Source organism: Nonomuraea sp. NPDC002799 (assembly GCF_053592075.1).
In genome coordinates this window covers 171,974-224,081 of sequence record NZ_JBSFVA010000015.1, presented here as the reverse complement: position 1 = coordinate 224,081, position 52,108 = coordinate 171,974, and the positions used below count along the sequence as shown (strand labels likewise).

Sequence of the window (52,108 nt, the reverse complement as noted above, 5' to 3'; positions counted from 1 at the left end):
TCCCGCGACATCAACACCCGCGCGGCCAACACCCGCGACATCAACACCCGCGCGGCCAACACCCGCGACATCAACACCCGCGCGGCCAACACCCGCGACATCAACACCCGCGCGGCCAACACCCGCACCGTTAACACCCGCACCATCAACACGCGTGCGGTCAACACCCGGACCGTCAACACCCGCACCTTCGGCAACACCCGTGCGGTTCGGTTCGAGATGGCCGCGGTCTCCTAGCCGTGAGCATCTCTGACCGGACACATCTGCACACGCGGGTAACGACACCGTGAGCGACACCGTGCCGGGCCACCTGCTGGAACCTGCCCTGGTTCGGCTGGCGGCCCGGCTCGGCGCGGTTCCGGGGCTGGCGGAGGTGGAGCGGGACGCGCTGCACGCCGCCGCCGAATCGGCACTGCGCGACACCGTACGCCGGCTCATCGACCGGGTGCTGCTCCTGGAGCTGCACGCGGCCCGGCTCACCGGCCGGCTCACCGCGACCGACCCGGCGGCCCGGTGGGCGGAGTGGCAGGCACAGACGGCCACTTCCGCCTTCTGGACCTCGCTGGGCGGCCACTATCCGACGTTGATGCCCCGGCTGCGCCGGGTGATCGGCAACAGGTGCGCGGCGGCGCTGACCCTGGCGCACCGGTTCGTCACCGACCGCGCCGCGCTCGGCCCGCTCATGGGTGGCGGCGGGACCGAGCTGGCCGAGGTGGAGTTCGCGGCCGGGGACAGCCATCGGGGCGGGCAGACCGTGGTCCTGCTGGGTTGCGCGGGCGGCAGCGTCGCCTACAAACCGCGGCCGGTGACCGTGGACCGCGCCCTGGCGCGCTTCCTGGAGCGGGTGCTGCACGATGAGCCGGCCGACACCCGGATCCGGGTGCCCGAGGCCGTGGCCCGTGCCACCTACGGCTGGGTCGAGTTCGTCGAGCACCGCTACTGCGACGGTGACGAGGAGCTGCGTGCCTTCCATCGTGGCCTGGGGCATTGGCTGGCCGTGATGCTCCTGCTCGGCGGCAGCGACATGCACGCCGAGAACCTCATCGCGGCCGGGCCGGTGCCCGTCGTGGTGGACTGCGAGACGTTGTTCACGCCGCTGCCACCCGCCATGGAGCTGGGTTTCGGCGGCGCCACCGACAGGGCCGCGGCGCTGCTCGGCGGCTCGGTGCTGAGCACCGGCCTGCTGCCGGACCGCGGCGTGGCGCTCGGCTGGCGGGGCATCGACCCGTCCGGGATCGGCTCGCTGCCCGGCCAGCAACCGGCCGCGGAGCTGCAGGTCATCCTGGACGCGGGCACCGATCGGGCCAGAGTGGGCCGGGCGCCCGTCGAGGTGCCCATGGAGCGGAACCTGCCGAGCCCCGAGCCGGTGCTGGGCGCGTACTGGGACCAGGTGGTCGCCGGTTTCACCGAGCTCACCGAGCGGTTGCGGAGCCTGGACGAGGCGGGTGAGCTGGAGCCGGCGCTCGCGGGTTTCGCCGACGTGCCGGTCCGGGTCGTTCCGCGCTCCACCGAGTCGTACGCCGAGCTGGGCCGCATGTTGTGGCACCCGGCGTCGCTGCACGACGAGCCCGCCGCCCGCGAACGCGCCGCGGCCGTGCTCGCCCGGCAGGCGGTCGACGTGCCCGGCAGGCCGGACGATCCGGCCGTGATCGCGGCCGAGGTGGCGGATCTGCTCGTCGCGGATGTGCCCGTGTACTCCACCACGCCTCGCCTGGGACGGCTGACCGGGCCGCGCGGCACGACGTGGGGAGCCGCGGAGGACCGGTTCGCCGGCACGCTGCGCCGCTGGCGGGCGGCCGACCTCGCGGTGGAACGGCAGGTCATCCGATCCGCCGTGGTCGGCGCGTACCTGAACGACGGGTGGTTGCGCGGCGCGCGGGCCCTGGTGCCGCGCCGGGTGCGTACCGCGAACCTGGACCGGCGCCGGCGTACGGCGGCGGCCGGGATCGTGCGCGGGCTGGCCGTGTCCGCCGTGCGGGGGGACGACGGCAGCGCCACGTGGATCGGGCCGGTGCTCGACTCGGCCGGCTGGGCGGTGCTGCCGCTCGGTCTGGACATGTACGGCGGTACGGCGGGGATCGCCGTGCTGCTCGCGGGCTACGAGCACGAGGTGGAGCACGACCGGGCTGATCCGGTGCCCGAGGCGTCCGAGCTGCTGCGGGCCGTGCTGCGCACCATGCGCGACACCGAGGATGCCCTGCTGTCGGCCGACGCGCGGGAGGCCGCCGGAGGTTATCTCGGTATCGGGTCGCGCGTCTGGGCCTGGCTGCTCCTGGGACGGCTCGGTGCGGTGGAGCCGGCCGAGGCGGTGTCCCAGGCGTCGGCTGTGGCGTCCGGTCTGCCTGCCTCGCTTGCCGGCGACGTGTCGTTCGGGCTGGTCGGCGGGCTGGCGGGGGCGGTGGTGCCGCTGCTCAGGTTGAACGAGCATGTCGAAGGCGGGCACGCCGGCGCGGTGGCGCTGGCGGATGAGATCGGCTACCGGTTGGCGGCAGCGGCGGAGGTCCGCGGCGGCGTCGCCCGATGGGCGAGCCCGGAGTCGTCCCTGGGCTCCGCCGGGCTGGCGCATGGTGCCGCCGGGATCGGCTGGGCGCTGTCCCGTCTGGCGACGGCCACCGGAAACACGGAGGCGGCAACTCTCGCCACCACCGTCTCGGAGCAGCCGGAACGCTCGACCGCCACCGCGATCGGTGCCGCCACCTGGGCTTATGGAGCGGGCGGGATCGGGGTCGTCGCGGCGGACGAGTTGCGGCGGGTGGCCCCGGGCGACCCGGCGAGCGCCGCACGGTGGCGCGCCGTGTTGCGGCGGGCGGCGGCGGTGTGCCGGGCGGACGGTTTCGGCCGGAGCCACACCCTGGCCCACGGAGATCTCGGCGCCTGGGAAGTGCTCACGCTCGCCGCCGCCGCCGGCGCGCTCGACGTCGACAGGGAGCGGCTGGACGCCCGCGTGCTCACCGGGATCGAGGAGTTCGGCCCTTCCAGCGGGTTCGCCGGGGACGCGCTGGTGCCGGGGCTGCTGTCCGGGCTCGGCGGCGTCGCGTACCAGTTGTTGCGGATGCACCCCGGCTGCCCGCTGCCCTCCGTCCTGCTCCCCGACCCGGGGGCCGGCGACCTGACGGCGCACGTTCAGCCCTCGGCGGCCGGGCTCTCCCAGGGGGCGCGGTCGTAGGGGGTGAGCGTGGCGCTGCGGAGGATCGCCACGTGCAGGGCGCTGGTGGCCGGGGTGGGGTCGATGCCCAGCTCTTCGGCGAGCGTGACCCGGAGCCGCTCGTAGGCGGCCAGCGCCCTGGCGGGCTCGCCGGCCAGCTCGTACGCCCGCATCAGCAGGCGGCAGGCGATCTCGTCGAACGGATCCTGCGCCACGGCGGACTGGGCGGCCAGCCGCGCCTCCCGCGACCGCCGGCGGCGCAGCGCGGCGGCGGCGGTCACGTGCAGCGCCCGCCGCAGGACGTCGGCCCGCGCCGCCCTGGCGGGCTCGGCCCACGCCGCGTCCGTGGCGTCGGGGAACACCTCGGCGTCGGCGACGAGGCGGACGGCGTCGCCCGCGAGCCGCATGGCCCGGCGCGCGTCGCCCGCCAGAGCGCCTTCGGCGACGCCGGCCAGCTCACGCGCCTCCCACAGGTCGACGCGGACGTCCCGGCCCAGGCGGTATCCGCTGCGCCCGCCGAGCACGACGCCGGGGTCGAGCGTGGCACGCAGTCTGCTGACCAGCGTGGCCACGTTGTCCCCCGGCCGCGACGGCCACGTCTCACCCCACAACGCCTCGGCGGCGGCGTCCAGGTGCACCAGCCGCCCGTCGGCCACGGCGAGCAGCGCCAGCAGCGTACGCGCCTTGCGGCTGCCCACCTCGGCGCCGGTCAGTCGGCGCGCCCCGACGAAGACGGCGAACTCGCCGACCAGCCGTAACCGCACCTCACACCCGCTGTCCACGACTCCCCGAACCACGGGGCCGGTGAGACGGAGCCCGTCCATCGCACGCCCTCCCGCTCATCCGGCCCGGCCTCCGAGGAGGGCGTGCACCTGTACGGCGACCAGGCAGAGCACCAGGACGCCGGCGCCCAGGGTGAGTCCCGGAAAGCCGAACGTGCCGACCACCGGGCCGGCGATCAGCCCGCCCGTCGCCGCGCACAGGCCCACCGTCATGTCGGCCGTGCCCTGGACCCGGACGCGCCGCTCGGCCGGAACCGACTCGCTGAGCAACAACGAACCGGACACCAGGCAGGACGACCAGCCCACGCCGAGCAGCACCAGCCCGGCGGTGAGCCGCCAGGAGTCGTGGCCGGACGTGCCGATCACCACGGTGGCCGTCAGCAACAACGCCGCGCCGGTCACCAGTCCCGCCCGTCGCCCGAACCGGTCGCAGAGCCGGCCGACCAGCGGCGACAGGACGTACATGCCCAGCACGTGGGCGCTGGCCGCCGCGCCGATGACGGTCAGGCCCGTGCCCGCCGCCGCCATGTGCACGGGGGTGATCACCATCAGGGGCAGCATGACGGAGTGGCTCACCACCATCGTCATCAGCGCCAGCCGCGCCGGTGGGGTGGTCAGGATCAGGCGCGGCACCCAGGTCCCGCCGGGGGCGGGGCGGGGCGGCTCGCCGGCGACCCGCCGGGACAGCAGCAGCGGGTCGGGGCGGAGCATCGTCCCGGCCACGGTGGCCGCCACCAGGAACGCCACCGCCGCGAAGACGTAGGCGCCGGTCAGCGGGGGCAGGCCGGCCCGTTCGGCGATCGCGGCGGTGGGCCCGACCAGGTTCGGGCCGATCGCCACGCCGGCCGTCGCGGCCCAGACGACGGTGGACAGGGCGCGGGCGCGCTGCGCGGGCGTGGCCAGGTCGGTGGCGGCGTACCGGGACTGCAGGCTGGTGGCGGTCGAGGCGCCGTACAGGATGAGCCCGGCCATCAGGACGGGCAGCGAGTCCGCCCAGCCGCCCAGGACGGCGACGCACGCGCCGATGAGCCCGGTGCTGAAGCCCGCGACCATGCCTCGCCGCCGCCCGAACCGCTGCATGATCAGCACGATGGGCAGGGCGAGCAGCGCCGCCCCGGCCACCTGGGCGCCCTGCGCGTATCCGGCGGCGGCCGGATCGCCGGCGACGGACGCGGCGAGCAGCCCGCCGGCCGTCGTGCCCGCCAGCGCGCCCACGCCGCCGACGACCTGCGTGACGGCCAGCACGCGTACGGTCCGCGCCTGGACGCGGGCCACTTCGGCGTCGGCGGCCGTCCTGTCCACGTCGGAGGGGTTCCGGATGTCCGTCACGGCAGTCGGTAGGCCAGCAGCCGGCCGTTGAGTGACACCGAGTTGTCGGCGACGTACAGGGTGTCGCGGGTGAACGACAACGAGCTGGGCATGGTCAGGCCCTCGGTGACGACCGGCACGGTGGTCCCGTCGCGCTCGACGCGGGTGACCCGGCCGGCCGGCGGCGGAACGGTGTAGGGGCTGCCGGTGTACTCGACCTCCAGGACGTGCAGCCGTCCCCTGGCGTCGACGTCCATGTCGAGGATGGGAGAGAAGCCCTGGGCGAAGACGCGCGGCGGCTGCCCCGGGGTCACCTGCCAGACGCGCGCCACCTTGCCGGTGTACGGGTAGCCGGTGTACTCGCTGACGTAGTACGAGCCACGGGGGCCGCGTACCACCGAGGTGGGCACCGCCTGGACCTGCACCGGACCGTTCGGTGTGGTCACCGTCTGCGTCGGGAACACCGCGACGACCGAGATCGAGCCGTTCCCGGCGACCCGCAGCAGCGCGTTGGCCCCGGCGTCGGCGACCAGGAAGCCGTCGCCGTCCGCCATCGCGGCGTACGGATGGCACCACAACCCGGAGAAGCCCGCGCCGCCGTCGGGGTTGTTGGCGATCTCGTGGGCGGCCAGGTCGGCGAACGGCCGCAGCCCCTTGCGGGTCGCGTACGCGAGCGTGCCGAGCTCACGGCCGGCCTCGCCGAGCGCCTCGCGCCCCGTGGGGTTGTTGGCCAGGCCCATGACGACGACCAGCCCCTTCGGCGTGAGGAGCATGTCGCTCGGCCCGTGCGCGAAGGTGCCGTCCTTGGTGCCGAGCGACGCGGTGCCGCTGACCAGCGTGGTCTTGCGGCCGTGCGTGAACAGGGAGACGGCGCCCGTCCGGCTGAGGCACTGCTCGGCGCCCGCGCTGCCCGGGCTTCTGGGCAGGCACGGCTCGGTGCCCTCCCGCCCGGACTCGGCGACCAGCACCACGCCGTCGGCCAGGGCGCGGATGCCGCGCGGATGGGCCAGCCCCTCCGCGACGACCCGGGGAGCGGACAGGGCGGGCGACGCGCCGGCCGCAGGCCGTGCGGACAGGGCGGGCGACGCCGCGGTGGTGGCCTGCGCCGGGAGGGGCAGGGCCGCGCAGGCGAGCAGGGTCGCCGCGAGAACGATGGCAGGTCTCATCAGGAGACGTCCTTTCTGAACGGTCCGCCCGCCGCCTCGGCGCCTTCGCGCAGAACGAAGCGGCGGAGTTTGCCGGTGTGCGTGCGCGGAAGCTCCGCGGCCACGCGGACCGACTTGGGCACCTTGAAGGCGGCCAGGTGTTCGCGAGCCAGCGCGATCAGCTCCGGCTCCAGTAGCGCGGCGTCCACCCCGGGCGTGCCCGGCACCACGAACGCGCGCAGCGCGGTGACACCGGCGTCGTCGCGCACGGACACCACGGCCACCTCGCGGACGCCGGGATGCCGGGCGAGCACCGCCTCGATCTCCGTGGGCGCCACGTTGATCCCGCCGACGACCTCGATGTCGTCGGTGCGGCCGTGGTGCGCGTACGTGCCGTCGGGGTTGCGGCTCACCCGGTCGCGGGTGTTGAGCCAGCCGTCCACCAGCACGTTCGCGGTCAGCTCCGGCGCGCCGAGATAGCCCGGCATGATCATGGGGCCGCGTACCCACAACTCCCCGATGTCGCCGTCGGCGACCGGCCCGCCGTCCTCGCCGCGGAGTTGCAGCTCGCATTCCGGCACCGGCCGCCCGAGGGTGCCGAGGGTGTTGTCCCAGACGGTGTTGGCGCAGTAGGCGTGACCGGCCTCGGTCGCGCCGATCTGCTCCAGCACCGGCGCCCCCAAGGACCGGGTCACCTTGGTCCCGAGCGCCGGAAGCAGCCGCTCGCCCGCCGAGACGGCGGCGCGCAGCGACCCGAACCCCTGCGGCGGGCAGTGGTCGAGCAACTTGGCGTAGAACCCGGGGACGGAGAACAGCAGCGTGACCGCGTACCGGTCGATCGCCGCCGCGACCTCCTCCGCCTTCGGCCGGTGCCCGAACAGCACCGCGCCGGCCCCGGTGAACAGCGGGAAGACCAGCGCGTTGCCGAAGCCGTAGGCGAAGTACACCTTCGACACCGACAGCAGCACGTCCTCGGCGCGGACGTCGAGCACGCCCTTGCCGACGCACCGGTGATAGGCCGCGAGCTGCCCGTGGGTGTGCACCGCGCCCTTGGGGGTGCCGGTGGTGCCGGAGGTGTACTGGATGTACAGGGGCTCGTCGGGGCCGACGTCGACCGGTCCGGGGACCGGGCGGGTACGGCCCGAAGCGAGCAGGTCGTCGGAGGTGACGTGGCGGGCGGCGTCGTAGCGGCCGCGCAGCGCGGCGCCGGCGACGATCGTGTGCGGCGCGCAGTCGGCGGCGATCCTGGAGTGGTCGGCGGCGGTGACGTCCGGGTTGACGATGACGGCCGGCGCGCCGATCCGGGCCGCGCCGAGGAAGGCGGCGATCACGCCCATGCCGTCGGGGAGCGCGAGCAGGACGCGGTCGCCCCGGCGCACCCCCCGAGCGGCCAGGCCGGCCGCGGCGGAGGCGGCCATCCGGTGCAGGCTCGCGTGCGTGTGCGGGACGCCGTTGTCCCAGAACGCCGTGCGCCCGAGCCATCCTCCGCCGGCGGCGAGCTTCTCGATCTGCCGGGTGACGTTCATCGGGCCGCCTCCGGCAACCCACCGGCCACCAGCTCCTCCTCGACGGGCTCTCCGTCCAGCCCGAGCAGCGGGGCGCACGCCTTGAGCAGCATCTCCTCGTACTCGTCGGCGGGGTCGGAGTCGAGCACGATGGCGCCGCCCGCGCCGATCCTGATGCCGTCGGGGGTGAAGACCGCCGTCCTGATCGTGATGTTCAGGTCGGCGGTCCCGTCGCAGCCCAGGAAGCCGATCGTGCCCGAGTACGGGCCGCGCGCCTCCGTCTCCAGCTCGTCGATGATCTCCATGGTGCGCAGCTTGGGCGCGCCGGTCATGGAGCCGCCGGGGAAACACGCGCGCAGGCAGTCCACGGCCGACGCCTCGGGCCGCAGCGACCCCCGGATCGTCGAGACGAGCTGGTGCACGGTCTGGTACGACTCGACCTGCATCAGGGCGGGCACGTGCACGCTGCCGGGCTCGCACACCCGGCCGAGGTCGTTGCGGAGCAGGTCGACGATCATGAGGTTCTCCGCGCGGCTCTTCGGGTCGGCGGCCAGGGTGGTGCGCAGGCGTTCGTCCTCGGCCTGGGTGGCGCCCCGGGGAGCGGTGCCCTTGATCGGTTTGCTCTCCACGACGCGGCCCTTGTCGATCTTCAGAAAGCGTTCGGGCGAGGAGCAGGCGACCTGGACGCCGCCGGCCGACAGGTACGCCGCGTACGGCGCGGGGTTGCGGGTGCGCATCCGGCCGTAGAAACGCAGCGGGCTCACGAGGGCGGGCAGGCGCACCGCGTTGGTCAGGCAGATCTCGTACGACTCGCCCGCCAGCAGCTCCTCCTGGCAGCGCCGCACGTCGGCCAGGTAGCGGGCGCGGCCTCGTACCAGACCGGCCTCCGCCACGGCGCGCAGGCCGGGACCGCCCGCCAGGCCGTCCGCCGGCGGCGCCGGCGCGGGCGTGATCCCGCCCGCGGTCGTGGCCGCCCACTCCAGCCAGCCGGCCGCCGCCCGCTCCGACTCCCGCGTGGCGACGCTCAGGGCCACCAGGTGCAGGGTGTCGTCGGCGTGGTCGACGACCGCTAACCGGTCGGGGAACATCCACACCGCGTCCGGCACCTCGGATGAGTGCTTGGCCGAGGACCCGCAGTCGGCCTTGACCTCGTACCCGAGGTAGCCCATGAACCCGCCGGTGAAGTCGAACGGCAGCTCGGGCGTGTGCACCGACCGCCGCCGGAGCTCCTGGTCCAGGACCTCCAGGATGGAGCCGGCGGCCCGCCTCGTGCCGGCGCCGACCGTCTCGATGCTGACCTCCCCCTCGCCGACCCGGTAGGTCAGCACCTCGCCGTGCGCGGAGGACGCCTCGGCCAGGTAGGAGAATCTGGCCAGGCCGGGGCCGTGCCGGGCGCTGTCCAGCCACATGGTGTGCCGCGAGCCGCCGAAGAGCGCGTGGTAGACCGGCTCGCTGCCGGCGCGCAGCGGGACCGACCGGGTGTGCGCGGTGTACTCCAGCTCGGCCGCGGGCCACACCGGCGGGCGGCCGTGGTGCCGTTCGACGATGCGCCGGAAGTTCGCCAGCAGCCGCGCGCCGTACTCGGTCAGGACCGACTCGGGGTGGAACTGCACCCCCCACACCGGACGGTGCCGGTGGCGCAGCCCCATGAGCACGCCGTCCTCCGCCCACGCGGTCGCCTCAAGGTGGGCGGGCAGCGGCTCGGGCACCCGCAACGAGTGGTAGCGCACGCCCCTGAAGTCCTGCGGGATGCCGTGGAACAGCTCGTCGCCGGTGTGGCGGACACGGCTGACGTGCCCGTGCCGCGCGGCCGGGGCCCGCTCGACCACGCCGCCGCCGACCGCCGCGATCCCCTGGTGCCCGAGGCACACCCCGAGCACGGGTACGGTCGCCTCCCGCAGGACGTCGGCGCACCGGCCGAAGTCCTCCGGGTTGCCGGGGTCGCCGGGGCCTGGGGAGATGACCACGCAGTCCAGCTCGGCGGCCAGGTCGACGCAGCGCGGGTCGTCGTTGGCGACCACCACGGGATCGACTCCGTTGATCTGCGCCAGCAACTGGAACAGGTTGTAGGTGTAGGAGTCGTAATTGTCGATGAGCAGGCAGCGGATCAACTCCGGCCACCGCCGATCACGGTCGTCTTGCGGACGGCGAGCATGTGCATGAGGCCGTCTCCGTACAGGGAAGGGGGCATCGTGGCCCAGGGCAGCACGGGGGCGGTGACCACCCGGCCGATGCCGGGCTCGTCCTCGGCCAGGCGGGCCAGGTGATCGTCGCCCAGCACGGTCACGACCAGGGAGTCGCGTAAGGGCGCCACGCCCTCGTCCGGGTGCCAAGGGGCGACGACGACGAACGGCGAGGTCAGCTCGGTGTGCACGCTCGGATGGCCGGAGCTCGGCGCCGACAACACCACCGGGCGCACCGCGTACGAGCCGTCGTCCAGCGCGGCCAGCGGATCTCCGCCGTAGTGCGGGGCGGTGTGGTCGGTCAGACCGGCGGCCAGCTCGTCCAGGTGCTTGCGCAGGACGGTGGCGCGCTCGGCCGACACGGCGGGCAGCTGGGCCCGGTCGTCGGTGACGAGGTGGGCCGGGGTCGCCGCGAGCCGCTCGGCGAGGGCGTCGGCGAGCGCGCCGGGGTCCTCGGTGGTGAGGATGGCCGAGACGTTGTCGCAGCGGACGCCGCCGTCGCCGAGCACGGTGTCCAGCAGGTAGTCCAGCTCGGCGGCGGAGGGCTCGTGGTCGATGACGAGCTTGCTGCGGCCGGGGCCGTTCACCCGGACGTCGCGCCGCCGCTCCCACTGCCGGGTCAGCTTGGGCGGGCCCTGCACGGCTCCGGCGTCCGCGTGCTCGACCAGCAGGTGGCCGATCCGGTCCGGCCCCGGCAGCAGCGTGAGCTTCTCCGGCGCGACCCCGGCCGCGCGCAGCGCGCCCATGAGCCGGTGCGGCGTGAACGGATCGGAGCGTCCCGGGCGGATCATGACGCTGTAGCCGATCGACAGTGCCCGCACCCAGAGCGAGTTGCCTCCGGAGTGGGTGCCGAGGTTGGTGAGCATGGCGAAGAGCCGGCCCCGGGGGATCCAGCGGGCGGCGACGCCGTCCACGTCCGGGATCGGCGGCAGATCGAGCGCGTTGTGCCGCCGGACGTCGGTGAGCACCCGGGCCAGGTAGTGGAGGCCGTCGCGGACGACGGGCTTCGGCACGCCGGTGGCGAGCGCGCAGCGGTTCAGGTAGTCGCCGGGCGACTCGCCGTCCACCTCCTCGGTGAGCAGGATCTCGGCGGCCCGCGCGAGCGTCGCCTGGTCGGGCGGTACGCCGTCGGCGGCGTCGCGGACCCGTTTCACCGCCGGCACCGCGGTCAGCGGCGCGGCCAGGCGCACCTCCGCCACGCGGCCGCCGTGCACGCCGATGAGGTCGGAGTGGTCGTGACTGTCCATGGGCTGGCCGGCGACCAGCGGCCGGATCGTGGGGATAACGGTTGGCATCGGCAGGTCTCCTGCGCGTTCGGTCGGTCAAGGGTGGTGGCGGGCACGGGGGCCGCGCGTCATCGGGCGAGCTCCTCCGCGAAGGCGGTGACCACCCGCCGCGCCTGCGCCGGGTTGAGGCGCGGGTCGCAACCGGTCCGGTAACGGGTGGGATCGATGCTGGGCAGCGGTCGCTCGGCGTGGTCCAGGCACTCGACCACGTCGTCCGGGGTGATCTCCAGGTGCAGGCCCGCCGGGCGAACGCCGTGGTAGCGGGTGACGCGGACGAACGATCGTGCCTCGGCGATGACGTGATCGACGACGCGGATCTTGTATCCGTCGTGGCGGCCCGTGTTGCCGTGCATCGGATCGCACAACCACAGCGGCCGGGCGCCGCTGTCGCGGGCGGCGGCCAGCAGGCCGGGCAGCGACTCGGCCACGCGGCCGGCCCCCAGCCGGGCGACGAAGGTCAGCCGGCCGGGCTCCCGTCCGGGGTCGAGCGCCTCGACGAGCGCGGCGACGTCCTCCGGGCGGGCGGACGGGCCGAGCTTGACCGCCACCGGGTTGGCCACCCGCGCGGCCAGCGCCACGTGCGGGCCGTCGGCCTGGCGGGTGCGGTCGCCCACCCACAGCAGGTGGGCGGAGGAGGCGTAGACCGCGCCGGCGATCCCGGCGGGCCGGACCAGCGGCTCCTCGTAGGGGTGCAGCAGGGCCTCGTGGCTGGTGAAGACGGGGTACGGGGTGCGGGCGGCGGCCAGGTGGCCGAGCACCTCGGCGGACTTGTCGTAGGCGAGCAGCAGCCGTCCCGCCTGGGGGGTGCGGGCGAGCGGGGTCGCGGCCAGGCCGTTCACCGCGTCGCCCATATAGATCGGCACCTGCGAGCCGTCGGCGACGGACTCGGTGGGGAACGACCTCGGCTTGGCGAACTGGCCGGCGATCCGGCCGACCACCACGGTCCCGACGGGGTCGCGGACGTCCGCGAGGATCGCCGCCAGCTCGGTGAGCTGCGCGACCTTGCGGGCGACGAGGCCGGGCGACACCTCGGCGAACAACTCCGCGCAGTCACCGGCGTGCAGGACGAACCCGCCGGCCGCCGCGACCTCGGCGAGCCGCTCGCGCAGCGCGCGGGTGGGCGCGAAGGACACGAGGGCGGGCCGCCGCCCGAGCTCCGCGACCACCGCGGCGAGGTCGCCGGCGGACCAGTCGGGCATCGGCACGGCCGAGGCCGCCGCCGACCGGGAAAGCAGCATCGGTGCACCCTTCTGACAGGACGGGGAGGGGAAGGACGGGAGGTAGGAGGACGGGTCGGTCGTTACGGCCGGGTGGCGATGCGCTCCGCGATGGCGTCCCACAGGTCGTGCCGGGCCTCCAGCGCGGTGTTCAGCGTGAGCGCGCACTGGTCCCACTTGACCTGGTCGTCGCCGCAGAGGTCGACGAGCATCTGCATCGCCATCGGCGTGTGCTGCTCGCCGTCGACCTCGATGTGCCGCTCCAGGTAGTCGCGGAACGTTCCCAGGACGTCGGCGTGCCGGTCCATCCGCATGACCTGGTCGAACATCTCGGGGATGAGGTCCTCCCTGCCGAAGGCGAACGCGGCGGCCTGGCAGTGCAGCGGCGCGTCGGCGATGATCCGCCAGGTGGTGCCGACGAACGCGGCGGCCGGGCGGGGGACGTCCGCGCCGGCCAGCCCGTCGGGGACGGTTCCGCCGGCGCGCAGGCAGGCGATGAACGTCTCGATGGCGGTGGTGTCGGCGCCGGCCTGCCGCATGCCGTCGACGTACAGCTCGAAGTGGCTGATGTAGCCGCCGGCCAGGGTGTCGCTCTCCTCCACCAGCACGATCTCGTTGACGAGCCGGCGGCTGGTCTCCGGGCCCTCCGGCACCCAGGGCACCCGTACGCAGGTGAGCTGCCGCTGGAGGCTCTTGAGCAGGGACATGAAGTCCCAGACGGCGAAGACGTGGTGCTCCATGAAGGTGACCACGTCGCCGAGGTCGTTGAGCGAGGTGTACATGGGGTGGGCGAGGATCTTGTCCCTGATCGGCTCGATGGCCTGCTGGAGGCCGTCCAGCCCCGGGTGCGAGATGCCCCACTTATAGCGATTTGTCGACATTTAATGCTCCAGGTTGTGTGGTCGGAATCTGAGAGGTCATCGGGAAGTTTTCGAGCGGCACCTGCGGCGGCTCCTCCTCGGTGCCCAGCAGCCCGCGGATCTCCAGCCGCTTGATCTTCCACGTGGAGGTGCGCGGGAAGTCGGCGAAGTGCCACTGGACCGGGCTCTCCAGGCCGGGCAGCCCGGCCACGGCCGCCGCCCAGCGCCCGCGGTCGAGCGGCCGGTCGTGCCGGGTGGCCAGGATGGGCGTGGGCCGCCCCGCCCGGTCCGGCACGATCACCAGCTCGGAGATCTCGGGCAGGCGCTCCATGAGAACGTCCTCGAGCCCGAGGTTGCTGTCGATGTCGCTGATCTTGTCCACTTCGCGGTCGGCCAGGTGGACCCGGCCCGCCCGGTCCCGCCAGCCCATGTCGCCGACATACCACCAGCCGTCGGTGAGCTGGGACTGGAAGCGCTCCTCCTCGCCCAGATAGGTGCGGACCCGGCCGCGGGTGCGCACCTCCAGGCGGCCGATCGTGCCGCGCGGCGCCGGCCGGCCCTCGGCGTCGACCACCCGCAGCCGCACGAAGCCGGGCAGCGGGTAGCCGATGCAGCGGCCGTCCATCCGCTCGACGTTGCGCCTGGTGTTGAGCCAGCCGGTGAGCGGGCCGGTCTCGCTCTGGCCGAACAGTTGCAGCAGGGCCGGACGGCGGTGCCGGGAGGCCGACAGGAGCTTCTTGACCGTGCCCGGATGGATGGCGTCGAAGGTGCTGCTGTAGTAGCGCACCCCGGCCAGCGGCCCGTCCGCCTCGTCCGCGAAGTCCTCCCACAACACGAAGTTGTTGGGATGGGTCTCCACAAGAGCCGGCCGGGTCGTCGAGAGCATCCTGCGGACCGTGGTGAGCCCCGTCTCGCTGATCACCGCGAGCGGATTGCCGTAGAACAGGAACACCCCGAGGGAGTTGAAGAACCGCGAGTGCACGAACGACATCGCCAGCAGCACCCGCGAGCGGTGCCGGACCGGCCAGGCCAGCAACTGCTGGGGAAGCAGGCGGTGGGAGAGCGTACGCGTCGTGTGCACCATCAGCTTGGGCACGCCGGTCGTTCCCGAGGAGTGGGTGATGAGCGTCGCGTGGTCGGGCGGCAGGTCGATCGGCGGGCGCCGGGGCGCGCCCGCCAGCGCCCCGAGGTCGATGACCCGGGCGCCGTCCGGGCCGGACGGCCCTGACGGCACCTCGGACGTGGACGTGCCGGACGGCACGTCTGACCGGGCCGGGCCGTCGGTGAGGATGACCCTCGTGCCGGTGAACGTGCCCTCGCCCGTGAGCCTGGCGAGCTGGGCCGCGTCCGTGACGATCCACGGCGACGACAGCCGGGCCAGCAGGATCAGGACCACGGAGGGGTCCAGCGCCGGGGAGAGCATGACGGGCACCGCGCCCGCCCTGGCCGCGGCGCAGGCCAGCAGCGGCAGGTCGAAGTTCAGGCCCTTGTAGACGGGGACGTACTCCCCGCGTCGCACGCCGGCCGCCCGCAGGCGGGCGGCGAGGTCGTCGACGAGGTCGGCCAGCTCGTCGTAGTCGTAGGTGGTCTGGTCGGAGCCGAGCACGCTCAGCGGCCGGTCCAGCTTGACCGTGGCGGCCGGGTTCCGCCGCGCCGCCTCCTCGAACATCCGCCCGATGCGGAACGTCCGGCGCAGTGCCGTCCGCATGATCGGCGCCAGCGCGCCCGCTCCCATCATGGTCTTCCCTCTTCGTCGCTCATGGTCGTCATCCGTCCTGATCGGGGCGCCACGCGGCGAAGCGCCGCAGGCCGTAGAGCAGCGGGACGCCCGCCGCCCGCGTCACGTCGGTGACCTCGCCGAGCACCACCGCGTGATCGCCGACGAGCAGGCTCCTGGTCACCCGGCAACCGGCGTAGGCGACGGCGTCCTCCAAGAGCACCGGCTGGCCGTTGGCCTCCGAGAAGGCCCAGGTGACGTGGGCGAACCGGTCGTCCACCGGCCGGGAGAACAGCTCGGCGACGCCGCGTCCCTCGGCCCGCAGCAGGTTCACCGCGAACCTGCCGCTCTGGCACAACGCCTCCAGCGTGGAGCTGCGGGTGTGCAGGCAGATCAGCAACGTCGGCGGGCTCACGGCCACGCTCGTCAGCGACGAGCAGGTCAGCCCGCGCGGGAAGCCGTCGGCGCCGGTGCTGGTCACCACCGCGACGCCGGTGGGGAACGTGCCCATCAGCGCGCGATAGTCGTCCTCCGCGCACGTCTGCTCACCGAGCTTCGCTGACACGGCCATGGCCTTCGCTCCGTCGACTGCGATCTCCATCGGGCGCCCGTCACGCGCCGCTCTGCCAGAGCCACCGCTCTTCGCCGTATCCGCTCACCCAGCTGTGCGGCCCGTGGACCAGGCTCTGGGTGAGCTCGGGCCGGGCGTGGAAGGCCGCCAGAGCCTGGCGCTGGGTGAGTGACCGGGCCACGAGAGCGTCGGCGGCCGACTTGCGGGCCTGCCACGCCTCCAGCGGCTCGGTGCCGGTGACGAGCTCGGCCGGGTAGTTCTGGCCGAGCAGCAGGCAGTCGACGCCGTCCAGCTCGTAGAAGGTGGGGGCGGCGGCGCGGGCGAGCCGGCGGGTGATCGGGTCGCGCAGGTGCAGCGGCGCGCCGGCGGCGTAGACGTCCAGCAGCGGCTGGATGCCGGAGACGTCGGTGGAGGTCCAGACCTCGCGCCAGAACGGCGTGTCCCGGCGCCGGTTGTAGCGGTAGTGCAGGGCCAGGAACCAGCGCAGGCCGTCCCAGCGGTTCGCGGTGACCCGGTTGAGCGTCTCGCTGGGCACCGGGTGCTTCCAGGACGCCGGCAGCAGCGGCATCATCGACATGATCGTGAACACCAGCATGAGCAGGCTGCTGGACTCCAGCGGCTCCACGAACGCGTAGGAGTTGCCCACCGCGATGACGTTCCCGCGCCAGGTCTTCTCGTGCCGCCCGACCCGGAAGCGCACCGTCTTGAGGTCGCCGACCATGCCGTGCTGGCGGACGACCTCGTCGGCGGCCTGGTCGCCGGACATGAAGGCCGAGGAATAGACGTAGCCCACGTGGTCCTCGTCGGGGACCGGGATGCTCCAGCACCAGCCCGCGTCCATGGTCGCGGCCGTAGTGTACGGCTCGATCGCCTCGCTCTGGTTCGTGTAGCCGGTGACCGCCGTGTCGGTGAAGAGGCTGTCCGAGTAGCTGGTGAAGCCGGTCTTCAGGGCGTCGCCCAGCAGCAGGGAGCGGAATCCGGTGCAGTCGACGTACAGGTCGAAGTCGAGGCTGCGGCCGTCGGTCGTCCGCAACGACTCGATCCAGTCCTCGCCGGACAGGCGGACGTCGCTGATCTGGGCGTCCACGTGTTTGACGCCGCGCTCCGCGGCGATCTCGGCGAGGAAGGTGACCAGGGCGCGGTTCTCCAGGTGGTAGGCGAACGGGAGGTCGTCCATCAGCGAGACGTACTCGCCGTCGTCCGTGCGGAACACCGGCACCTTGTTGTGCAGCATGAACAGCGACTGCAGGGTGTAGGCGTTCGGGTCGTTCCTGGTGGCCATCGAGCCCAGGACGCCGATCGAGTTGGCGCCCCAGTCGAAGGGGGCCATGATCCCGTCGGGATAGGGGCCCCAGTCGAACTTGATGCCGAGCTTCCAGGTCGGCTTGACCCGCTTGAGGAAGTCCAGGGCGTCGATGCCGAGATAGTGGTGCAGGAACGCCAGCAGCGGCGGCGTGGTGGCCTCGCCGACGCCGATGACGGGGATGTCGCTCGACTCGACCAGCGTGACGTCCAGCCAGGGCCGCCTGGCCCGCAGCGCCAGCGCCGTCAGATAGCCGGCGGTGCCGCCGCCGATCACGCCGATGCGGCGCACGGCATGCGGGTCGTCGGGGTCGGGGCGGGACAGCTCGTGGGAGAGCGCGGCGCGTTCCCGGTCGGGGACTTGGGAGCGCCACGCGCCCGCGCCGTTGGCCTCGGGGCCGGGCAGCAGGCTGGACAGGGCGCGCGCGTCGGCGCCCGGCATGGTGCCGGCCAGCAGATCGATCTTCTCCGACCAGGTCAATCCGTGGTTACTCGTCATCTGTGCGTCTTCTCTCTCGAAGTACCGCTTTGTCCGGGGGGTCCCAGGAGTCTCAGGGGGGTCTCAGTACAAGCCGCCGCGCAGCGTGATGGGCCCGCGCGGGCCGTAGGGGGCCTTGTCCAGCCAGGCGCCGAAGCGCGGCAGACGGGGAGCCAGCGTGGCGGCGCCCGCCAGGGCCAGCCGGGACCAGGCGGACTCGGCGCGCAGGTGCCGCAGCGCGCCTTCGACGCGGGCCCTGTTGTGCCGCGCCGCCTGCCGCCGCACCGTGTCGTAGTCGTCGACGACGCCGCGCGCCCGCTCCACACTGGTCGAACGGAGCGCGAGGCACACCGCGGTCGCCGCCGCCTCGGCGTCCGCGATCGAGCTGTTCATCCCCCGCGCGCCCAGCGGGGCGAACAGGTGCGCGGCCTCCCCGGCCAGCAGGACGCGCCGGTGCTCGTCGGCGAAGCCGGTGGCGACACGCTGCAGGCAGGGATAACGCGACACCCACAGCACCCGCTCCGCCTGCTCCGGCGAGACCACGGCCGGCAACCACCGGCGGACGGCGTCGGGCTCGCTCAGCGCCTCGCCGTCTGCCGGGTCCCGGCACTGCACGTCCACCTGGACGCCGCCGGTGAACGGCACGATCAGCAGGTTCCGGCCGTCGAGCGCCGGATGCCGGTAGTGCAGGTGCCGCTCCGCCGGCGCCCCGCCCGGGTCCTCGCCGGACAGGTCCACTGCGACGCGGTAGTCGGTGGAGCGGCCACCGTCCATCTCGATCGGGATCGACGCGCGCACGGCCGACCGCGCCCCGTCGGCGGCGATGACGTAGCGCGCCCGCCACTCACCGCCGTTCTCGGCGCGGACGGTCACGCCGTCCGGGTCGGACCGGACCGAAACCACCCGGGCCCCCCAGACGGGCTCCACGCCGGCCGCGCGGCACGCGCCGAGCAGGAACCGCTCGGTGTCGAGCTGCCGCAGGCTCGCGTACGGAGGCAGCCCACTACCCTGCCCCGCGTCGTCGTAGCGGCGGGCGTAGACCTCCCTGCCACGGTAGAAAGTGCGCGCGACCTGCCACAGGACACCGAATCCCGCGATCTTCTCCCCCAGTCCAGGGCTCAGCCGCTCCAGCCGCTCCAGCGTCTCCTGGTGCACGAACAGCGCCCGGCTGCCCGGCCGCTCCTGGTCCCGGGCGTCCGCCTCGATCAAGGTCACCTCGACGCCGAGCGACCGGGCGGCCAGAGTGGCACTCAGACCGGCCGGGCCGGCGCCCACGACCAGCAACTCCTGCTCATGGCTCATCGATCGGACCTTCCTAGTCGGTGATCCCCCGCCACTCGCACGGACAGCGAGGATCACTGATCGGCCAAGGGGGGAAATCCGCTCACCCCGTGGACTCGGGGCGCGGCAGCGGGGCACGGAGCCGTCGCTCACGCAGTTCAACAGGCGCGGGGCCGACAAGTCCACTACCTGATTGAGTAGTGGACGAGCGGGAAACCGCCTTTTATGGTGATGCCGTGAGTTCACGAGAGCAGCCGTGTCAAGTCAAATGACTTTTCGGGTGCGGCGCCCGTGTAAATTCTGCCGACCTCTTGAAGGAATTCCATGACGAGTCAATCCGCGCGGCTGCCGCTGTTCCAAATCGCCCGCGAGAGCTATGCGACCATGGGGAAGTTCGCCCAGACCGTGACGCAGAGTGCGCTGCGGTCGGGGATCGAGGCCGAGGTCGTCCACCTCGTGAAGATCCGGGTCTCCCAGGTGAACGGCTGCGCGTACTGCATCGACATGCACGTCATCGACGCACAGGCCGAGGGCGTCACCGCCCAGCGCGTCCACCTGCTGGACGCCTGGCGGCACGCACCCCGATTCTTCACCGAGCCTGAGCAGGCCGCACTCGGCCTGGCGGAGGCGATCACCCTGCTCGGGACCGACCCGGTCGACGACGACGTCTACCAGCGGGCCCGCAAGCACTTCACCGAGGAGCAGGTCGCCCACCTCATCTTCGTGGCGACCGTCATGAACGCCTGGAACCGGCTGGCCATCTCGGCCCGGCTGGCGCCTGGCGCGTACAAGGGCCGTTCGTGACCGGGAATCGGCGCCTCGTCAGCCACCCGCAGGTCCCCAAGCCACACGCAGGGAGTAGAGCATGTCCGCGGTAGACGCGCACGCACCGGCGACGGAGCTGAGCCGGCACCTCCAGGAGACCCTCGACTGGCACTTCGACCCGGCGACGGGGTCGAGGTTCTGGCTGGAACTCGCCGGCGGGCTCGGCTTCGACCCGCGCGCCGACATCCGGTCCGTCGCGGACCTGCGCCGCTTCCCCGACGTCGGGGAGCTGCTGCGGACCGTGCCGGCCGAAGACCTCATCCCCCGGGGCGGCACGGGAACGTACGAGGTGTTCGACTCCGGCGGGACGACCGGGACGCCCAAACGCATCGTGGACGCCACCTCGCGGGTCGCCAACGCCGACTGGTGCGCCGACGTGCTCGACTCCCACGGCTTCCCGGCCAGGGGAAACTGGCTGCACATCGCACCGTGCGGGCCGCACGTGGTCGGCCGGACCGTCCGGCGCATCGCGGCCAGGCGGAACGGGCTGTTCTTCACCGTCGACATGGACCCACGCTGGGTGCGCAAGATCCTCGCCGACGGGCGGGACGACCTCGCCGGCGAGTACGTCGAGCACGTGCTCGACCAGATGGAGGCGATCGTCTCCACCCAGGACATCCGGGTGTTGTTCATCACCCCGCCGATGCTGGAGGCGGCCTGCGCGCGGCCCGCCATCTACGAGGTCCTGTCCGAGCGCCTGGAAGGGCTGCTCTGGGCGGGCACCTCCGCGGGGCCGGAGACGCTGCGCCTCATCGAGGAGACGTTGTTCCCCAAGGCCAAGGTGTGCGGCATCTACGGCAACACGCTGATGGGGATCGCGCCGCAGCGCCCCCGCGAGCCCGGGGACGAGCAGCCCTGCGTCTTCAGGCCCTACCACCCGGCCTCGGTCGTGGAGATCGTCGACCCGGACACCCGCATCCCCGTGGCCTACGGCGAACGCGGTCAGGTGCTCATGCACCTGCTCTTCCGCGACATGTTCCTGCCCAACATCCTCGAACGCGACACCGCGCTGCGGATCGCGCCCGGGGCGGGCGACGTGGTCGACGGGATCGCCTCCGTCCTCCCCGTCACGACCGAGGAGATCGTTGAAGGGGTCTACTGAGGCCCACTGACGCTTCAGGGGGAAGGTGCCGTTTGGACACGATCAGCGTCTTCGCGCAGGACGGGTTCATCGCGAGCGGGCCGATCGAGGACGACCTGCTGGTGGCCGACTCCTGGCTGGTCGTGGACGGTGCGGTGCGTTTTCTCGCCGACCACGGCCGCCGCTTCAGCCTGGCCTGCGAAGCGGCGGCCCTGGCCGGAGACCGGGTCGCCGCGATGTGGCGGGCGGCCGTCGACGCGCTGCCGCGAGAGGGGGACTGGTTCCCCCGCGTCGAGCTGTCCGCCTCCGGCGAGCTGCGGTTGCGCGTGCGTACGGCGCCGCCCAGAGGCGGCCCGCTGACCGTCTGGGTCCGGCCGCCCGGCGACCCCCGGCGCGTCCCCCACGTCAAGGGGCCGGATCTCGTCGCCCTCGGCCGCCTGCGGGCCGAGGCCCAGCGGCTCGGCGCTCATGAGGCGCTGATCACCGCACCCGGCGGATGGGTGGTCGAAGGCGCCACCACGAGCCTGCTGTGGTGGGAGGACGACACCCTCTGCGTGCCGTCGAGCGAGCTGCCGGCGTTACCCGGAGTGACGACCGTGCGGCTCCAGCGCCGGGCCGCCGAGCTCGGCATCCCGGTGGCCGGCCGGCACCGGCGCCCGGAAGACCTCGCGGGCCGCGAGATCTGGCTGGTCAACGCGCTGCACGGCATCCGTCCCGTGCGGCGCTGGGCGCTGCCCGAGCTCCTGCGCCCCGGCCCGGTCAAGCAGGCGCCGTCCTGGCAGGCGTGGCTGGCGGCGCAGGCGGCGCCGTTGCCTTCCCGGCTCGCACAATGAGCGGCGCAAGGGCCACTAAGAAAGAGCTGCCTTTTCGCGATGTACGGCCCATCCACTTCATCCGTGACGGGCGGTCGGACGAATAGTGTCTGGACGGCAGAAAACCGATAGGGGGCGGCACCAGATGTCGATCGGTTTTGACAATATCGAAAAACAAAGATGGCGTCCGTTGTTCAAGCTCCTGCGGCAGGCCGGGCCCGGCTGGACGCTGATGCTCCAGGCGCAGGAGGGCGAGCCCGCCGAGACGCTCCGCTCCGTGGTGGCCGCGGCCCGCCGGCGGGGCATGCACATCCAGCACCGGTCGCAGCCCTCCGGCACGGAGGCCGGCCCGGCCGTCGCCGCCATGGCCCATCGCAAGGTCTGGGTGCTCCTGGTCACGCCGCCCGGCCTGATGGAGAGCGAGGCGAACCGCGAGGCGCACCGCGAGGCCACCGCCGCCGACACCCTCGCCCACGCCGTACGCGAGATCCTGCCGGTGTCCGCCGAGGCCGCCGTCAAGCTGGCGGACCGGCTCCTGGACAAGCTGGACTCGCTCGATCCCGCGCTCGCTCCCCACCTGGTGACCGTGGCGGACGCGCACCTCGCCGACGGCCGGCTGGCCAGAACCGGCGTGCTGCTGCGCGAGAGCCTGCTGCGGCCACTGCCCGGCGAGGTCGCGGCGGAGCTGCGTACCCGGCTGGTCCACGTGCTGGTCGCGGGCGGCAGGATCGCCGAGGCGATCACCGTCGCGCAGGCCGCGCCGCCCGAGCAGGACCAGCACGACGGCGACCGCGACGACGCGCGGGCCGCGCTGGCGTTCGCCCTCTCCCTGCGCGATCCCGAACGAGCCGCGCGGCACGCGGCGACGCCCGCGCTTTCGGGGGCGGCGGCGGCGGTGACCACCTCCACGCTGGCCGCGGGCGCGTGGCGGCGCGGTGACGCGGGGCAGGCCATGCGGCTCGCCCGGCAGGCCGTCACGATCGCCGACGACAACGTCCCGCCGGTGTGGCGGATGCTCGTCCGGCTCGCCTACGCCCGCAAGCTCATGAGCGGCGGCCGCTACACCGAGGCCGACGGCCACATCAAGCAGGCCACCGGCGAGTTGTCCCGCCCCGGCGCGCCCAGCGCCTACGCCCCGGCCCCCGCCATCGCCCGGGCCGAGCTGCTGATGCGCACCGGCCACCTGGAGCAGGCGCTGGAGCTGGCCGAGGCGGCCCTGCGCACCGCCCGCGAGATGGACGCCGGCCTGCTCGTCCCGCTCGGCCACGCGGTCCTGGCCGAGGCGAGCCTGCGGAGCGGCGACCTCGACCGCAGCCGCTGGCACGCGGAGGTCCCCGGCAAACTCCGCGCGGCCGGCCGGCCCCGCCTGTGGCCGGTGCACCCCGAATGGATCCGGGTGCGCATCGCCGCCGAGTTACACGGCCCGCAACACGCGGCCCGGCTCTTCACCGCCGAGCACGCCGACCTCGCCACGTACGGGCCGCTGCTGCTCGACGAGCCCGGCGCGGCCGTCTGGCTCACCCGGCTCGGCATCGCGGCGGGCGACGACGGGCTCGCCGGCCAGGCCCTCGCCGCGGTGGAAGGGCTGAGCAGGCGCAACCCGCAGTGCCACCGGCTCGCCGTCGCCGCGCGCCACGCCAGGGGGCTGCGCGAGAAGGACGTGACGGTGCTGCGCTGGGCCGCCGCCGAACATCCCGACCCCTGGGACCAGGCCGGGGCCCTGGAAGACCTCGGGGCCCGCCTCGCCGCCCCGCCCGCCGCCGACCTCATCGAGGCCGCCCGCCGCTACCAGTCGGCCCTGTGCCTGTTCGAGCAGATCGGCGCGGTACGCGACAGCGAGCGCGTACGCGGCCGACTGCGGAGACTGGGGCAGGAGCCGGTGCCGATCCGGCAGGGGCGGTCCCTGTGGCGCGGGTTCAGCGAGACCGAGTGCCTCATCGCGCTGCTGGTGAGCCAGGGGCTGACCAACCATCAGATCGCCGGCCGGGTCTCGTTGTCGGCGCACACGGTCAACTACCACCTGCGCAAGATGTTCCGCAAGGTGAGTGTCAACTCGCGCGTCGAGCTCGCCCGCCTCGTCAACGAAGCCGGCCGTGACTCCCTGGCCACTCCCTGCGCGTCCCGGGCCCTGCCCTGACCCTCGGGGCGTCCGCCGTACCGAGAAATGTGCGTTGATCGCGATATCCCCCCGGACCTGCTCGAACGCCGCCAGGTTCGCGCGGGCGGAGGGGCCGGGGCGGCGGACCGCCCGCATGGGTGCGGGGGAAGTGGGCAGCGAGTTCTGCGCCGGACCTTCCGGGCGGCGCCTTGCACGTGGTCACGTCCGGCGAGGTCGTCAGCGGAGCGAAACGACGTGGAGGACAAGGTGACGCCTATGCATTCCGACCAACCGAACGAGGAGACACCGGCGGGCGAGCGGCGCGGGCGCGTGCCACGATCGTTGCTCACCGCCGCGACCGCCGCGTTGGTGGCGACGAGCGGGGTCGGCGTGGCCGCTGCGGCGTCGGGCACACCCCCGACCCCGACGCCGACCGCGACTCCCACGGCGACCGTGACGCCCACGACCACGGGGACGCCCACTGGGACACCCACTGGGACGCCCACAGCGACGGCGACCGTGCCGCCCGTCAAGCTGGCGCCGATCAGCCCGTGGGGCTTCGCAGGGGCCATGCACGGCGAGTTCGTGGTGGCGACGAAGGACGGGTGCGGCACCGTGACCGTGCTCGCGCAGACCGGGCGGGCGCTGTCCGTCGTGGACGGCACCATCACCGTGCAGAGCCAGGACGGCTTCGAGCGGGCGTACACGATCAACGAGGACACCCAGACGATCGCGGGCCGGCGCGGCACCAGCGCGGTCAGGGAGGACGACTGGGTGTCCGTGACCGCGACCACCGACGGCCAGACCGCCACGGCCCTGTACGTCTACGACCTGTCGCGGCCGTCCAAGCGGTACTGGACGGGCAAGGGCTGGAAGCCGTCCCGGCAGGCGTGGGCCGGTCCGCCGTCGTGGCGAGCCCCGGCCGTGTGCCCCACTCCGACGCAGACCCCGACCCCGACCGGATCCCCGACGGAGACACCGACTGCGACCCCGACTGCGACTGCGACCGAGTCCCCGACCGGGACGCCGACAGAAACCCCGACCGCCACGCCGACCCCCACGCCGAGCCCGTGACCGGCCCTCCGGCCCGCAGGCGCTCTGTCGGTGACGCGGCTTAAGCTCGCGGATCGGGTGCGGCTCGACCTCCGCCACCCGGCCGGATCGCCCTTCTGACGGCCACGGGCATCCGGCCGGGGCGCCCTTCTGACAGCCACGGGCATCCGGCCGGGGCGCCCTTTTGACGGCACCGCTCTGGACAACGTGCCGCATACGTGATCTGACGGAGTAAAGCGCCGACGATCACGAACAGGAGCACCTGGACATGAGCGACACGTCGCGACTGCACACCGCCGGCACCACCCTGCTGGACCGCGCCCGCGAGTTGCGCCCGCTGATCGAGCGCGAGGCCGACGCCGCCGAGGCGCAGGGCAGGCTCACCACCCCCGTCGTGGACGCCCTGCACGAGACAGGACTTTTCGGCGTATGGGTGCCTGTGCCACTGGGTGGCGCCGAGTCGTCCCCGAGGGAGCTGATCGCCGTCTTCGAGCAGCTCTCGTACGCCGACCCCTCCACGGGCTGGGTCCTCATGGCGACCACACTGGAGAACGGCACGGCCGGCGCCTATCTGGGCGACGACGCCGTCGAACGCATCTTCAAGGGCCCTAGAATGCCGGTCTTCGCAGGTCAGGGCACCCGGCCGGGCACCGCCGTACGCGAGGACGGCGGCTTCCGCCTCACCGGCCAGTGGAGCTTCGCCTCAGGCATGCTGCACTCCCAGTACGTCCACAGCCTGGCCGCCGTCGAGGGCACCGACGAGGTACGGATCTTCATCACCCCCATCGAGGACGTGAAGCTGCTCGGCAACTGGGACGTCCTGGGCCTGCGCGCGACGGGCAGCGTCGACTACTCCATCGACGGCGCCTTCGTACCGGAGTCGCAGACGCACATCTTCACCGCCGACGAGCCGCTGCGCGGCGGTGCGATCTACCGGCTCGGCGTGCTCGACCAGGCGCTGATCTGCCACTCCGGCTGGGCGCTCGGCGTCGGCCGGCGGCTGCTCGACGAGCTGAGCCGCTACGCCGGGGCGCGGGCCGGACGGCCGGGGCAGATCGCCGGGAGCGACGCCTTCCACGCCGACTTCGCCCGCGCCGAGGCGAAGTTCCGTGCGGCGAAGGCGCTGGTGGAGACGGTGTGGGACGACGCGGAGCGCGCTCTGGACTCGGGGCGGGCGCTCGACGTGCGCGAGGAGACGATGGTGCGGCTGGCGCTCAACCACGTCACGTCGACGGTCGGCGAGGTGGCCCGGTTCGTGCACGCGTCGGGCGGCACCTCGGCGGTGCGGGACGGGTTGATCCAGCGGCTGTTCAGGGACGTGCACACCGGCACCGCGCACATCACGTCAGGGCCGCAGGTGCTGCAGGAGTGCGGGCGCGAGCTGGCCGGCCTGGCTCCGGACGCCTCCTGGGTGGTGTTCGCCCTGGAAGGCTGACGCTCACTCAGCGGGAGCGGGCTTCACCAGAGGAGCAGCACGGCGGTGAGGACGATGCTCAGCACCACGAAGCCGGGCGTTCTGGGCTGCCGGGCGGCCTCCTGGCGCGAGGAGGTCACCAGCGCGGCGCCTATGGCCAGCGCCGCCGCCAGGTGCAGGCCGTACCAGAGGAGGACGGGGATCCGGCCCAGAACGGTGCTGTGCATCAGGTCGTCGGCGGATCCGTAGCCACCGATCAAGGCGAGCACGCTGAGGCCGAGACCCAGCAGCGCGAACCCGTACCGGAACCGGCCGAGCATGACCCAGACGACGGCCCCGACCGTCAACAGGACGGAGAGCTGGTGGTGCAGCTGCCTCATGAGCAGGCCGCCGCGCACGTCAAAGCTGATCTTCAGGGCGGAGTCGTAGGCGGTGCTCATCATGACACCGCGCAACGGCTCGTAGCTGCCGTCGTACACCACCGTCTGGCCGCCGGGCGTGTAGAAGAAGGTGAGGAAGCCGCCGGTGAGCAGGACGAGCACGAAACAGTAGATCAGCATCTCGCCCACCAACTGCCGCGCCCGCTCCATTCGGCATATTTCACCATACGGAGCCAACTCCGCGAGGCTATTGCGCGATCTTCCGCCCGCCAGGTGCGCGCCGGCCCGACGGACGGGCTGGCGCTCGGCTCGACGGACGGGCTAGCGCAATCCGGGCAGATCGGTGATCGCGATCTGCCCGGCTGAGGCGTAGGCGGCGATGGCGGGCGCGACGTCGCTGTCCACGATCACCGTGACCAGGCCGGTCGCCCGGTTGCCGCTGGTCCCCACGCTGTCGACCAGCGCGCTCTGGGCCAGCACCTGGCTCTGCTCGGCGTCCGTGTCCGTGCCCGTGGGCACGAGGACGACCTGCACCCGGCAGCCGGCGTACATGCCGCTGGGCGACTGGCCCGGCTTGAGCGCCAGCCCCACGCGCGCCATCCCCGGCAGCAGTCCCTTGCTTCGCCCCACCGTCATGGCCGTCGTCACCAGCGTTCCGGGCAGCAGCGTGACCGCGGCGACGGTGTTGGACACCCGCGCGCGGTCCGCCCAGAGCGCGTACTTCACCCCGTCCTCGACGACCCGCGCCTCCCGCATCGAGTCCGGGCCGAGCGGCTGCCCCGCGCCGACCTGCTTGGTGATGAGGATCGCCGAGACGCGCTCGTCCGCCCGCATGACGAGGACCGTGGTGGCCAGCGCGCCGCCGAGGATCAGCAGCACGGCGAGCGCGGCGAGCGCCGGTTTGGGCTCGCGGGGGGCGGCCGGCAGTCTGCGCACACTCGCGGCGGTCAGCGGGCCGCCCGCAGGTGGCCTGGCGGTCTCCGGTGACGCCTCATCACGGCCCTTCGTCCCCATAGACGCAGAGCGTGCCCGATGCCGTGACCTGCCGGAGCGCAAGTCACCAATGGGAACTCCAGGAGATCCGGCCAGGCGAGGGCAGACCTACCTGCTATGTGCTGATACGTCCGCTAGCTGTGGGGAATCGTCCACGACCTCGGGGGTGCCGAATCTCCGGACCGCCTGATAGTACGTCCACGCCAGACCGTCACAACGGAGCTTGGCGACTGCCGCGTATCCGGCGCACACCTCGCGCAGATCGAAGAGGAAGGCGTCGTCGATGTGCGACTTGTGCGCCGGAAAGTGGCCGACGGCCTGGTAGTTGCGGTAGCCGAAGTCGTGCCGCCGGCAGGACGTCCGGAAGTCGAAGCCGAGCGGCCGGTCCGGGCTGCCGGAGCACTGGTCGGTCGACCAGTCGAACAGGTACTCCGCCCACGACCCCTGATCGGCCCGAGCCTCCCGCCAGGCGGCGGCGCTGGCGAGGGTGGGCTGGGTGAAGCCGAGGAGCGCGGCCAGCTTCTGCTCCAGCGTCACCGCGTGGGCCGGGGTGGCGGGCACGAGGACGGCCGTCAGGGTGAGAGCGACGGAGGCCAGGGGTCGTCCGACCATGGGAACCTGCCTGTCTTACCCGGGAACGGGAACCTGTCCCCGCAAGCTTCGCCCCGCCCCCCGGCGACGACCCGAGACGCCGCGCCACACGCAGGCAATGACCCCGGCAGGAATCCGTCAGCGGGCGAGCAGATCGTGGTGCGCCATGGAGGCCCCATGGCGCACCGACCGCATCAGGTCAGGGCCACCGGGCGGGGCCGTTCGCAGGTGCTCGTGATGGTCACCGACGTGCCGGTACGCGCCGAGGCGAGCAGCGACTCCATGACGTCCAGCACGTGGAAGGCCAGCGTTCCCCCCGCACGGGGCTCCTCACCCGCCGGGGTCACCGCGAAGTCGGCCAGGCCCACCCCGCGCCCGGCCCCGGCGTACCCGGCCGTCTCGGGAAGCTCCCGCCAGTCCGCCTCCCCCACCCCCGACACCAGCACGGTGCCGTCGAAACGGTTCGGGTCGGGGACGATCAGGGAGCCGGCCTCGCCGTGCACCTCGATGTGCGGCGACCGGGTCGCCGCCGCGTCGAAGCTCATCACCAGCGTGGACAACACCCCGGAGGCGTGCACGAGCACGCCGGTGACGTGGGTGTCGACGGTGACCGGGATCTCGGTGCCGCGCCGCTCGCCCGAGCCGATGGTGCGCTTGGACCGCGTGCGGCTGGCGGCGCCGATGACGGAGGCCACCGGCCCGAGCAGGGTGACCAGGCTGGTGATGTAGTAGGGGCCCATGTCGAGGAGCGGGCCGCCGCCGGGGACGTAGTAGAAGTCGGGGTTCGGATGCCAGCGCTCGTGGCCGGGGGTCATCATCGTGGCGGTCGCCGCGACGGGCCTGCCGATCAGCCCGTCGTCGATCGCCTTGCGGGCGCTCTGCGTCCCCGTGCCTAACACCGTGTCGGGCGCGCAGCCGACGCGTACCCCGGCGGCGCCGGCCGCGGCCAGCATCCGCGCGGCGTCCTCGGTGGTCGCGGCCAGGGGCTTCTCGCAGTAGACGTCCTTGCCGGCCGCGATGGCCTGGAGCGCGACCTCGGCGTGGGCGGCGGGCACGGTCAGGTTCAGTACGACGTCAACGCGCGGGTCCGCCATCAACTCCGCCACGCTCAGCACGTCGACCCCGGCGTAGGGCCGCACCGCCTCCCGCGCCCGGTCAAGGTCCAGGTCGGCCACCGCCACCAGCCGTAACCGCGGCAGCCGCTCGATGGTGGGCAAATACTGGGCCGAGATGGCGCCGCACCCGACGATGCCCACGTTCACCGGCCGGCCCACGACATTCCCCTCTCGATGATGGTGCGCACGCTGTCCTGCTCCAGGACGTCGAGGCTGTGCCCCGGGGTGGCGACGAAGATCTTGCCGCTGCCCCACCGCCGGGTCCAGACGGCCGGCGAGGTGACCTCCCGGTGCCAGGGGTCCCACGCGCGGACCTGCTGCGTCGTGGTCGCGAGCACGTCGATGTAGTCGTCGGTCAGCACCCAGTACTGCTCGGTGACGAGGTCGAAGTCCGTGATGCCCTCGGTGATGGGGTGAGCGCTCGCCTCGGGGAGCAGGTTGACGGTGTACGGGACGTAGTTGTCGGCCTGCGAGCCTTCGCGCTCGCCGGGGTGTTTGCCGGGATGGCAGGCGAACTGCCCGCCGATCAGGTGCAGATAGTCGGAGGAGTTGCGGAAGGAGTCGGCGATGCCGCCGTGCCAGCCGGCCAGGCCCGTGCCGGCGCGGACGGCGGCCTCCAGCCCGGTCAGCTCGGCGGGCAGGATCGTGCCCATGGTGTAGCACTGCACGATGAGGTCGATGCCGGACATGAACTCCGGATCCGCGTACGGTGCCGGAGAATCAGCCCGATGCACCTCGAACCCATTCTTTTCGAGGTAGGGGATGAACAGTTCGGTGGCCGCCACGGGGGCGTGCCCTTCCCAGCCGCCGCGCACCACGAGGGCCTTGCGGCTGTGTTCGCCTGCCATGCTGTCGCCTATCGCTCAGGGGTCAACACCTCTGATCGTCGCATCTATGGTCAAACGACCCAAAAGCGGAGTCGCCCGTTCGGCTCAGCCGAGAAGTTACCCGGCATTCTCCCGCAAAAGCGCTGTTCAGCGATCTGCAGAAGCGGCAAACGCCCTTCAGCGCAGCGGTGGATCCAGCATCCTGGGCTTGCGACGCACCCGACTCTCCGCGCCCTCTGCCAAGGAGCCTCCGTGACCCGGTATGCCGTCGACCACGCCCGGAACACGCTGATCGCCCACTGGAGCACCGGCATCGGCGACATCGCCACCGCCGTGGCTCCGCTGCCTCCCGGCCAGGACGTCCTCCGCCTGGCCGCCTGCCTGACCGACCTGTCCACGGCCTGCTGGCGCTGCTACACCCATCCGGCCAGCGCCGCCGACGAGCAGGGGCCCCACAGCATCGGCTGGCACCGGCAGCGCGAACGCGACGCCTTCGCCACCGTCGTCTCGTTCCTGACCAAACCCAGACGGCCCGCCAGCAACTCGTTCACCAGGGTCGAGCGGGCGGCCCACCGCGTCGGCCGTACCCTGCACACCCTCCGCGCCCCCGAGCTGGTCGCCTACGTGGCCACCGACGTCACCGCCGAGCTGACCGCCGTCGAGCAGGCCGAGCTCGGCGACCTGTCCGCCCGCGCCCAGCAGGCCGTCGCCCTCAGCCGCGAGGACGCCTCGCCCCTTCAGGTCATCGAGGCCGACACCCTGCTCCACGAGCATCCGTTCGGCGCCGAGACGTTGTTCACCCGGATCGACCCCACCGCGGCCGCCATCGCCGCCGCCCACTGGCTGTATGCCGCGGCCACCACCACCGCCCGGCACACCGGGCTGCATCCGGCGCAGGCCATCACCGAGGTCGACCGGGTCAAGGCGCTCGCGCACGGGAGCCTCGCGGAGGTCCTGGCGACGATGGAGGCGGGCGCGTCGCCCCGGCAGGCCGTCATGCCGATGATCCGCCACGCCCTGCACGTCGCCGAAGGTCACCTGCTCGGCGTCACCGAGGCCAAGCACCGCCTCACCGCGGCCGAGGACCTCATCAACCGGGTCCGCGCCGACCTCGACGTCGGCCTCGACACCGTCTATCTGCCCATCACCCCGCTCAACCCGGCCCGCCCCGCCCTCGACCTGCTGGAGAACCTCCTGCACGGCATCCGCAGCGCCTGGTTGCTGTTCTCGCAGTACGCCGACAGCACCGGCAACCGGCAGACGTTCCTCACCGAGGTCCGGCACGAGGCCGCCCTGCACCGCGCCCACCTGCTGTAGCCGCTCGTGCGCGCCCGCCGATGAAAGGATCGGAGCTCGATCATCACCGAAAGGCACCTGAGATGGCTCCGAACATCGCGACCGCGCGCCCCGTCGAGCTGCCCGAGTTGCTCGGCTTCCTGCGTCCCCGGCATCACGGCCTGCTGTCGACCACCCGTGCGGACGGCCGCCCGCAAATGTCCCCCGTCTCCTGCGGCGTCGACCAGGACGGCCGGATCGTGGTCTCCACCTATCCCGACCGCGTCAAGGCACGCAACGCCCGCCGCGACGAGCGGGTGTCGATCTGCGTGTTGTCCGACGACTGGAACGGCCCGTACGTCCAGGTCGACGGGCACGCCGAAGTGCTCGACATGCCGGAGGCCCTGGAGGCGCTCGTCGACTACTACCGGTGCATCGCCGGCGAGCACCCCGACTGGGACGACTATCGCGCGGCCATGCGGCGGCAGGACAAGTCGCTGATCCGCCTGCACATCGACCGCTGGGGCCCCATCGCGACCGGCGGCTTTCCGGCCCGTCTCGTGTCCGGCCAATGAGATTCGACCGTACCTGACGGAAATTACCTCGTTAGCAGAGGTAATATCCCGAACATGAGCCCTCCCGACCCTCCAGAGGACCTGATCTCGGTCATGTCCGGCATCAACCGGCTCGTCAGGCGCAGGTTGCGTCAGGGCGCGCCCGAGCCCCGGCTGCGCGGCGCCCAGGTGGAGCTGCTCCACCTGGTCGCCGCGAACCCGGGCATCGGCGTCACGGCCGCCGCCAAGGAGCTCTACCTGGCGGGCAACTCCGTGTCCACGATGATCAACCAGCTCACCGCCGCCGGCCTGCTGCGGCGCGAGGCGGGCCAGGACGACCGGCGCTCCGCGCGGCTGCTGCCGACCCCGGCGGCCGAGGCCCGGCTGCGTGCCTGGCGCGAGCGCCGTACCGCCCTCGTCCGCGAGCAGGTGGACCGGCTCGGCGAGGCCGACCAGGCGGCGCTCGCCGCCGCCATCCCCGCCCTCCGCCGGCTCGCCGACGGCCTGCGCGCGGAAATGGACCGCCCATGACCGAACCACGCGAGGACACCGCCCGACCGGCCACCACCGAAAACACCGCCCGACCGGCCACCACCGCACCCCCCCAGGACACCGCTGCTACCGCGCCGCGCCAGGACGCCGTCACCTGCACCGGCCTGACCTACTCCTTCGGTCAGACCAAGGCCGTCGACGGGCTGGACCTGTCGGTCGCGGCCGGCGAGATCTTCGGCCTGCTCGGCCCGAACGGCGCGGGCAAGACCACCGCCATCCGCTGCGTGACCACGCTGCTGCCGGTCCGCCCCGGCATGGTCAAGGTCTTCGGCCGCGACTCGGCCACCGACCGGATGGCGGTGCGCCGCCTGCTCGGCTACGTCCCCCAGCAACTGTCCGCGGACGCGCGCCTCACCGGCCGCGAGAACGTCTCCCTGTTCGCCCGCGTCTTCGACGTCCCCCGCCGCGAACGCGCGGCCCGCGTCGCGCAGGCGCTGGAGGCGGTCGGCCTGGCCGACGTCGCCGACCGGCTGGCGGCCACGTTCTCCGGCGGCATGGTGCGCCGCCTGGAGCTGGCGCAGGCGCTGGTCAGCGCGCCACGGCTGCTCATGCTGGACGAGCCGACGATCGGGCTCGACCCCATCGCGCGCACCAGCGTGTGGGAGCACATCCAGGCGGTACGCGCGATCACCGGGATGACGGTCCTGGTCACCACCCACTACATGGACGAGGCCGACCAGTACTGCGACCGGGTGGCGCTGATGCACCAGGGACGCGTCCGGGCGGTCGGCACCCCGGCGGAGCTCACCGAGGAGCTGCGCGTGCGCCGCGGCGACGATTCCGCGCCGACGCTGGAGGACGTCTTCAGGGACGTCGCCGGCAGCGGCCTGAGCGAGGAAGGAGGGGAGTTCCGCGATGTCCGGCGTACCCGCAACACCGCCTCCCGGGTCGGCTGAGAGCGGCCTCGGCCTGCTGTCCACCCCGCCGGTCCCGCGTTCGGGCTGGCGCGTCCTGCCCGCCAGGATGATCGCGATGTGCGTGGTCGAGCTGCAGAAGATCCGGCACGACCGCACCGAGCTGTACACCCGCGCGATCCAGCCGGCCCTGTGGCTGCTGGTCTTCGGCCAGACGTTCACCCGGCTCCAGGCGATCCCGACGGGCGACATCCCGTACATCGACTATCTGGCGCCGGGGATCATCGCCCAGTCCACGATGTTCATCGCCATCTTCTACGGCATCCAGATCATCTGGGAGCGCGACTCGGGCGTCCTGACGAAGCTGCTGGTCACGCCGACTCCCCGGGCGGCGCTGGTCACCGGGAAGGCGTTCGCCTCCGGGGTGAAGGCGGTGATCCAGGCGGTCGTGGTGATCCTGATCGCGGCCCTGCTGGGCGTGGCCATGACGTGGAACCCGCTGCGCCTGGCCGGCGTGGTCCTGGTCGTGGTGCTCGGCTCGGCGTTCTTCTCCTGCCTGTCGATGACGATCGCCGGCATCGTGCTGACGCGCGACCGGCTGATGGGCATCGGCCAGGCGATCACCATGCCGCTCTTCTTCGCCTCCAACGCCCTCTATCCCATGGACGCCATGCCGGGCTGGCTGCAGGCCATCAGCACGGTGAACCCGCTCAGCTACCAGGTCGACGCCCTGCGCGGCCTGCTGCTCGGCAGCCCGGCGAACCTGCCGCTGGACCTCGTGGTCCTGGCGGTGGCCGCGGCGCTGGGCATCACGGCGTCCTCCGCGCTGCTGGGACGGCTGGCCCGCTGAATACCTGGGTTATATATGCCCGTTTGTCCGACTAGCTGAGGGGGAGATGAGGAGGTGAGAGCGAGGAAATGCCATGGAATTTCAGGATTTCATCTCGATCGTGAAGCAGGCGGCCGGCCTGGCGAACGAGGAGGCGGAACGGGTCTCCTGCCTGACGCTCCGCCTCCTGGCGCGGCGCATCTCCGCCGGAGCCGCCGCCGATCTCGGCGAGCTCCTGCCCGAGCCGTTGCAGACGTGCCTGGAGCCTGAGGGCCCGCCCGAGAAGTATCACCACGACGAGTTCATCGGCCGCATCGCCGAGATCATCGGCACCGGTCCCGACGCCGCCGAGCGGCAGGCGCGTGGCGTGCTGGCCGCGCTGGGGCGGGCGGTGGGCCCGGAGGAGTTCGCCAATCTGCGCTCGGAGCTGCCCGACGACTTCGCCCTGCTGCTCGACGCCGCGTCCGGAACGGCGCCGCCCGAGGCCCGGGAGCCGTCCTTCACCGGCAACCTGCCGTACGACACGTTCGTCGGCCGGGTCGCCACGCGGGCCGGGATCGGCCGCGAGCGGGCGGCCCGCGCGGCGGAGGCCGTCCTGGAGGTGCTGGGCATCCGGCTGTCCGGCGGGCAGGTGGCGGAGATCTCCCCGCCGCTGCCGGCGGAGCTGCGCGCCGCCCTGCTGCGCGGGAACACCCGTGGCCGCCAGGGCGCCGTGCCGGCATCGCCCGACGTGTTCCTGCACGACGTCGCCAAACGTGAGGACGTCACGCGGGCGGACGCGTATCAGGATGTGAAGGCCGTGTTCGCTGTGCTGCGGGAGGCCATCGGGGAGAAGGAGTACCACGACATGATCGCGGAGCTTCCCGGAGGGTACCGTCCGCTGCTGAGGCAGGGGTAGAGCCATCCGTGCTCTGGCCGGAGGGGTGTGGACTTATGGATATTTCGGAAGACAGTGCGCGGATCCCGGTCGGGGACGTGGCCCTGGACGCCGACGTCGCCGTGCCCGTCCACCCGCGCGGGGTGGTGCTGTTCGCGCATGGCAGCGGCAGCGGGCGTGACAGCCCGCGCAACCGGTACGTCGCGGCGCAGCTCCAGGCCGCCGGGCTGGTGACCGTACTGGCCGATCTGCTGACGGAGGCCGAGGAGCGGCGGGACGCGCTGACCGGAGAGCTCCGGTTCGACATCGGGCTGCTGGCCGGGCGGATGGTCGCGATGACCGACTGGGCCCTGGCGGACGCGCGGACCGCCGGGCTCGCGGTCGGCCTCTTCGGGGCCAGCACCGGCGCGGCGGCCGCCCTCGTCGCGGCGGCGCAGCGGCCCGGCGCGGTGCGGGCCGTCGTCTCGCGAGGGGGGCGGCCGGACCTGGCCGGCGAGTTCCTCGGCCAGGCCCGGCAGCCCACCCTGCTCATCGTGGGAGGGGACGATCCGATCGTCATCGATCTGAACGAGCGGGCCACCCGGCAGTTGCCCGGGGAGGTGCGGTTGGAGACCGTACCGGGGGCGTCGCACCTGTTCGAGGAGCCGGGCGCGCTGGAGCAGGTCGCCCGGCTGGCCACGGACTGGTTCGTCACCCGCTTGGGGATGCCGGTCCCGTCAGAGCTCCGTTAGACGAACTGACTCTTGTAGAAGACGGTGGACTGCCGCACGCCGGCGGTGTTGGAGTGGAAACCGAAGGCCAGCCTCGGCCCGCTGGAGTGCATCCAGATCGCCATGCCCTGCGGCTCACGCCCCGGCAACGACGCACCGGCGTTGGTCTGCGCCCGGTCGGTCACGATGGACTGCCCGACGTCGTTGATGTCGATCACGGTGATGTAGGAGGGCCCGTTCACCTTGCCCTCGAACAGGTAGGCGTAGCGGCCGTAGGCGGTGTAGCCCTGGAACGGGTTGTCGGTGCCCCAGGCGCCACGGGACGGCAGGGCCCGCGCGGCCACCCGGTGCTCGGTGGCCATCCGGCCCGCGCGGGCGTCGCTGAGCTTGAAGACGACCAGGCGCGGCAGGTCCGCACCGGTCTTGTAGCGCACCAGCAGCCGGTCGGTCGAGGGGTCGATCACGGGCTGCGGGTTGATGATGTCGCCGCCGATGGCCGGCGTACGGTCCTGGATCGCCGTGCTGTCCTGCTCCAGGACGGACCCGTTGACGAACGGGAACCGCCCGATCTTGGTGCCGAACCCGCTCTCACTCGTCCGCCACTCCGTCCACAGGTAGACCGCCCCGTCGTACGGCTCGACCGCGATCGACACCCCGTGCCCGAAGCCGTGCAGGGTCATCGAGCCCAGTTCCTTGCCGGCCGTGTCGGTCTTGGTGATCCACAGGTCGCCCACGTTGGCGGGGTTGGTGTTCGTGGAGTTGACCTGGACGAAGTAGATGTGCTGGTGAACATTGTCGTACGCGAAGGACTGCATCACCCAGTTGGCGTGCAACGACTTCCTCAGGACCGGATTGCCGCCCGCTCCACCCAGATCGAAGAGCCGGGAATCCGGCACCTCCGCGTACACCGGTCCGGCGTTCATCAGCGCTGCGGCGGCGAGACCTCCGCCGGCCAGTAACAACCCGCGCCTGCTGAGTCCGATGTGAGGAACGTTTCGCATGGACTGCCTCCATGATCTCGAAAACCGCGCCAGTCGGCGATCATCGTCACATATCGACCCGTCAATTACACGCTTTTGCTCACATGTCCTGACAACTAGCCAAGCCGTCATGATGACGCGGTCATGACAAGCCACGTCGCGACGGTGGCGGAGGAGGCCGCCACCACCGTCGCCGCGGCCGGATCAGGCGTAACGCGGGAACAGGTCCGTCGTCGGCCAGGTGGTGACCTTGCCGATCTCGGCGTTGATGCGCGGGCTGAGCACGTCGAAGTCCAGCGACCCGCTCTCCTCGGTCCGGTTGAACAGGGCGGCGTAGGTGAAGCCGTTCTGCAGCCGGGCGGTGTAGGTGTAGGTTCCCGGCAGGCCGCCGCTGTGCCAGGTGTTGAGGTGGCCCGTCACCTGACGGACCCACAGGCCGGCCCCGTACCACGAGCCGTCCGCCGTGATGCCGATCTCCGGCTTGGCCACCATCTTGGCGATGGAGGCCGCGTTCAGCACCGCGCCGGGCGCGTCCAGAATGCGCTCGAAGCGCACCAGATCAACCGCCGAGGCCAGCCAGCCGCCGTTGGCGCCGCGGTTCTCCATGCTGAAGCCCCCGTACGGCGCCGGCACCACCGTGCCGGACGCGTCCGTGACGGTCTTGCCCGTCTGGACCGACTCGTAGACGATCTCGCCGGGCGCGGCCTGGGACTTGAGGGTACGGCCGAGCCGCAGGCGGGAGATGCCGACGGGCGCGAGGACCTTCTGCTTGACGTACGCCTCGTAGGCCAGGCCGGACACCTTCTCGATGATCAGGCCGAGCAACATGTAACCGTAGTTGCTGTAGGCGTACCTGCTGCCGGGGGCGAAGTCGAGCGGGCGGGAGCAGGCGTACTCGACGATCTGGTCGCGCGTGATCGGCAGGGAGACGCCGAGGGACTTGGCGATGGTGTGGTCCGCGTAGAGGTAGTCGACTGAGATGTCGCGATCCCACCCGCCCGTGTGCTGCAGCAGCCGCAACACGGTCACGGTAGCCAGCCGGGGGTCGGCCGCGGTGGACAGGCCGAGCAGCTTGGCGACGGACGTCCCCAGTCCGAGCTTGCCCTCCTGCACCAACCGCATGATGGCCACGGCGGTGATGTGCTTGCTCAGGCTCGCGATCCGGAACAACGAGGTGGGCGTGAAGGTCGGCACGGCCGGGTTGTCGCTGTAGCGATAGGCCCTGGCCAGGACGAGCTTGCCGTTCTTGGTGATGGCGAGCTGCGCGCAGGAGATCTTGCGCTCCACGATGTACGTCTTCAGCACGTTGTCGAAGCCGACGAGCGCGGCCGGGGCCACGCCGGCCGTCTGGACGGACGCGGCGTACGCCGGCCGCGACGTGCCCCAGGCGAGCGCGGGCAGCGTGGCGGCTCCCGCCAACAGGAACCGCCGCCTGTTCAAGCCATTCGATTCGGACGCATGTGGGTCGTTCTTCGTCATGACCAGATGTCTAGCGGATTGTCCGGTTCCGCGGGTCCGATTGAGCGTCCCGTTATCCAGGTGACTCTCTGGCCGGATGCGGACACTCCTCCGCGACAACCGTTGGACCGCACCAATCGTCACATTGGCGCCACATCCCTCATCAATCCGGAGCCCGCCTTGCTCAAGCGCCTGCTCGCGTCGGCCATCACCGCAGCCGCCGTCCTCCCGCTCGCCGCCACCCCCGCCCACGCCGCGACCCCGGCCGTGCAGTTCGTGAAGGTCTTCTACGACTCCCCCGGGTCGGACCGAGGCGGCAACACGTCACTCAACGGCGAGTACGCGGTGTTGCGCAACACCACGAAGCAGGCCGTCCAACTCGAAAACTGGATCCTGCGCGACGACACCGGCTATAAATACACGTTCCACGCGTTCACCCTCAAGCCCGGCAAGTCGGTGACCGTCCGCTCAGGCCAGGGCACCGACACCACGACCGTCCTGTACTGGGGCCGCAAGTGGTACGTCTGGAACAACGACGGCGACACCGCCGGCCTCTACCGCGCCAGCGACCTCAAGAAGATCGACGCCTGCGGCTGGCAGCGCGGCAACACCGCCATCTCCTGCCTGTAGCCCTTCCGCCGGGTCGAGCCTGACCGTCTCGTTATGACATCGGTCCGGCCTGAACCCGGGCCGACGGCGCCTGCGTACTCCGGAACATCCAACCCATCCGGAGACCAGCCATGCTCCAAGCCCGCAAGAGCTCTCGCCCATGACCCGGGAGCAACTGGCGCAGGCGCTGCGACGCGCGGAGGAGCTGACGGGCCAGGCGAGATTCGGCCTGGACCGCTCAGTAGGCCTGATGAGCCAGCACATCTGGACGGGACCGGCAGCGGACCGCTTCGGCGCCGAACTCGCCGCACAGAGACAGTTCTTACTCACCGCCTGTACGTCGGCGGCCGACGACTTACGCGCCCTCCTCGCCCGCACCCCGGAGTGACCCGGTGGCCATCGACGGCATGGTGCCCGACGGGGTCAGAGCGCTGGAGGACGAGCTACGCAGGACGGAGACCGCACTCGACTCCGCCGGCAACGAACTCTGGGCCCTGCTACGCGACGCCGGCCTCGCCCCCACGCACGCGGACACCATCCGGCGCATCGCCGGCTGGACGGGCCAGCAGGTCCCGGACATCCACCGCCGCGTGGTCCTGCTGGAACGCCTGGTGGCACACGACCCGAAGGTGCAAGCCAACGTCCCGGTGTTCCTCAACTCGGACCTGTTCGCCCCTGGCAAGCCGGTCCCCATGGTGGGCGACTTCTGGGACCGGCTCGGCCAGCAGGTGCAGGCCACCTTCGACCTGGACCAGAACTCCGGCAACCCGGGCGCGGAAGTCGCCAAGGGCGCGTGGGAGGGCACGGCCGGACTCGCGGAAACGATCTGGGGATACTCCGAGGCACGCAGGGCCGTGGACCCCGACGGCTGGCACCGCCAGATCCAGGACACCGTCCAAGGACTCGACTACGGGTTCCACCATCCTGTCGAACTCCTCAAGGCCATCACCGACTGGGAAACCTGGTCCACCAACCCCGACCGCGCCTTCGGCCGCCTCACCCCTGACCTCTTGATGGCCGCCGCGACCGCGGGCGGCGGCAGCGCGGCATCCGGCGCGAGCAGAGTCGCGAGGGCTGTCGACAAGATCGCGGCCCTTGTCAAAGCAGCCAAGGCGAAGGCCGGACCGCGGGTCGCGCCCGCACGTATCACGCCGGACGGAACATGGGAGTGGAAGGGAGCCAGCCTGCAGCCGGACGCCAACCGGCTGGCAGACCAGGCCCTTGAACAGGCACAAGCCGCCGAACGTCGCATATCGCCGGGCGTTCAGGCGGTATCACGAGAACTCGGCGCAGACATGTCCGGCTTCCCGGAGTATGTCCTCAAGAGCCCGGACCGTTACAAGGAGAAACTGGCGAAGCGCAGCAAAGAGAACCCGACGGAAGCCGTTGCGGGCATCATTCGGGACGACATGCACGATGGGATTCGCTACACCTTGACCTTCAGCGACGATCGTTACGCCAAGGGCGTCACCGATGCCAAGGCAGCACTGGAGAGGCAGGGATTCGTGCTCGTCAAGCAGATTCCGTCATGGAGTGATCCATCAGGCTACAAGGGCGTCAACACTCGGTGGCGTGGACCAGGCGGCCAGCTGTTCGAAGTACAGATCCATACGCCGTCGAGTCTGTGGGCCAAGGAAGTGACCCACGAGGTATACGAGTACAGGCAGAACCTGGAGGCCAAGGACCAGGAGAAGCTGGAGACGTACGAGAAGCAGATCTTCGGGTCCGTCCCAGTACCTCCAGGAGTAGCCGCCATACCCAGAATAGAGACGGGGGGATGATCTCATTGAAAGAACAGATCACCTACTACGCTCTGCTGCTCTCCCGCAGCACACGGGAGAACCCCAGCGGCTTGGCGCGACGCCGCCGCCTCCCGGGTGGCGGCATCGTGGATGAGACCTTTCAGCGAGACCTGCGGTGGCACGACAGCGATGTGATCTGGGAGTGGCGGCACGGCGAGTCCAGCGAGGACTTGGTCGAGATCAGCGAGGCCGAGGCTCAGCGGGTCATGGACCGGTTCCAGGAGCTATTCGGCGAAGAGACCTGAACCCCGGGACGCCGCGCGACAGACCGGGCGTAGCTCTGTCGGCGGGCCGTCATCCGACGGTGTCCCAGCGGTCGAGCAACGTAGTGACAGGGTGGCTTTCTCGTAGCCGAGCCAGCTCAGCGGCCGTCAGCGAGGTCGCGCCGGGGAAGGTGTCACCCACTTTCCAGCCGGCGTGAAGCACCGCATCCTCAAGCGCCGCCACGGGGTTCCAGGTTGCGAGCCAACTGTGGACGAACGACGCGAAGAGCGCGTCTCCTGCTCCTGCGGTGCTCACGACTCCGCGCGGTGCGACGGCCGCGACCTCGACCAGGGCCCCGTCGGCAAGCCCCATGACACATCCTCGCCCACCCAGGCCAACGGCGGCGACCGCGCATCCGGGATAACTGCGAAAGATCTGCGCCAGCCACTGCTTCGGAGGACAGGGCAGCCGTTCGTGGCTGCAGAAGATGATGTCCGCGGCCTCCAGCCAGGGCCGGTTGTACGCGTCGTCCACGTCCGCGATCAGATGCACGTCGACCGCGATCGGCACACCCCGCTCACGTGTGTGTCCCAGGAGGGGCCGCACGAACGCGGCGTTGGTGAGCACAGCCAGCTCCGCACCATGGAGAAGGCGGCGGAAGACCTCGACGGGATACTCGACGGTGTTGACGGCGGCGACGTATGGGTGGCCGGAGCGTCGTCCATTCGAAGCCACCAGCACAACGCCCAGAGAGGACGCCGGCGCCGCAGCCACCCCTGGACCCCACAACCCTCGAGCACGCAAGGACGTATTGATCGCCTCACCTGCCAAGTCCGTCCCCACGAAAGTGCAGAGGCGAGCCTCGTCGCCAAGGGTGTGCAGGGTGCTGGCGATGTGACAAGCGGCTCCCGACACCTCCGCCCTCATCCACTCGGGAAAGCTCTGCGACGAGTACGGCAACGGGAAATCGGCCACGGGCATGGCCATGTACAGGCTGGTCACACCGGCCACGACCACCGTGCTGCTCATCTTGTCTCCTCGAAGGCCACCTGGCCGGGAGAACCGACCAGGTAAGGCGCGGGGACCGGAGCTGATTGTGGAGCCATGAGCGGCTGCGGAAGCCGCATCAGCCGGTACATCAGACGCCGCATGTTCCGGTCGAAGCGACCTGGGGCTGAGGTGAGCCGGGCCACGACCGGAGCGTGCCGCCCTGGATGGTGGCGAGCGGCGGCCCAACGTAACTGGGCCGGAAGGGGTCGATCGAGCCGTAATCGAGGTGCTGCCGAAGCCAGAAGCCCCCCGGCCGACTCCGGGTCCACGTTGTCTCCCGCATCGCCCACCAGGAGGACCGAGGCGCCACAGACCGTGCCGTACACCGCGGCCGAGCCATGGTCGCCCACCACGTGATCGGCGGCGACGAGGGCGCCGCGCCAATCCGCCTCGGGCGGGATCAACGCGAGCTCATCCCTCAGACAGTCGGCCAGCCACGTGCGGATCTGCCAGACACCGTGGCCGAACCAGATGTTCGGGTGCAGAAGGGCGGCGATGCGGTACCGGTCGCCGGGAAGCTCCCTCAGCATCCGCCGGAGCAGATCCGCGTGTCGGCCGAAGAGCGAATTCGGTCCCCAGGTGGAGGTCACCACCACGAGCTCCTGCTCAGCCGGAACCCGGAGGGCCCGTCGATAGGTGCCGCGCTCACTCGAGCTGAGGACCAGCCGATCATGGGAAGCGTCGCCGACGACTTCGGTGACCGGAACAGCCTCTGGGCAACTGCGCGCCAACCGCCGACGCTCCGCGTGGTGCGTGAGCACGATGGCCGACGGAACCACCGTGCCGTCTCGGATCAGTTCCTGGGCGCTGAGCCCGTACACGCCGCGTACCGCGGCTGCTCCGCCGCCCAGCCGGCGGCTGACGAGTTTGTTGTAGCCGGCTCCGTGCGGGATGACGACGAGAGGTGCGTGGACGTTCTCGATCCCTCCGTACGCAGCGCAGACGGCAAGGTCGAACTGCTCGCGAACGGCCAGGTGCCACGGCAGTATCACGCCGCCGATGCGCCTGAGGAACTCGGCTACACCGTTGCTGAACACATCGGGACCTATCGTGAAGACGACCTGGACCCGTAAGTCGGCAGCGAGAAGGCCGACAACGTCCAGCAGACGCTGGCCAGACGTGACCGTATGGACGACCACCAGCACGGTCCGCCGGCTACGACGCGTCACCCAGCGCGGCGCATCCGGCCCCACCGGCACGCGATACCCGTCTGAACACGACATCAGATCTTCGCCCCCTGCCATCCGCGGCGCGGTTACGCATCGCCGTATTCGTCTGGCCGTAATTCCCGTTCAACGGCTCAATCTGAGAATCCCTCAGATTCCTGGACAAAACCTTGCAACAACCGTGAGGCTCTAAAGTCAGACATCGGATCCCATATGGACCGTTAAGCGTGTCTGCGAGAAACTGTGGACGGGGGTCCCTTCGATCATCGGAAGGACATTCATGGAGTTCCGAATACTCGGCTCCGTGGAGTTATGGGCTGACGGAGAGTCCTGCGAGCTCGGCTCGGCCAAGGAACGGCACGTGCTGACCGTCCTGCTTCTGACTCCAGGGCAACCTGTGTCCATCGAAACCTTGATCAATCGAGTGTGGGACGAAGCACCGCCCTCAAAGGCGCGCGAGAGCGTCCACAGCTATATCGCACGCCTGCGCGGTCGTTTGAGCCGGCGGCTCGGCGACACCGCGGCACGGCTGAGCTCTCGTTCCGGCGCTTACGTGCTGGAAATCGATCCTCAAACGGTTGACCTGCATCGTTTTCGCCGGCTGAACGCCCAGGCACGGGCAATCTCCGACAGTGGAGACTCAGAAGACGCCCTGCTGCTTCTCCGTGAAGCGGAGAAACTGTGGCGCGGCGATCCGCTCTCCGGCTTGTCCGGGGAGTGGGTGGCGAAGCTGCGGACGAGCCTGGAGAGCGAGCACCGCGCGGCAATCGGCATGCGGCTCGCCATGGAGCTCGACATGGGGTGTCACGCGGAGCTGGTCGGAGAGCTGTACGGCCTCGTGCACCAATATTCCTATGACGAGTCGTTCGTCGAGCATTTAATGGTCGCCCTTTATCGTTGCGGACGTCAGGGCGAGGCGCTGGAGGCTTACCACCGGGCAAGTCATCGCCTCGTCGAAGACCTCGGGGCCGAGCCCGGGCCGTCTCTGCGCCGAACATATGAGCGCATACTGCGGGGTGATTCCGAGCTGGCAACGCTTCCCCCACGGCACCGTGTCTCCGCCGGCCCGCTCGCCGAAAATCTGCCGCGTGACATTCCTGACTTCACCGGGCGAGAGGCGGAGTTGAGCCATCTGTACGAGGAGCTGGAGCATTCCCCTTCAACAGTGATGATCAAAGCCATAGACGGTATGGCCGGTGTCGGCAAGACTGCGCTCGCCGTCCACATCGCTCATGAGCTGGCGGACCGTTATCCGGACGGGCGGTGGTATTTGCATCTGCGCTCCCACGACCCCCACCAACCGCCGATCGATCCCGCTCAGGGCCTCGAACTTCTGTTACGCCTTCTGGGCGAGGATCCGCAGCGGATACCAGAGGCGCTGGAGCCGCGTGCCGCACTGTGGCGCGCACGGCTCGCCAATCGCCGTATGTTGATCGTGCTCGACGACGCGGCCAGCGCCGACCAGGTCAGACCGTTCCTCCCCGGGAGGCCCGGCTGCATCGTGCTGATCACGAGCCGGCGGCGACTCACCGGACTGGAGGGGGCACGTCCGCTGTCGCTGGACGCGCTCATGCCGCCTGAGGCGGCGCTGCTCTTCCGCCGGATCGTGGGCCAGGATCGGCGGCTTGACGCCGGCGACGTCAATCAGCTCGTCCGCCTTTGCGGCCATCTCCCGCTCGCGGTCACGATCATGGCGAACAAGCTTCGGCATCGGCCCGCACGAGGTGTCGGAGACCTGGTGACAAGGCTGTCGCGATCCAAGGGCCAGTTGGCCGAAATGTACGCGGGAGACGCCGACCTCCTCACGGCCTTCGATCTGTCGTACCGAGAACTGTCGCCAGAACGTCAGAAGGCATTCCGACGCCTTGGGCTGCATGTCGGTGCCGACCTCACCGTCGGCGCGGCCGGCGCGCTGATCGATTGCGATCTGACCGAGGCAGAACACGCCCTGGAAGAGTTGATCGACCGGCATCTTGTAGAGGAACCGGATTCCGGCCGGATCCGCTTTCACGATCTCCTGCGGGCGTACGCTCAGGAACGCGCCGCCGAGGAGGAGCCGCCAGAGGAGCCACCACGAGCCGTCCATCGGCTGCTCGACTTCTACCTGTACACCGCTGACCGAGCCGACCGTATGCTCTATCCGCATCGGCGCCGCGCGGATGCGAATGTCTCCTACCCGCCTGACTTGCTGCTGGTCGACGATCCACGTTCCGCCGGCGAGTGGCTGCGTGCCGAACGAGCCAACGTGCTGATGGGCGTGCATTACGCCGCCGAGCACGGATATCCCACGCATGCGCTTCAGCTTTCGCAGGCCCTTGCGACGCACCTGGAACGATCCGCGCACTGGGAGGACGCCGCCCGCGTGCACGAACTAGCCCGCCGAGCTTGCCAGGACATCGGCGATCGGGAGGGAGAGGCGCACGTAGAACTCGAGCTCAGCCTGGTACGAAGCCGCATGGGCGACTACGCCGCGGCCTTCGAGCACGCCGGCAATGGCCTCACCATCTTCCGAGCGCTGGACGACCTGCGTGGGGAGGCGGACACGCTGGACCATCTCGCCCGCGTTTCATGGCTCTCCGGACGCAATCGGGAGGCGCTGGGGTACGCGGAGAAGGCGCTGGCGTTGTTCCGTGCGATCGCGGACCGGCATGGCGAGGGCAACGCGTTGCTGCATTCGGGGGTCGCGCTGTCGTATCTGGGACGCACAGGGGAGGCGATGGCGGTCTTCGAGGAGTCACTCGAGATCGTAGACGAGACCGGCGACGTCGCCACGAAGGCAATGGTCTTGAACAACCTCGGCGAGCTGCATTTCAACCACGGCGATTATCGGGACGCGCTCGGGCTCTTCAGGGAGGCGCTCGCCATACTGCGGGAGGCGAGCTGGCGTCAGAATGAGGCTGTCGCGCTCAATAACATCGCCAATTGTCTTGAACGCGAAGGGCGCCGCGACGAGGCACTGCACTTCTATCGCCAAGCGCTGACGATATACCGCGAGACCGGAGACCGCCGGCATGAAGCCGACACGCTCAGCAACATCGGGTCGTCGTATCTGGGCATGGATCTCAACGCCGAGGCCTTGATTCATTTTCAGAAGGCGCTTTCTATTGCGCGGGATATAGGCGACCCGTACGAATCGTCGCGCGCGCTCCAGAGGATCGGCGACAGCCAGCGGCACAGCGGCCAGTTCCCCCTGGCCCGTGGGACCTACGAGCAGGCGTTGGCTCTTGCGCGCGAACTCGGCGACCCATTTCTTGAGGCCAGCTCACTTCTAGGGCTGGGCGAAGCCCTTTTGTGCATGAATGGGTGGAAAGTTGCGGAACGACCGTGGCGTCGCGCACTAACGATCTTCGAGCGCCTGGGCGCGCCGGAGGCAGAATCCTTACGAGAACGCCTCGACATCGCTCGGACCGCTGGTGCATAATTGCTCCACGGAAGTCCGGCTTACCAGATAAGTCGGATACTTCCTTCGGGGGTTATTCCATGCCAACAACAACCCGAAGGGCAAGATATGCCCATTTTCATGTGGTTTATAATGATGGGATGACTAGACAGTCACTCCATCGTTCGCCAAAAAGGTCACCGTTCACGAACGGTGACCTTTTTGCTCTTCCATGCCAAATTCAAACATAACGGTCAAATGCCTCAAGGCGGGCCTCAATACGGAGATATCCGATAGATCCGGTCTGGCCTATCATTTCCAATGCCTCTTCGTACATCCGTCTCGCCTCGCCCCACCGGCCGGTGCGTTCAGCCAGATGCCCCAGCCCTTCCAGTGCCGCAGCTCTGCCCACCGAAGATCCCAGCTCAGCCATTGCCTCCAGCGCGGCGCGCAACTCCCGATCCGCCTTGTCGTGAGCCCCCGCACCGGCATGCACGTGACCGAGGAAGATGCCCACTCGAGCCCTGTTATAAGAATCGTCCACACCGTCCAGCAGATGACGAGCCCGCTCCAAGTGAACCGCAGCGTCCAGACCACGATCTTGCGCCAAGAGCAGCCCGGCGAGGTCGATCAAGGCAAGAGCCGTCTTCCGGTCGGCGCCCAACTCGTGGTAGGCGGCACTCGCATCCGTGAGCCGGGCGATGCCCGCATCGAGGTCACCACGCCCAGCGGCGGCCAATCCGAGCCTGCGCAGCGAACCGATCTCCCTCTCCCGCTCACCAAGCCGCTGCCAGATTCCCAGCGCGTCCTCGAATCGTGCGACGGCTTCATCGTGGCGCCCGAGCGCATTGAGACTGAGCCCAAGACGGTTCAGCATCTTGCCCTCGGCGTACAGGTCGCCGCAGGAGCGAGCGGCGGCCAATCCCGTCTCCTCCACTTCCAGACGCTCTACGTGATGCCCCATGAAGAGGAAGAGAGCCCACATGCTGTCGGCGAGCTGCCAGGCGGTCACCTCCCGTCCGCTCCGGTGTGCCAGGGCGACGGCGGCGCTCAGGTTCGTACGTTCGGACTCCAGCCACTCAAGCGCGTCGTCCGGGCCGCCGAAGTCCGTTACCTCGGCGGGAGGTGGTTCGGCGTCTCGGGGCAGCCGGGTACGGTGCGGCCGCAGCCGGCGTTCCGCACACGCGGCAGTGGCTAGATACCAGGCCAGCAAGCGACCGACGGCAAGGTCCCGGGCCTCGCGCTGGTCCTCGGCTTCGACCAGTTGGCAGGCGTGCAGCCGGACCAGTGCGTGATGGAAGCGATAGCGCCCGTCGGCTATGTCGGTCAACAGGTTCGCGTCGGTCAGCTCACCCAGCAGCCGCCTCGACTCCATCCGGGAGATGCCGGCCAGCGCGGCCGCCGCATCGCCGCCGATCCGGTCTCCAGGGACCAGGCTCAGCAGTCGGTACAGTCGTGCGGCGTCGAGGCTGAGCGCGCGATACGAAAGGTCCAGCGCCGAGCGCAGTGCCACATCACCTCCGATCGTCAACGCCGCCAGAGTCCTCTGCTCCTCCGCCAGCGTGGCGACCATTTCGCGAAGGGGCCAACTCGGACGCGCCGCCAGACGGGCCGCCGCAACGCTCAAGGCGAGCGGCAGGCGCATGCACAGCTCGACCAGTTCGGCGGCCTCCTTGTGCTGATGCTCCAGCCGGTCGCTCCCCAGTGCGTCGCGAAGAAGGGCAAGACTCGCCTCGGCGTCGAACCTGTCGACGTACACGCCACGCATCCCCTGCATCAGCAGGCCCGCCAACCGGTATCTGCTGGTCACCACGGTGATGCTCGCCGATGAGGCGGGCAGCAGCGGCCGGACCTGAGCGGCGGTCATCGCATCATCGAGGAGGACGAGGATGTGCTGATCACGAGTCACCGTGCGATACAACGCCGCACGCTGTGCCAGCTCCCCGGGTATGAGATCAGTTGGGACGCCCAGGGAGCTGAGAAAGTCGCCCAGCACTTCCTGAGGGGACGCCGGGCCGGAGCCGGAGTGCCCGCGTAGATCCGCATACAGTTGCCCATCCGGGAAGTGCGAGCGAATCATGTACGCCCAGGCCAGGGACAGCGCGGACTTTCCCACACCCACGGGTCCCGTTATCAGCACGGTGAGCGGGACATCTGCCGTCTCTTCCCGCAGCGCGTTGAGCTGGGCGATGGCGGCTTCGCGATCCACCAGACGCGGCCGTGGCGGTAGCTGGCTCGGCGCGGGCAGTGACACCGGCTCATGGAAATGTACGCCGCCAAATACGTCGCGCGCCTGCACCAGTGAACCGTGAATCACTCCCGCCACTTCATTATGCAAGAATTCGGACAGCTTCCGGTTTGCCATCACGTCGTTTCGACACCAATCCCTGCCTGAACACCAGCACCCCGCCGTACCGGCTCAAGCGGCTTGGGATGAGATACATGTGCAACGATGCCGGATCTCAAAGTGCACGGCAATCGATTGGCATATATGTACGGCAGGCAGCCTGCATTCCACTGCCACCATAATAGCAAACCGGCATTCGCAGGACCCCGCTGCCAGACGCCATGCGTCAACATCTCCGGCGGCTCGATCGGCATCCACCGTCGGCGACAGTCCTGCTCAGGGCGGCGGAAACCTCCGCTCACGAAGCTCTACTCTGGAGGAAACCCCCCGCATCGAAAGAGGCGCGATGGACCCGAGCGTAATCCCCACGCTGACAGCGGTCGTCTCCGCCATACTCGGAGGCACCGCCGGAGAAGATGGCAAGCATGCCTGGGCGTCGTTGACCACCCTTGTACGCCGCCGTTTCGGCGACGACGCCCCAGCTGCCGCAGCTTTGGCACACCCTGATACACAGTCCCCGGAGGGGATCACACAGGTTCTGATGGGCCACGCGAGGGCAGACACTGTGTTCGAACTGGCGCTGACCAAATGGACAACAGACGCCATCCACCTCATTCACCACAAGCACGACGTGAGCAACACCATCAGTGGCGACGCCCACATAAGCGGGCCGGTGATCCAGGCCGGCGATATCCACGGCTCGATCACTTTCGGTAGACCCTGACCATTGCCTCGCCCGCCGGGCATTCCGGAAATAGTACCTTATTGTGGTCGTTATTTGTCGATCACAGCTTGGCGCAACGCCCAGAAGTCCATTGACCTGCCGCTATATATTTCATCGCGAAAACCTGACCTTCTGCACTACTGTGGGGCGGCGGTTATTGCAGCGGTGGACGGGGGTGCATGGAGACCATCCATGGGCGCGACGGCCTTATCGACGAGTTGGTGCCGGGATTGGTCGGTGTCCGGTTCGACGGCAGACGCACTCCGTTCATTTACTTCCGCCGCGCACCGTACATCGAGATCGCCGGAGAACGCGGCGCCGGCAAGACCGCGGTCCTCAAGCACCTGAGCGCCCACTACGGCCAGCGCCTGCCGCTGGTCTACGCGGACCTGAACGAGCCCGACTTCGGCACACCCGGGCTCGGCTCCTACACGCTGGAACGCGTGCCGAACGCGTCCCCCGTCACAGACCTGCTCTATCTCCTGGGGCACGAGCTCGGGGTGAAGGTCAACGGCTTCAGCAAGCCGATGGAATTCCCCCGGCTGATGCACGGACTGCTGGCCGTCACCGCCTGGCAGACGACCTCCCCGGCCGAGCTCGCGGCGGCCAAGGCCCGGGTGCAGGAGGCTGTCCGCCTGCGTAAGAAGGAGCCGGAGTTCGCCGGGAAACTGGTGGCGAAGGTGGCCGGCGCCGTCGTCGGCGGCGTCGGCGTCCCGGCCCCGCTGGACGCCGTGGTCAAAGCGCTCGTCGAGATCGTCGGGGAGGCGTTGTTCGCGCGTGGTGCCCGCCGGGACGCCCTCGACTGGTGGCTGGGACGGGCCGTACGATCCGGCGGCGACGGGCTGGACCAGTTGTGCTCGCTGGCGATGAACTTCCGTGCCCGTGGCAGCCACCGTGCCGGGGCCGAAGCACATCTCGCGGCGGCGCTGCTGGAGGACACCGCCGCCTATTACGGTTGGTGGCGCGACCAGAACCGGGCACCGCGCCCCCTGATGCTGCTCGACAACGCGCACACCGCGCTGGGTAAGACCTTCCTCGACCTGTTGCTGCACGCGCAGAACGCCGCCGCCCAACAGGACCGGCCGGCGCGGATCGTCGTGCTCGCCGCCTCGCTCCGAGCCGCCGGCGGCCATCCTGACATCGGCTCGGCAGCGCCCCCGTTGACGTGGCGGGAACCACCGAACCCGGCACCCGCGAGCTGGTCCTTCCGGCTCAACCTCGAGGCGCTGACGTTCGATGACATTCAGGCCATGTTGCGGGAGGCCAAGCGCGACGACGGCCCGGCCAAGCTGATCCAGCGGATCAGCGGCGGCAACGCCCGAATCGCCGACGCACTCGTCCGCGCGGCCACGCACGCCTCAGCCGCGCACGCCTCAGCCCCACGCAACGGACTCAAGCCGGACGAACTGCTCGACGTCCGCGTCGAGGGCGACCGCTCGCCCACCACGGGCACCCGCCTGCTCGAACACCTGCTGCCGGACAGCCGCGCCCTGCGCCGCCTGACCCTGTACGCGCCCGCCCTGGACGAGCTCGCCGCCGAGCATCTCAGCAGCCGCTTCCCCCGCGAAGACCCCGGCGGACTCCCCCTGCAGGAGGCGAAGGAATACCTGCGTGACAACTTCTGGTCGCAACCGTGCTGGCCCGGCCTGGAAGGTCCCTTCGTCCGGCACCGGGCCCTGCGCACCCTGCTCATCCACAAGCTGCGCACCGACGAGGCGACCTGGACCGCCGTACACGACGAACTGCGCTCCTTCTACGCCCCGGCGGGATTCGACACGTCGCCGAACAAGGTCGAATGTCTGCACCACACACTCGCCCTCGGCCGGCTCGCGACCGTCGTCCGGGCCCTGCACCGGCTCTTCGACCAGATGGACGCCGGCTCCTGGCTCCAGGCGGTCAACCTCATCTGCGCCGCCCCACACCCGCCGGCGGAAGTGACCGGCCGGTCCGAGCCCGATGAGCCGTGCCTCGGCTGCCCGGCGACCGGCGAGGACGTGCATCACGCCATCGAGGTGCTCGTAAGGGAGCTGTGGCGGCAGTCGGCGCCGCTGGCGGAGCCGGACGAGGAGCGCATTCGCCGCGTCGAGCTGCAGCTCCTCTTCCTGGCGCTCAACCGGAAGGGCCGTGCGCAGAGCATCTTCAACGACGCGCACCGGACCTGGCCGGAACGACTGCGCGACTGGGACCAGGCCCCCGATCTGACCATTCCAGCGGGAGACGGATCATGACACGGCGGTTGCGCCACTGGTGGCAGACTCTCGGCCGGTTGACCAGGTGGCTGATCGCCGTCGTCGGCGCCGTCACGGTGCTGGCGGCCGTCGCGATTCCGGCCGGTCTGACCCTTCGGCACCGTTTCTACTGCGATCCCTATGACGTACGGCGCGTGTCCGTGATCGACGGTGCGCAGGAATGCGTCGGCGTCAGCGGCGGCTACCCCTTCGAGCAGCGCTTCGACGCGATCGTACGGGCGATGGCCACGGAGAACGCGTTCGCCACGAAAGGCGGCCCCGGCAGCTACGTGACCATCGCCTTCCTCGGCCCGCTGACCGGCCAGGAGCCACGGGTGGTGCACCAGCTCGAAGGCGCCGTGGCGGCCCAGCTCCGGGCCAACCACGGCCAGGTCGCGGGCGAGACGCCGCTGATCAAACTGGTGCTGGCCAACACGGACAGCCAGGAGGGCAACTGGCGGGAGACGACCGAAGACCTGCTCGCCATGGTCGACTCGGCCGACCGGCTGGTCGCGGTGGCCGGGCTGGGGCGCAGCACCAG

General features: G+C 70.8%; 45 protein-coding genes (1 of these 45 only partly in view). 23 read left to right on the top strand and 22 right to left on the bottom strand.

The annotated features are described in order from the left end of the window. Both ACWD0F_RS26820 and ACWD0F_RS26815 read left to right on the top strand, forming a co-directional pair. On the top strand, positions 1–237 hold a 237-nt coding region (locus ACWD0F_RS26820; RefSeq protein WP_449879953.1), incomplete at its 5' end, for a hypothetical protein. Between the two features lie 49 nt (positions 238–286). Next, a complete protein-coding gene (locus tag ACWD0F_RS26815) occupies positions 287–3,166 on the top strand; it encodes a type 2 lanthipeptide synthetase LanM family protein (RefSeq protein WP_449879951.1) in 2,880 nt (959 codons plus the stop codon). Here ACWD0F_RS26815 and ACWD0F_RS26810 read toward each other — a convergent pair. The 12 genes from ACWD0F_RS26810 to ACWD0F_RS26755 form a co-directional block, all read right to left on the bottom strand. After that, positions 3,124–3,969: an AfsR/SARP family transcriptional regulator gene (locus ACWD0F_RS26810; RefSeq protein ID WP_449879949.1), complete on the bottom strand. Its 846-nt coding sequence runs from the start codon at positions 3,967–3,969 to the stop codon at positions 3,124–3,126. The genes ACWD0F_RS26815 and ACWD0F_RS26810 overlap by 43 nt on opposite strands. Before the next feature lie 15 nt (positions 3,970–3,984). Beyond that, complete coding sequence (locus tag ACWD0F_RS26805; protein WP_449879948.1) at positions 3,985–5,256, bottom strand: MFS transporter; 1,272 nt, start codon at positions 5,254–5,256, stop codon at positions 3,985–3,987. Next, on the bottom strand, positions 5,253–6,401 hold the full coding sequence (locus ACWD0F_RS26800; protein ID WP_449879946.1) for a ScyD/ScyE family protein: 1,149 nt from the start codon (positions 6,399–6,401) through the stop codon (positions 5,253–5,255). Before ACWD0F_RS26800 ends, ACWD0F_RS26805 begins: the two co-directional genes overlap by 4 nt. Next, a complete protein-coding gene (locus ACWD0F_RS26795; RefSeq protein WP_449879944.1) occupies positions 6,401–7,906 on the bottom strand; it encodes an AMP-binding protein in 1,506 nt (501 codons plus the stop codon). Before ACWD0F_RS26795 ends, ACWD0F_RS26800 begins: the two co-directional genes overlap by 1 nt. Further along, entirely contained in the window at positions 7,903–9,993 is a 2,091-nt protein-coding gene (gene pabB / locus ACWD0F_RS26790; RefSeq protein WP_449879988.1) for an aminodeoxychorismate synthase component I, read from the bottom strand. Before pabB ends, ACWD0F_RS26795 begins: the two co-directional genes overlap by 4 nt. Beyond that, a complete protein-coding gene (locus ACWD0F_RS26785) occupies positions 9,993–11,363 on the bottom strand; it encodes an aldehyde dehydrogenase family protein (protein WP_449879942.1) in 1,371 nt (456 codons plus the stop codon). The genes pabB and ACWD0F_RS26785 overlap by 1 nt, the downstream gene beginning before the upstream one ends. 59 nt (positions 11,364–11,422) lie before the next feature. Beyond that, positions 11,423–12,592, bottom strand: coding sequence for a 3-deoxy-7-phosphoheptulonate synthase (locus ACWD0F_RS26780; protein ID WP_449879940.1), 1,170 nt, complete (start codon positions 12,590–12,592; stop codon positions 11,423–11,425). Positions 12,593–12,654: 62 nt separating this feature from the next. Further along, positions 12,655–13,452 carry a DUF3050 domain-containing protein gene (locus ACWD0F_RS26775; protein ID WP_449879938.1) on the bottom strand — a complete coding sequence of 266 codons (798 nt, stop codon included), beginning with the start codon at positions 13,450–13,452 and terminating at the stop codon, positions 12,655–12,657. Continuing rightward, positions 13,433–15,169: an AMP-binding protein gene (locus ACWD0F_RS26770; protein ID WP_449879936.1), complete on the bottom strand. Its 1,737-nt coding sequence runs from the start codon at positions 15,167–15,169 to the stop codon at positions 13,433–13,435. Before ACWD0F_RS26770 ends, ACWD0F_RS26775 begins: the two co-directional genes overlap by 20 nt. A 28-nt stretch (positions 15,170–15,197) precedes the next feature. Continuing rightward, entirely contained in the window at positions 15,198–15,719 is a 522-nt protein-coding gene (locus ACWD0F_RS26765; protein WP_449879935.1) for a flavin reductase family protein, read from the bottom strand. A gap of 40 nt (positions 15,720–15,759) precedes the next feature. Next, positions 15,760–17,520: a tryptophan halogenase family protein gene (locus tag ACWD0F_RS26760; protein ID WP_449879933.1), complete on the bottom strand. Its 1,761-nt coding sequence runs from the start codon at positions 17,518–17,520 to the stop codon at positions 15,760–15,762. A gap of 63 nt (positions 17,521–17,583) precedes the next feature. Further along, complete coding sequence (locus ACWD0F_RS26755; protein ID WP_449879931.1) at positions 17,584–18,801, bottom strand: FAD-dependent monooxygenase; 1,218 nt, start codon at positions 18,799–18,801, stop codon at positions 17,584–17,586. Between the two features lie 303 nt (positions 18,802–19,104). On the opposite strand from ACWD0F_RS26755, the gene ACWD0F_RS26750 reads away from it, so the two are divergent. From ACWD0F_RS26750 to ACWD0F_RS26725, 6 genes are all read left to right on the top strand, one after another. Further along, positions 19,105–19,584, top strand: coding sequence for a carboxymuconolactone decarboxylase family protein (locus ACWD0F_RS26750; RefSeq protein ID WP_449879929.1), 480 nt, complete (start codon positions 19,105–19,107; stop codon positions 19,582–19,584). Positions 19,585–19,645: 61 nt separating this feature from the next. Continuing rightward, the gene (locus ACWD0F_RS26745; protein WP_449879927.1) at positions 19,646–20,707 is read left to right on the top strand and encodes a phenazine biosynthesis protein; all 1,062 of its coding nucleotides are present in this window, start codon (positions 19,646–19,648) and stop codon (positions 20,705–20,707) included. 32 nt (positions 20,708–20,739) lie between these two features. Beyond that, positions 20,740–21,519 (top strand): aminotransferase class IV, encoded by a 780-nt coding sequence (locus ACWD0F_RS26740; RefSeq protein ID WP_449879925.1) that lies wholly within the window; start codon positions 20,740–20,742, stop codon positions 21,517–21,519. Positions 21,520–21,688: 169 nt separating this feature from the next. Then, positions 21,689–23,635: a LuxR C-terminal-related transcriptional regulator gene (locus tag ACWD0F_RS26735; protein WP_449879923.1), complete on the top strand. Its 1,947-nt coding sequence runs from the start codon at positions 21,689–21,691 to the stop codon at positions 23,633–23,635. A gap of 237 nt (positions 23,636–23,872) precedes the next feature. After that, complete coding sequence (locus tag ACWD0F_RS26730; protein ID WP_449879921.1) at positions 23,873–24,670, top strand: hypothetical protein; 798 nt, start codon at positions 23,873–23,875, stop codon at positions 24,668–24,670. 247 nt (positions 24,671–24,917) lie between these two features. Next, positions 24,918–26,084, top strand: coding sequence for an acyl-CoA dehydrogenase family protein (locus tag ACWD0F_RS26725; protein ID WP_449879920.1), 1,167 nt, complete (start codon positions 24,918–24,920; stop codon positions 26,082–26,084). Between the two features lie 23 nt (positions 26,085–26,107). Here the strand turns inward: ACWD0F_RS26725 and ACWD0F_RS26720 are convergent, their stop codons facing one another. The 5 genes from ACWD0F_RS26720 to ACWD0F_RS26700 form a co-directional block, all read right to left on the bottom strand. Then, positions 26,108–26,653 carry a hypothetical protein gene (locus ACWD0F_RS26720; RefSeq protein ID WP_449879918.1) on the bottom strand — a complete coding sequence of 182 codons (546 nt, stop codon included), beginning with the start codon at positions 26,651–26,653 and terminating at the stop codon, positions 26,108–26,110. Between the two features lie 111 nt (positions 26,654–26,764). Beyond that, the gene (locus ACWD0F_RS26715; RefSeq protein WP_449879916.1) at positions 26,765–27,457 is read right to left on the bottom strand and encodes a hypothetical protein; all 693 of its coding nucleotides are present in this window, start codon (positions 27,455–27,457) and stop codon (positions 26,765–26,767) included. Positions 27,458–27,544: 87 nt separating this feature from the next. Next, positions 27,545–28,048: a phospholipase gene (locus ACWD0F_RS26710; protein ID WP_449879914.1), complete on the bottom strand. Its 504-nt coding sequence runs from the start codon at positions 28,046–28,048 to the stop codon at positions 27,545–27,547. 173 nt (positions 28,049–28,221) lie between these two features. After that, on the bottom strand, positions 28,222–29,301 hold the full coding sequence (locus ACWD0F_RS26705; protein WP_449879912.1) for a Gfo/Idh/MocA family protein: 1,080 nt from the start codon (positions 29,299–29,301) through the stop codon (positions 28,222–28,224). Further along, positions 29,286–29,990, bottom strand: coding sequence for a ThuA domain-containing protein (locus tag ACWD0F_RS26700; RefSeq protein ID WP_449879910.1), 705 nt, complete (start codon positions 29,988–29,990; stop codon positions 29,286–29,288). The genes ACWD0F_RS26705 and ACWD0F_RS26700 overlap by 16 nt, the downstream gene beginning before the upstream one ends. Before the next feature lie 231 nt (positions 29,991–30,221). On the opposite strand from ACWD0F_RS26700, the gene ACWD0F_RS26695 reads away from it, so the two are divergent. The 7 genes from ACWD0F_RS26695 (at position 30,222) to ACWD0F_RS26665 (ending at position 35,641) form a co-directional block, all read left to right on the top strand. Further along, positions 30,222–31,286, top strand: a complete 1,065-nt coding sequence (locus tag ACWD0F_RS26695; RefSeq protein ID WP_449879908.1) for a hypothetical protein — start codon at positions 30,222–30,224, stop codon at positions 31,284–31,286. 62 nt (positions 31,287–31,348) lie between these two features. Continuing rightward, complete coding sequence (locus tag ACWD0F_RS26690) at positions 31,349–31,819, top strand: PPOX class F420-dependent oxidoreductase (protein WP_449879906.1); 471 nt, start codon at positions 31,349–31,351, stop codon at positions 31,817–31,819. 54 nt (positions 31,820–31,873) lie between these two features. Further along, on the top strand, positions 31,874–32,329 hold the full coding sequence (locus tag ACWD0F_RS26685; RefSeq protein ID WP_449879905.1) for a MarR family winged helix-turn-helix transcriptional regulator: 456 nt from the start codon (positions 31,874–31,876) through the stop codon (positions 32,327–32,329). Next, the gene (locus ACWD0F_RS26680) at positions 32,326–33,246 is read left to right on the top strand and encodes an ABC transporter ATP-binding protein (RefSeq protein WP_449879903.1); all 921 of its coding nucleotides are present in this window, start codon (positions 32,326–32,328) and stop codon (positions 33,244–33,246) included. The genes ACWD0F_RS26685 and ACWD0F_RS26680 overlap by 4 nt, the downstream gene beginning before the upstream one ends. After that, positions 33,206–34,054 carry an ABC transporter permease gene (locus ACWD0F_RS26675; protein ID WP_449879901.1) on the top strand — a complete coding sequence of 283 codons (849 nt, stop codon included), beginning with the start codon at positions 33,206–33,208 and terminating at the stop codon, positions 34,052–34,054. Before ACWD0F_RS26680 ends, ACWD0F_RS26675 begins: the two co-directional genes overlap by 41 nt. 73 nt (positions 34,055–34,127) lie before the next feature. Next, the gene (locus ACWD0F_RS26670; RefSeq protein WP_449879899.1) at positions 34,128–34,931 is read left to right on the top strand and encodes a DUF2267 domain-containing protein; all 804 of its coding nucleotides are present in this window, start codon (positions 34,128–34,130) and stop codon (positions 34,929–34,931) included. Between the two features lie 35 nt (positions 34,932–34,966). Further along, complete coding sequence (locus tag ACWD0F_RS26665; RefSeq protein WP_449879897.1) at positions 34,967–35,641, top strand: dienelactone hydrolase family protein; 675 nt, start codon at positions 34,967–34,969, stop codon at positions 35,639–35,641. Here ACWD0F_RS26665 and ACWD0F_RS26660 read toward each other — a convergent pair. Both ACWD0F_RS26660 and ACWD0F_RS26655 read right to left on the bottom strand, forming a co-directional pair. Next, positions 35,638–36,621, bottom strand: a complete 984-nt coding sequence (locus ACWD0F_RS26660; protein WP_449879895.1) for a phage baseplate protein — start codon at positions 36,619–36,621, stop codon at positions 35,638–35,640. The genes ACWD0F_RS26665 and ACWD0F_RS26660 overlap by 4 nt on opposite strands. 183 nt (positions 36,622–36,804) lie before the next feature. After that, positions 36,805–38,040 carry a serine hydrolase domain-containing protein gene (locus tag ACWD0F_RS26655; RefSeq protein WP_449879893.1) on the bottom strand — a complete coding sequence of 412 codons (1,236 nt, stop codon included), beginning with the start codon at positions 38,038–38,040 and terminating at the stop codon, positions 36,805–36,807. 198 nt (positions 38,041–38,238) lie between these two features. Here ACWD0F_RS26655 and ACWD0F_RS26650 point away from each other — a divergent pair, with 198 nt between their 5' ends. The 4 genes from ACWD0F_RS26650 (at position 38,239) to ACWD0F_RS26635 (ending at position 40,714) form a co-directional block, all read left to right on the top strand. Further along, positions 38,239–38,688 (top strand): lamin tail domain-containing protein, encoded by a 450-nt coding sequence (locus tag ACWD0F_RS26650; protein ID WP_449879891.1) that lies wholly within the window; start codon positions 38,239–38,241, stop codon positions 38,686–38,688. Positions 38,689–38,827: 139 nt separating this feature from the next. Continuing rightward, positions 38,828–39,055: a hypothetical protein gene (locus ACWD0F_RS26645; protein ID WP_449879889.1), complete on the top strand. Its 228-nt coding sequence runs from the start codon at positions 38,828–38,830 to the stop codon at positions 39,053–39,055. 4 nt (positions 39,056–39,059) lie between these two features. Then, entirely contained in the window at positions 39,060–40,448 is a 1,389-nt protein-coding gene (locus tag ACWD0F_RS26640) for a hypothetical protein (RefSeq protein WP_449879887.1), read from the top strand. Next, positions 40,445–40,714, top strand: a complete 270-nt coding sequence (locus ACWD0F_RS26635; RefSeq protein ID WP_449879885.1) for a hypothetical protein — start codon at positions 40,445–40,447, stop codon at positions 40,712–40,714. Before ACWD0F_RS26640 ends, ACWD0F_RS26635 begins: the two co-directional genes overlap by 4 nt. 49 nt (positions 40,715–40,763) lie before the next feature. Here ACWD0F_RS26635 and ACWD0F_RS26630 read toward each other — a convergent pair whose 3' ends face one another. Both ACWD0F_RS26630 and ACWD0F_RS26625 read right to left on the bottom strand, forming a co-directional pair. Continuing rightward, positions 40,764–41,702, bottom strand: coding sequence for a carbohydrate kinase family protein (locus tag ACWD0F_RS26630; protein WP_449879884.1), 939 nt, complete (start codon positions 41,700–41,702; stop codon positions 40,764–40,766). After that, positions 41,699–42,868: a hypothetical protein gene (locus tag ACWD0F_RS26625; protein ID WP_449879882.1), complete on the bottom strand. Its 1,170-nt coding sequence runs from the start codon at positions 42,866–42,868 to the stop codon at positions 41,699–41,701. The genes ACWD0F_RS26630 and ACWD0F_RS26625 overlap by 4 nt, the downstream gene beginning before the upstream one ends. Positions 42,869–43,169: 301 nt before the next feature. On the opposite strand from ACWD0F_RS26625, the gene ACWD0F_RS26620 reads away from it, so the two are divergent. Then, positions 43,170–46,310, top strand: coding sequence for a tetratricopeptide repeat protein (locus ACWD0F_RS26620; RefSeq protein ID WP_449879880.1), 3,141 nt, complete (start codon positions 43,170–43,172; stop codon positions 46,308–46,310). Positions 46,311–46,509: 199 nt separating this feature from the next. Here the strand turns inward: ACWD0F_RS26620 and ACWD0F_RS26615 are convergent, their stop codons facing one another. Next, positions 46,510–48,633, bottom strand: coding sequence for a tetratricopeptide repeat protein (locus tag ACWD0F_RS26615; RefSeq protein WP_449879878.1), 2,124 nt, complete (start codon positions 48,631–48,633; stop codon positions 46,510–46,512). A gap of 328 nt (positions 48,634–48,961) precedes the next feature. Between ACWD0F_RS26615 and ACWD0F_RS26610 the strand changes: the two genes are divergently transcribed. From ACWD0F_RS26610 to ACWD0F_RS26600, 3 genes are all read left to right on the top strand, one after another. Further along, complete coding sequence (locus ACWD0F_RS26610) at positions 48,962–49,339, top strand: hypothetical protein (RefSeq protein WP_449879876.1); 378 nt, start codon at positions 48,962–48,964, stop codon at positions 49,337–49,339. Positions 49,340–49,518: 179 nt separating this feature from the next. Beyond that, positions 49,519–51,567: a hypothetical protein gene (locus ACWD0F_RS26605; protein WP_449879874.1), complete on the top strand. Its 2,049-nt coding sequence runs from the start codon at positions 49,519–49,521 to the stop codon at positions 51,565–51,567. Further along, positions 51,564–52,108, top strand: partial view of an ABC transporter substrate-binding protein gene (locus ACWD0F_RS26600; RefSeq protein WP_449879872.1) — the beginning only. The gene runs 946 nt beyond the window's last position; only the first 545 of its 1,491 coding nucleotides appear in the window; it begins with the start codon at positions 51,564–51,566; its stop codon lies off the right edge, out of view. Before ACWD0F_RS26605 ends, ACWD0F_RS26600 begins: the two co-directional genes overlap by 4 nt.

Coding starts and splice junctions, on each gene's coding strand:
- ACWD0F_RS26810 (WP_449879949.1), bottom strand. CDS start 3,969: ATGGACGGGCTCCGTCTCACCGGCCCCGTGGTTCGGGGAGTCGTGGAC.
- ACWD0F_RS26800 (WP_449879946.1), bottom strand. CDS start 6,401: ATGAGACCTGCCATCGTTCTCGCGGCGACCCTGCTCGCCTGCGCGGCC.
- ACWD0F_RS26795 (WP_449879944.1), bottom strand. CDS start 7,906: ATGAACGTCACCCGGCAGATCGAGAAGCTCGCCGCCGGCGGAGGATGG.
- ACWD0F_RS26785 (WP_449879942.1), bottom strand. CDS start 11,363: ATGCCAACCGTTATCCCCACGATCCGGCCGCTGGTCGCCGGCCAGCCC.
- ACWD0F_RS26780 (WP_449879940.1), bottom strand. CDS start 12,592: ATGCTGCTTTCCCGGTCGGCGGCGGCCTCGGCCGTGCCGATGCCCGAC.
- ACWD0F_RS26775 (WP_449879938.1), bottom strand. CDS start 13,452: ATGTCGACAAATCGCTATAAGTGGGGCATCTCGCACCCGGGGCTGGAC.
- ACWD0F_RS26770 (WP_449879936.1), bottom strand. CDS start 15,169: ATGATGGGAGCGGGCGCGCTGGCGCCGATCATGCGGACGGCACTGCGC.
- ACWD0F_RS26765 (WP_449879935.1), bottom strand. CDS start 15,719: ATGGCCGTGTCAGCGAAGCTCGGTGAGCAGACGTGCGCGGAGGACGAC.
- ACWD0F_RS26760 (WP_449879933.1), bottom strand. CDS start 17,520: ATGACGAGTAACCACGGATTGACCTGGTCGGAGAAGATCGATCTGCTG.
- ACWD0F_RS26755 (WP_449879931.1), bottom strand. CDS start 18,801: ATGAGCCATGAGCAGGAGTTGCTGGTCGTGGGCGCCGGCCCGGCCGGT.
- ACWD0F_RS26750 (WP_449879929.1), top strand. CDS start 19,105: ATGACGAGTCAATCCGCGCGGCTGCCGCTGTTCCAAATCGCCCGCGAG.
- ACWD0F_RS26745 (WP_449879927.1), top strand. CDS start 19,646: ATGTCCGCGGTAGACGCGCACGCACCGGCGACGGAGCTGAGCCGGCAC.
- ACWD0F_RS26730 (WP_449879921.1), top strand. CDS start 23,873: ATGCATTCCGACCAACCGAACGAGGAGACACCGGCGGGCGAGCGGCGC.
- ACWD0F_RS26725 (WP_449879920.1), top strand. CDS start 24,918: ATGAGCGACACGTCGCGACTGCACACCGCCGGCACCACCCTGCTGGAC.
- ACWD0F_RS26720 (WP_449879918.1), bottom strand. CDS start 26,653: ATGGAGCGGGCGCGGCAGTTGGTGGGCGAGATGCTGATCTACTGTTTC.
- ACWD0F_RS26715 (WP_449879916.1), bottom strand. CDS start 27,457: ATGGGGACGAAGGGCCGTGATGAGGCGTCACCGGAGACCGCCAGGCCA.
- ACWD0F_RS26710 (WP_449879914.1), bottom strand. CDS start 28,048: ATGGTCGGACGACCCCTGGCCTCCGTCGCTCTCACCCTGACGGCCGTC.
- ACWD0F_RS26700 (WP_449879910.1), bottom strand. CDS start 29,990: ATGGCAGGCGAACACAGCCGCAAGGCCCTCGTGGTGCGCGGCGGCTGG.
- ACWD0F_RS26690 (WP_449879906.1), top strand. CDS start 31,349: ATGGCTCCGAACATCGCGACCGCGCGCCCCGTCGAGCTGCCCGAGTTG.
- ACWD0F_RS26685 (WP_449879905.1), top strand. CDS start 31,874: ATGAGCCCTCCCGACCCTCCAGAGGACCTGATCTCGGTCATGTCCGGC.
- ACWD0F_RS26680 (WP_449879903.1), top strand. CDS start 32,326: ATGACCGAACCACGCGAGGACACCGCCCGACCGGCCACCACCGAAAAC.
- ACWD0F_RS26675 (WP_449879901.1), top strand. CDS start 33,206: ATGTCCGGCGTACCCGCAACACCGCCTCCCGGGTCGGCTGAGAGCGGC.
- ACWD0F_RS26670 (WP_449879899.1), top strand. CDS start 34,128: ATGGAATTTCAGGATTTCATCTCGATCGTGAAGCAGGCGGCCGGCCTG.
- ACWD0F_RS26665 (WP_449879897.1), top strand. CDS start 34,967: ATGGATATTTCGGAAGACAGTGCGCGGATCCCGGTCGGGGACGTGGCC.
- ACWD0F_RS26660 (WP_449879895.1), bottom strand. CDS start 36,621: ATGCGAAACGTTCCTCACATCGGACTCAGCAGGCGCGGGTTGTTACTG.
- ACWD0F_RS26645 (WP_449879889.1), top strand. CDS start 38,828: ATGACCCGGGAGCAACTGGCGCAGGCGCTGCGACGCGCGGAGGAGCTG.
- ACWD0F_RS26635 (WP_449879885.1), top strand. CDS start 40,445: ATGATCTCATTGAAAGAACAGATCACCTACTACGCTCTGCTGCTCTCC.
- ACWD0F_RS26630 (WP_449879884.1), bottom strand. CDS start 41,702: ATGAGCAGCACGGTGGTCGTGGCCGGTGTGACCAGCCTGTACATGGCC.
- ACWD0F_RS26620 (WP_449879880.1), top strand. CDS start 43,170: ATGGAGTTCCGAATACTCGGCTCCGTGGAGTTATGGGCTGACGGAGAG.
- ACWD0F_RS26615 (WP_449879878.1), bottom strand. CDS start 48,633: ATGGCAAACCGGAAGCTGTCCGAATTCTTGCATAATGAAGTGGCGGGA.
- ACWD0F_RS26610 (WP_449879876.1), top strand. CDS start 48,962: ATGGACCCGAGCGTAATCCCCACGCTGACAGCGGTCGTCTCCGCCATA.
- ACWD0F_RS26605 (WP_449879874.1), top strand. CDS start 49,519: ATGGAGACCATCCATGGGCGCGACGGCCTTATCGACGAGTTGGTGCCG.